Source organism: Streptosporangiales bacterium (assembly GCA_009379825.1).
Classification (GTDB): Bacteria; Actinomycetota; Actinomycetes; order Streptosporangiales; family WHST01; genus WHST01.
Window position 1 is genome coordinate 56,574 of sequence record WHTA01000005.1, and the last position, 56,613, is coordinate 113,186.

The window sequence follows — 56,613 nt, forward strand, 5'->3', positions numbered from 1 at the left end:
GTGGATATCGTCGCCCATCCACAGTGCCGGCAACCGCTCGACGGCGCCGTCGTCCTCCAGGAGCACCGTGTCGACCTGGGCCTTGCGCAGACAGCCGACCGTCGCGTCCAGGCCGGCGGCGGCGCGTTCGCCCTGTCCGAGCTGTTCGCGGAACGCCTCGAGCCGACCGGCATCGTCGGCGGCCGCCCGTGCGGCGAGCACCTCGTCCACCTCCTCGTCGACGGGGCGTGCGCCGCGGTGCCGGCTGCCGACGTCGAGCTCGACGAGCAGCTCCTGCACGCCGGGCGGTGCCACGGCATGGAAGTTCGCCTTCGCCTGCGGGTCGCCGGCGAGCACGACCACCTCGGCGGCGACGGTCTTGACCAGCTCGGCGACGCGGTCGACGACGACCTTCGCGTTGTGCTGTGTCACGTTCTCGACCCGCTGGTGGATCCTGCGGTGTGACCAGCCGCCGCCCCGCACCTTGTGCAGCGGATGCGTGTCTCCTTCGACCGCGGTGTCCACCACGTCCGACCGGCCGCGGATCTGGATGTCGGCGCCCGCCGCATCGACGTTGACGACGAGACACGGCAGCTGCGTTCGCATGGAACGCAGGAGCGGCAACACCTCCGGCAGCTTGCCCCAGGTCGCCGTACTGGTACCGGGATGCGCGTGGAAGTACTCGTCGAGCAGCAGCTCGCCACCGGCTGCGACGGCGACCTGGCCTTGCGCACCCCCCTCCGCCGGCGGGGTCGCCACGGCGCAGTCCAGTGCGCGCAGCGTGTCCTCGTCCGCGCCCGCGGCACGCAGCTCCGACCGGACGCCCCGCCAGCGCAGGCGCACCGCATGCTCAGCGTCGCCGGCCTCGCGGCCCGCTTCCAGCGTGACGCTGGCGAACGGCCCGCGAACCGAGTACAGCGGCTTGAGGAAGTCGAGATCCAACGTCACGGCCGCACCTCCGGTTTCTTGCGGGCCAGCTGGTCGGGTTCGGCCGGATCCTCCCCTGCGATCCGGCCGACGAACGTGCCGCTGCCGCCGGTGCTCGTCGTGGTGCCGGCGGCACGCGGGCGGTCGCCGGTGACCCGGCTCAGCGCTTGGTGCCGGTCGGCTGCCACGTCGGCCTCGGTGCCGCGCCGTACAACCAGGCGGTCGCGCAGCGCCGCGAGACGGCGCGCCAACCTCGTCAGGAGTCCACTCATGCCGCTGCCCTACCCCGCCTTGATCGGGTCGTGTCCGACGTTCATCAAGCGGTACTTGCGGCGCTCGTCGGAGATCAGCTCGCCGATCGACTGGCCCTCGGTCTCGTCCTCGACGATGGCGATGACCCGCCACATGGTGTCGACGTCGTCAGTGGTGAGATCCATCCGCCGCTTGCGCAGGATCTCGAGCACCGCCTCGCCTAGCGGTGGTGCCTTGCCGGCCGGGTCGGCGACGAGCTCCTTGCGCTCACCCAACCAGTCCGTCAGTTCCCGCGAGGTCATGTTGACGACCTCGTGGAAGCGTTCCCATACCTCGTCGACGGGTACTTCCGTGTCGCGCTTCACGATCCCTCCAGCTACGGCCGTTGCTCCTGCCCGCCACCGAGCGCCGACCAGACGTCCTGCATCGTCCTGAACACCACGCCGGCCGGCAGCTCGTACAGCTGCGCGACGATCTCGTCGGGCGCGTTGTTGGCCGTCGCGCTCTGCAGCACGCCGGCCCGGTCCGTCGGGAAGACCGACGGCTCGAGGTGCCTGGCCATCTCCGTGCGCGGCTCCACCTCGTCCGGGTCGAGGCCCGGCGGTGTGGCACCCCGGTACGTACCGCCGGGAGCGCCGGGCGGTTCCGGCTCGTCGTCGGCGGGAGCTTCCGGCTGCCGCCACTCCTCGCTGTGCGGCTGCACGCCGGAGCGCTCCAACGGCTCGGTCTCGTGCTTGAGCTCCTCGTCGAGCCGTTGGCCGTGCCTGTCGCTGCCACGTTGCACGTCGCCACCTCCTCTGGACGGCTACGAGCGGGACCTCGGCCCGGCGAGGACCTCTTGCAGCTTTGCCTTCACGCCTTCCTTCAGCACGCCCCATCGGTCGCTGTCGCCGCGGACGATGGACTCCAGTGCGTTCTCCATCTGCTCCCAGGTGGCGTGCGGCGGGATCGGCGGCACCGCTGGGTCGGTCACGAACTCGAGCAGACACGGCCGGTCGGCGGCCAACGCCTGCTCCCAAGCGGTCTGCACACCGCCGGGTTCCTCGACCTTTATGCCGCGCAGGCCGAGCACCCGGGCGTACTCGGCGTACGGGAAGTCGGGAATCTGTTGCGACGGCAGAAACTGCGGCGCACCGCCCATCGCCCGCAGCTCCCAGGTGACCTGGTTGAGATCCTGGTTGTTCAGCACGCAGACGACGAGCCTCGGGTCGTCCCATTCGGTCCAGAACTTGCCGACACTGATCAGTTCGCTGATGCCGTTCATCTGCATGGCGCCGTCGCCCACCAACGCGACGGCAGGCCGGTCCGGGTGCACGAACTTGGCACCCACGGCGTACGGCAGCCCCGGGCACATGGTGGCGAGGTTGCCGGACAGCGACCCGCGCATCTGGCCCCCGAACTTCAGGTGACGCGCGTACCAGTTCGCGACCGAACCCGAGTCGGCCGTGACGATCGCGTCGGACGGCAGCATCGGGGACAGCTCGTGGAACACGAGCTCGGGGTTGATCGGGTCGGCGGAGACGCCTGCGCGGCGTTCCATCACCTCCCACCAGCGGGCGACGTCCCTCTCGATCCGTTCCCGCCACGACCTGTCCTGCTTCTTCTCGAGCAGCGGCAGCAGGCCGGCGAGCGTCGAACGCGCGTCGCCGACGAGGTTCACCTCGTACGGGTACCGCATGCCGACGAGCGTGGGATCGCGCTCGATCTGCACGCCGCGCGCTCCGTCGAGATCCGGCAGGAACTGGGTGTAGGGGAAACTCGAGCCGACGGTCAGCAAGGTGTCGCAGTCGCGCATCATCTCGTAGCTCGGCCGGGTGCCGAGCAGGCCGATGGCACCCGTGACGTACGGCAGGTCGTCGGACAGCACGTCCTTGCCGAGTAGTGCCTTGGCGACCCCGGCGCCGAGCACGTCGGCCACCCGTTCGACCTCACGCGCGGCGTCCGCGGCGCCCTGCCCGATGAGCATTGCGACCCGCTCGCCGGCGTTGAGGATGTCCGCAGCTCGCTGCAGGTCGTCGTCCGCCGGCCTGGCGGCCGGCTGCGACATGCCAAGGCTCGACGGCACCATCATGAACTCGTGCGTCGGCGGCGAGTAGTCGAGTTCCTGCACGTCTTCAGGAATGATGACGGCCGTCACCGTCTGCCGGGCGAGCGACGTCCGGATCGCGCGATCCACGACGTTGGGCAGCTGTTCCGGCACGGTGACCATCTGCACGTAGTCGCTGGCGACGTCCTTGTACAACGACAGCAGGTCGACCTCCTGCTGATAGCTGCCGCCGATCGCGCTGCGGTGGGTCTGGCCGACGATCGCCAGCACGGGAGTGTGGTCCAGCTTCGCGTCGTAGAGGCCGTTGAGCAGATGGATCGCGCCGGGACCGGACGTCGCGGCGCACACCCCGAGACGCCGGGAGAACTTCGCGTAACCCGTTGCCTCGAAGGCCGACAGCTCTTCGTGCCTGGACTGCACGAAGCGTGGCGAGTCACCCGCGCGTCCCCAGGCGGCGAGCAACGCGTTGATCCCGTCACCCGGGTACCCGAAGACGTGTTCGACTCCCCACTCCCGGAGTCGTTCGAGCAGGTAGTCGGCGACGGTATGCGGCATCTTCGCTCCCGCGATACGTATGGCGGCAGGGTCGCTAGCTGAGCTACCCACGCGATCCGGGACGAAACGGGGTCTCCAGTTCCGGTTGAACGATGTACGGTGGGGAATAAGACGTACGTCGATTACGCAGTCGTTGGTTTGGACTGATAGCGATGACGACGTCAACCGACATGCAATGCACTGATGCGGAGCTCTTCGGACAGCTGGCTTCCGCCGCCGACGAAGGAGCCAAGGAACGCGCTCGCGAAGTAATGGTGGAGCGGTACAGCTGGCTGGTGCGCTGGGCGGTGAACAGATACACCGGCCGCGGCGAGCAGACCGAGGAGCTCGACCAGGTCGGCTATCTGGGCCTGATGGAAGCCATCCAAAGGTTCGACGCCGGACGCGGGGTCGACTTCGTCACCTTCGCCCGGCCGACCGTGCTCGGCGAGATCCGCCGCCACTTCAGGGACAGCCGCCGCTGGGTACGGTTGCCGCGCCGGATCCAAGAGCTGAAGATGCAGATCAAGGAAGCCTCGGAGCAGCTCTGCCAGGAGAGGGGGCACCAGCCCTCCGCGGCGGAACTGGCCGCGCACCTGGAGACGAGCGAGCGGGCGGTCGAGGAGGCGCTGGCGACCGACGACACGTTCTCGCCGCTCTCCCTCGACGCGCCCGTCAGCGACGAGGAGGAGGCCGCGACCTATCTGGACACGCTCAGCGACGACGACCAGGACCTGGAGAGCGTCGTGGACACCGAGTCACTGTGGCCACTTGTCGAGCGGCTGCCGGAGCGCGAGCAGGAGATGGTGCTGCTGCGCTTCTACGGGAACAAGACCCAAAGCGACATCGCCGATCAGCTCGGCATCTCACAGATGCACGTGTCGCGCCTGCTCAACCAGACGCTCAGGTCGCTGCGCGAGGAGCTGGTCGCGTGAGGCGCCTGCGCTGCACCGGTCAACAGCGTTTGAGCTCGGAGTTCTCGACCACGGCGGCCGCGGCGCTGATCAGGGCGCGCTGATCGTACCAATCCGTGTGATCGCTCTGCTCGATGGCGACCGACACCTCGTCACCATTCTTGATCTTCAGCAGGACAACGGCATCCGCTACCCGGTCATCGGCACCAAGGTCGGCGGAGACTCCCAGACTGTCGAGGATCTCGCCCAACGGCATGCGAGCCATGACGGGCACCCTCCTTTCGGTCCGCACGAGTGTCCCCTACCCTGCCAGGCCCACTCGATGCAGTCGCGACCCTTCCCACAGAGGAGGACGCCATGTCGGCATCCAGGGAGAGGCAAATCCGTACGTTGCTCGACCGACACGGTCAAACCTACGCAAGCCAGGCCAAGATCGGCCTGGCGGACAAACCCGCACCGCTGTTCCAGCACCTGGTGCTGTCGCTGCTGCTCTCCGCGCGGATCAAGAACGACATCGCCGTCGCCGCGATGCGGGCACTACTCGACGCGAAGCTCACCACGCCGGCGAAGATGGCCGACGCGACGTGGGCGCACCGCACCAAGTTGCTGAACCGGTCGGGCTACGCGCGCTACGACGAGAGCACGTCCAGGATGCTCGGCGACACGGCCGAACGGGTGCGCACGCAGTACGGAGGCGACCTGCGCAGGCTCCGCGCCGCCGGCGACGGTGGCGTCACGGCGCTGCGGAACCTGGTGAAGGAGTTCAAGGGCATCGGCGACGTCGGCGCCGACATCTTCCTGCGCGAGGTGCAGGGCGTCTGGCCGGAGGTACACCCGTTCGTCGACGCCAAGGCGGCGCAGGGCGCGCAGCTGCTCGAGCTGCCCACGGAACCCGGCCGGCTGGCGAAGCTGGTCGACCGCGCGGACTTCCCACGGTTGGTCTGCGCGTGCGTACGGGTGACGTTCGCGAAGGACGCGGCGGAGGTCAAGGCCGCGTGAGACGAAGGAAGGAGACCCGATGACCAGCCCTGACGACCGTCGCGTCGAGGTTCCGCTCGAGGAGGAGACGGACGTACCGCAGGACGAGTCCGACGCGCTCGTCACCGACGAGCTCCTCCCGGAGGAACGCTTGACCGAGTTCGAGCCCCCGGACGAGCCGTCCACCCCGACGGCGTCCGGCCACACCGGCGCCGACGAACGCACGGACGAACCCATCGACGAACGACTCGACCAGGAACAGCACAGCACCTAGGTCGTTTGCGTCAGCCGGTCGCGTTGTGGGGTGACGACGTACTTCGGGTCCCGGGTCGACCGGATGCCGGCGTCGAAGACGCCGAAGCGGGTGCATAGGCCGGCCGCGAGGTACGCGGCGCCGGCCAGGCCGGTGGCGACCCGGCTCCGGCGGCCGGCGGCCGACAGGCCGGCGCCCGCGATGGTCAGGCCGGTGGCGGCGCGGAGCAGCCGCCGTGCCCGGCCGGTGCGGTACGGCTCACCGGCGAGGCCGTGCGCGCGCTCCAGTAGCCCCGAGGCGACCAGCTCTATCCCCGCCCCGAGCCAACCCATCCGACGGGCCGGCTCGTGCTCCGCCCGGCCGCCGCACAGCAGCCCCGCACCCGCGGCCGAGGTCAACGCGCTCCCGGCGAACACGAACGGCAGCTCGCGGTACGCCGAATGCCAGGCGGGCACGGCAGTGTCGGCCAGCAGCACGGCGGTGTACGTGCACATGGCCGGGCCGAGCACCCCCGCGCCGATCCCCGCTGGCCGAGCCCATCTCGCCCGGCCGGCGAACTCCGCGGCCGCAGCGGCGGTCGCCAGCCCGCCGAACGGGGCGAGGATCCACGAGCCGACGGACAGCGGCGAGGTCGGCTTGAACACCCGCAGCATGTAGAGGAACCGCGCCGGCCGGCCGAGGTCGTGGATCAACGCGCCGACGCTCGACACGGCCGCGCCCGCGGCGACCGCCCGGTAGGTCCGGCACAGACCCGCGCGCCCGGTCAGGTCGCACAGCGCCGCCGCGCCCGCGCTGGCGCCGGCCAACCCACCGAGGAACAGGTACCCGGGCACGTCGGGCACCCGCCACGCCGGCTCCTTCAGTACGGGGCGCCCGTAGTACGACCGGTTCTCGCTCATCGCCGCCTCCTGGTGAACGCGAGCGCGATCCCCGCGGCGACGGACACCGCGGCGGCGGCCGCGTGCTTCCACATCGCCGGGAGGTCGCGGGTGGTCACCACCGGGTCGGGCGGCAGGCCGTACACCTCGGGCTCGTCGAGCAGCAGGAAGAACGCGCCTGCACCACCCACCCCGTCGCCCGGGTCACGGCCGTAGAGCCTGGCGCCCGTTGCGCCCTCGCCCCGTACGGCGGCCAGCCGGCGGTCCGCGCGGTCACGGAGCTCGTCCAGCTCACCGAACTGGATCGAGTCGGTCGGGCAGGCCTTCGCACAGGCCGGTTCGAGGCCGTCGCCGAGCCGGTCGTAGCAGAGCGTGCACTTGAACGCCCGGCCGTCGGTCTCGCGGCGTTCGATGACGCCGTACGGGCAGGCGGGTACGCAGTAGCCGCAACCGTTGCAGATGTCCTCCTGCACGACCACCGTGCCGAACTCGGTACGGAACAGCGAACCGGTCGGGCAGACGTCCAGGCACGCGGCATGGGTGCAGTGCTTGCACACGTCACTGGACATCAGCCAACGCACGGCCGTGTCACCGTCGCCGGCCGGCTGCTCCGGCATGCCCACGGACGGCATGCCGAGGTCCACGGTCGCCACCTCGTCGGCCACCGGCACCCGCTGTTCGACGAACGCGACGTGCCGCCAGCTGTCCGCGCCGAGCCCACCGGTGTTGTCGAACGACTGCCCGAGCAGGTCGAGCCCGGTCGACGGCACCTCGTTCCACTCCTTGCACGCCACCTCGCACGCCTTGCAGCCGATGCAGACCGAGGTGTCGGTGAAGAACCCCATCCGCGGCGGGTGGTCCGGGTAGCCGGCGTCACCCGCAGGGTCGGCGAGCGGGCCGTACAGTCGGTCGCGCAGGTTGGTCACGCGGCTGGTCCTCCCCTCGGCTCGTCGATACCGGCGCGGCGCCGGTACGCCTCCACCAGCTCCCGCAGCTGCGCACCGCCTGGCCGGCGGCCGGGACGGATGTCACAGGTCGCCGCCTTCGCCTCCTGGATGTGCACGTTCGGGTCGAGCAACACGGCGAGCAGGTCGTTCGCCGAGTCACCGGTGGACAGGCCGTTCCCGCCCCAGTGGTACGGCACCCCGATCTGGTGCACCACCTGGTCGCCGATGCGCAGCGGCCGGAGCCTGTCGGTGACCAGCACGCGCGCCTCGACCACCGCGCGTGCGGTGATCAGGACGGCCCAGCCGCAGTGCGTCAACCCACGCTCTCGCGCGAGCGCGGGCGAGACCTCGCAGAAGAACTCGGGTTGCAGCTCGGCGAGGTACGGCAGCGTGCGGCTCATCCCGCCGGCGGTGTGGTGTTCGGTGAGGCGGTAGGTCGTGAACACGAACGGGTAGACCGCACCGTCGACGTCGTGGTGGCGGTTACCCGGGTGCAGGTACGCCTCCGCCGTCGGGTTGGTGCGCTGGCCGTACAACAGGTTGTCGACGGGTGACTCGACCGGCTCGTAGTGCGTGGGCAACGGGCCATCGACGAGACCCGCAGGCGCGTGCAGCCACGCCAGCCCGTCGGTCTGCATGACGAACGGGTCGGTCCCTGCGATGGCGTCCTCGGCGCGCGCCCCTTCTGGTGGCCGGTAGTCCGGCGGCTTGGTCGCCTCGAAGTCGGGGACGTCCTCGCCGACCCACCGGCGTGCGCCGGTGTCCCACCACACGTACCGCTTCCGTTCGCTCCACGGCCGTCCCTGCGGGTCGGCGGAGGCCCGGTTGTAGAGGATGCGCCTGTTGGCGGGCCAGGCCCACCCCCACTCGGGCGCGACCCGGCTCTGTTCCGTCCTTGGCCGGCGCCTGTCCGCCTGGTTGACGCCGTCGGCGTAGACCCCGCAGTAGATCCAGACGCCGCAGCTGGTCGAGCCGTCGTCGCGCAGCTGGGTGTACGCCGAGAGGTGACCGTCGGGCCCGTACCCGTTGATCTCGGCGAGCACGGCCTCGGCGCTGGGTTCCTCGTACGCGCCTGCTGTGGGGTAGTCCCAGGTGAGGTCCTGCAGCGGACGGTCGCGCTCGTCCGCGGAGTCGGCGACCTTCTCCTTCAGCCGCCGGCCCAGGTGGTAGTAGAACCACAGGTCGCTGCGCACCTCCCCGGGTGGGTCGGTCGCCTGCCTGTGCCACTGCAGCAGCCGCTGCGTGTTGGTGAACGTGCCGGCCTTCTCGGTGTGTGCCGCGGCCGGCAGGAAGAAGACCTCGGTGCCGATGTCCTCCGCCCGCATCTCGCCGATGGTGACCTCGGGGCCGTCGCGCCAAAACGTCGCGCTCTCGACCAACGACAGGTCGCGTACGACGAGCCAGTCGAGGTTGGCCAGTCCCAGCCGCTGCAGTCGGCCGTTGGCGGAGCCGACCGCCGGGTTCTCACCGACCAGGAAGTACCCCTTCACCTTGCCGGCGATCTGGTCGAGCACTGTGCGGTACGTCCCGTGGTTGCCGTTGATCCTGGGCAGGTAGTCGAAGCAGTAGTCGTTGTCGGCGGTGGCCGCGTCACCCCACCACGCCTTCAGCAGACTGACCGTGTAGGCCCGCATGTTGCCCCAGAAACCGGTCGTACCCGCATCGGCGGCTACGAAGCCGTCCAGGTCGACGTGGTGGTGCGCGTGCGGCATGGGGATGTACCCGGGCAGCAGGTCGAACAGTGTCGGGACGTCGGTGGAGCCCTGGATGCTCGCGTGCCCGCGCAATGCGAGGATGCCGCCTCCCGGCCGGCCGATGTTGCCGAGCAACGCCTGCAGGATCGACGCGCACCTGATGTACTGCACACCGACCGTGTGCTGGGTCCAGCCGACGGAGTAGCACCACGCCGTCGTGCGTTCCCTGCCTGAGTTGCTGGTGACCGCCTCCGCGACGGCATGGAAGTCCGTGGCGGGAATGCCGCAGACCCGCTCGACCAGCTCTGGCGTGTATCTGGCGAAGTGCCGCTTCAACACCTGGTACACACACCGTGGGTGTTGCAGCGTCTCGTCGATGCGGGGTTTGCTGCCGACGGTGGCGCCGCCGCTGCCGTACCTCTGCCCGCTGGCGGCCGCCTTTATCGCCCGGCCGCCGTGCTCGACGCCGACCTGGCCGGCGTTCTCCGACCACTGGTCGCGCTGTCCTGCGGCCGGGTGGACGTCCGCCGCCTCGTACTCCCACGACGTGGTGTCGTAGTGCCGGCTCTCGGGGTCGTAGCCGGAGAACAGCCCGTCCAGGTCCTCGGTGTCCACGAAGTCCTCGCGCAGGATCGCCCCGGCGTTGGTGTACGCGACCACGTAGTCACGGAAGTCGAGCTCGTGGGTGAGCACGTAGTTGATCAGGCCGCCGAGGAAGGCGATGTCCGTACCGGCCCGTAGCGGGACGTACTGGTCGGCCACCGCGCTCGTCCGGGTGAACCGCGGGTCGACGTGGATGACCTTCGCGCCGTGCGCCTTCGCCTCCATCACCCACTGGAACCCGACCGGGTGACACTCGGCCATGTTCGAGCCCTGGATCACGATGCAGTCGGAGGCGGCGAGATCCTGCTGGAACGTGGTGGCACCGCCCCGCCCGAAGCTGGTCCCCAGACCGGGGACCGTGGCGGAGTGTCATATCCGCGCCTGGTTCTCCACCTGCACAGCTCCCATCGCGGTGTAGAGCTTCTTCATCAGGTAGTTCTCTTCGTTGTCCAAGGTGGCGCCGCCCAGGCTCGCGATGCCCATGGTCCTGCGTACGGGACGGCCGTCCTCGTCGACGTCCTGCCAGGACTCGCGGCGGGTGGTGAGCACCCGGTCGGCGATCATCTCCATCGCCTGCGACAGCGGGAGCTGCTCCCACTCGGTGCCGTGCGGGCGCCGGTAGAGCACCGTCCCGGCGCGGCCGGCGTGGGTGACGAGCTGCTTGCTGGCGGCGCCCTTCGGGCACAACCGGCCGCGGGAGATCGGCGAGTCTGGGTCGCCTTCGATCTGGGTGACCGCGCCGTCCTTGACGTACACGCGCTGGCCGCAGCCGACCGCGCAGTACGGGCAGACCGACTGCACCACCTGGTCGGCCGCCGCCGTGCGCGCACGGCGTTGCGTACGGGACCTGGCCGCCTCGCCACGCGCCAGCCGGTCGGACCCGCTGAGCTGGCGGAATGCCGGCCACGCACCCAGCCAGCGCCGCAGGCCCATGACGCGCTCCTCCCCGTGGGGTACTCCTCCTCCCTACCCCATCAGGGCGAGCGTTATGCCCGCAACGGTCACGCCGGGCTACTGAGCCGGAACGAGCCGACGCTGCGGCTACCGCTGAACCGGCCGCTGCCCAGGGCGTTGGTGTACACGCCCTCGACACTCTCGGCGACCCGGTCCCAGGAGTAGCAGACGGACGCGCGGTCCGCGGCGGCGATGCCGTACGCGCGGCGGCGCGGCGGGTCGTGCAGCAGCTGGTGGATGGTCGCCCCCATCTGCTCGGCCTCGGCGGCGACGAGCCGGCCGGTCACCTTGTCCACGACGATCTCGTCGCGACCGCCTGCGCTCGTCGCGAGCACGGCGGTCCCGCAGGCCATCGCCTCGACACAGCCGGCGATGCTGGCATCGGTCGTCGGCGTGCTCACCACGAGGTCCGCGGACTGGAAGAGCCGGGCGAGCTCCGCTGGCGGCGGGTCGTCGACGACCTCGACCCGGTCGGCGACGTCGAGCTCGGCGGCCAGGTCCCTGCGCTGGTCACTGGCGCTGTCACCCTCGGGGTAGTCGACGATCAACAGCTCGGCGTCCGGCACCGAGCGCAGCGACCGGATCAACAGATCGCTACCGTGCCCGTCGGCGGTGCCGTCCGGGCACACCAGCCGCAACTGGCCGTCGTGTTCGACCCGCGAGCCGTCCGGCACGAAGAGCTGGTCGTCCACGCCGTACGGGACCACGGAGATGTCCCCTCTGGCTACCCCGCGCCTGGCCAGCACGTCGGCCTGGGCGCGGCTGGCCACCACGGCCCGCTCGGCGCGTTGCCCGAGGGCGGCCGCGAGCCGCTGCACCTGGCCGTCCAGGTGCGAGCCTTCGGTGTCGCGGTAGTCCTGGACGAAGGCGACGTCGTCCCGCTCGGCGGCCACGGTGGCCAGGCCGGCGGTCCACGACGAAGCGTGCGCCAGGTCGGGCGCCTCCTGCTGCCACCGCCGCCGCAAACCCGCGGCGTAGCGGGCCGGCATGTCGTCGTCCTCGGTACCGACGTCCACGTACTCGACGCGAACACCGCGTGCGCTGCCGGCCGTCGACGAGTCGTCGTCGGACGGTACGTAGACCGTTACGTCGTGGCCGCGTTCCACCAGCCGGCTCGCCAGCGGTACTACCTGCGACTGCGTGCCGGTTGGTTGGTACGTACGCTCAGGGGGCAGTGTTTGCCCGGTCACCATCGCGATATGCATAGCTTCACCTCAGTGAGGCATACCAAACGGGTGAGGACGAGGACCCTCGAGAGAATGTGCGTCGCATCGTGCACCAAGCCCACCCGTTTGATCGGGAAATGCGAGGCGCGCTGCTTGACCTTCGCACGAGAGGGCCTGTTCTCGACCGCTCTCCACCTTCACTGTAGGCACCACCACCCCGTCTCCTCAAGCCCGGCTGCCTGCTTTGACCCAAGCTTGACGTTTGTGCCGGCTATAGTCATTGCCTGGACGGAGAGGTAGGTCCCGTGTTGTCCGAAGAGCACGATCTCGCGCGGTGGTTCGCCGCCGCTGCCCGACATCTCAGGGCAACCCAAGGTACGGGGACTACCGTCGCGGAGATCTGTGACCTGGCCGTCGCAGTCGTCGCCGGCTGCACGTCCGCGTCCGTCACCGAGGCGCACCACGATAGGGGCATGCTGCTCGCCGCGACCGACGAGACCGCGAAGGCGCTGCACAATGTGCAGTACGAGCTGCGCGAAGGGCCGGACCTGGAACAGATCTGGCAGGAGCGGATCGTCTGGTGCGACGACTTCGCGGACGAGCGCCGCTGGCCCAGGTTCGCCGCGCACGCGGTCGAGAACGGCGTGCACAGCATGGTCGCGATTCAGCTGTTCACCCAGGACGACACCCTGGGGTCGCTGAACCTGTTCGCCGCCCAGCCCGGCGCGTTCGACGAGGTCACCCGTGAGGTCGCACAGATCTTCGCCTCCCACGCTGCGGTCGCCCTGGCCACAGCGAACGAGCAGGCGCAGCTCTCCGAGGCCCTGCACACCAGGCAGCGCATCGGCCAGGCGACCGGCATTCTCGCCGAGCGGCACGGTCTCACGACCGAACAGGCGTTCACGCTGCTCGCCCAGTCGTCGCAGAACCACAACATCAAGGTGCGCGACCTGGCCAAGCGGATCGTCGCCGCCGAGGACGCCGCCCGTGGGAGTGCTCGACAACGGACGGTCACGACGGGGTAGTTCTGGTACCCGAGGAGCAACGACCCGGCAACGCCTAGCGACGCACGCCGCCGGGCAGCCGATGCCGTGAGGTGGTGAGCAGACGTGCGATTCGACGACCGCAGGGACGCCGGCCGGCAGCTGGCAACGCACGTGGCGGCGGCGAGACCCGCGGACCCGCTGGTACTCGGGCTGCCGCGCGGAGGCGTACCGGTCGCAGCAGAGGTCGCTGCCGCGCTCGACGCGCCGCTGGACGTCTTCGTCGTGCGGAAGGTCGGCGCTCCCGGTCATCGGGAGCTCGGTATCGGGGCCGTCGCCGAGGGCACCGACGACCTCGTCGTCTCCGACACCGCGGCAACCGTCGGCGCGACCCGCGACGAGGTCACCGAGCTGGCCGCGGCCGAACGGGTGGAGCTGGAGAGGCAGTGTCAGCGGTACCGCGGTGACCGGCAACTGCCCGACGTCACACGGCACGACGTCGTGCTCGTCGACGACGGGCTCGCGACCGGGGTGACCGCGGAAGCCGCCCTGCGCGCACTGCGTACCCGAGGGGCGCGCCGGCTCCTGCTTGGCGCACCGGTGTGCGCGCAGGAGACGGCGGACCGCCTGACGGCGCTGGCCGACCAGGTCGTGTGCGTGCTGTCGCGGGTCGACTTCCTCTCGGTGGGCGCGTGGTACCAGGACTTCCGCCAGGTCGACGACGCCGAGGTACTTGCCGCCCTCGGCCGCTGACCGGACACGGGTGCTACCCGAAGATGCTCACGCCTCCGGGACCGACAAGCAGCCCGACCACGATCAGCACGATTCCCCAGATCAGCTGCTTGCGGATGATGGCGAAGACGCCGCCGACCACTAACAGCGCAGCGATGATCCACAGCAGAGTTGCCATGCCAAACTCCTCGTCTCGTGATTCGTGGACGCTGTGCACGTCCACTGCCGGTCTCCCTACCCACAGCGGATGGCGCTACCCATGAATGCCTGTGCTCACGCCGGGTAGGTGCACCGCATGCTTGCTACTCGCCAACGCAGCCAGTTCCTCGCCGAGCTCGGCCAGCAGCTGCGGGTCGACGCGGTGCACTGCGCGGCGACGGCGGGGTCGGGGCATCCCACCTCGTCGATGTCGGCCGCCGACCTCGGCGCCGTGCTGCTCGCGCACCTGCGGTACGACGTCAGCGCGCCCGACGACCCACGCAACGACGCGTTGCTCTTCTCCAAGGGGCATGCCTCGCCGTTGCTTTACGCCATGTATCGGGCGATGGGCGCGATCTCCGCCGACGAGCTCGGCAGCTACCGCCAGCTGGACAGCCGGCTGGAGGGACACCCGACGCCGCGGCTGCCGTTCGTACCGGCGGCGACCGGGTCGCTCGGCCAGGGGCTCCCGATCGGTGTCGGCATCGCGATCGCCGGCCGGCAGCTGAGCGACGACCCGTTCCGGGTCTGGGTGCTGTGCGGCGACAGCGAGCTCGCCGAAGGCTCCACCTGGGAGGCGGCCGAGCACGCCGGGCACGCCGGCCTGGCCAACCTGGTCGCGATCGTGGACGTGAACAGGCTCGGCCAGCGCGGGCCTACCAGGCTCGGTTGGGACACCGCCGCGTACGCCAGCCGGTTCGCCGCCTTCGGCTGGCACACGGTGGAGGTCGACGGGCACGACACCGCCGAGATCGACCGCGCGTACACGGATGCCGAGGACAGCAAACGTCCGACGGCGATCCTCGCCCGAACCCTGAAGGGCAAGGGCGTGGCGGCTGTGGAAGACCACGAGGGCATGCACGGCAAGCCGCTGAACGACGCCGACGGCGCGATCGAGGAGCTCGGCGGCGTGCGGCACCTGGACCTTGCGGTCAGCCCGCCGGCAGGTTCCCGGCCAGGGCCGAACGGCACGCTCCCGGCCGGCGCCGACATCCAGGTGCCCCGGTACGACACCGGCAGTGCGACGGCCACCAGGACGGCGTTCGGCCACGCGCTGGCCGAGGTCGGCTCCGCACGACCGGACGTCGTCACGCTCGACGGCGAGGTGAGCGACTCGACCCGCACCAGCTTCTTCGCCGAGGCGTTCCCCGACCGGTTCATCGAGTGCTACATCGCCGAGCAGCAGCTGGTCGCGGCCGCCGTGGGAATGCAGACGCGCGGCTGGACACCGTACGTCGCCACGTTCGCCGCGTTCCTGACCCGCGCGTACGACTTCGTGCGGATGGCCGCGATCGGCTCGGCAGACATCCGGCTCGTCGGCTCGCACGCGGGCGTGGAGATACGGGCCGGACGGCCCGTCGCAGATGGGCCTGGAGGACCTCGCCTGCTTCCGTGCCGTGCACGGCAGCACCGTGCTGTACCCGTGCGACGCCAACCAGGCGGGCAAGCTGACCGCGGCGATGGCGGACGTGGCGGGCATCAGCTACCTCCGCACGACACGCGGCGACACTCCGGTCATCTACCACCCGGACGAGGACTTCCCCGTCGGCGGCAGCAAGGTGCTGCGGTCCTCCGCCGGCGACCGGGCCACCATCGTGGCCGCGGGTGTCACCGTGCACGAGGCCCTCGCCGCGGCAGAGGAGCTCCGTGCCGAGGGCACGGCCGTGCGCGTGGTCGACCTCTACTCGATCAAGCCGGTGGACGTGCCGACCCTCCGCGAGGCGGCGGCGAGCACCGGCTGTCTGGTCACCGTGGAGGACCACTGGCCGGCCGGCGGGCTCGGCGGCGCCGTGCTCGACGCTCTCGCCGTCGCCGACGAGAGGCCGCGGGTGGTGAAGCTCGCGGTGCAGGGGATGCCGGGCTCGGCACGCCCGGCGGAACAGCTCAGCCGTGCGGGGATCGACGCGAAGGCGATCGCCGACGCGGTACGACGGGCCGCCGCACCAGCGTAGCCTGGCAGGAGACCAGCAGACCATGAGTTCCGGCGGGTCACCAATGTTCGTCGACGAGAACGTCCAGATCGACCTCGGCGCAGCCGTCCTCGAGGCCGATCTCGCCATCCCGTCCGAGGCCATCGGCGTCGTCGTCTTCGTGCATGGCAGCGGCAGCGACAGACAGAGCCCGCGCAACCGGCAGGTCGCGGAGACGCTGTTGCGCGACAGCCTCGGCACGGCCCTGGTGGACCTGCTCACCGCCGAGGAGGACGAGCTGGACCGGGTCACCAGACAGGTGCGGTTCGACATCCCGCTGCTCGCCGAACGCACCACGGCCATCGTGGACTGGTTGACCGCGGAACCCCGCACCGCCGACGAACCCGTCGGGCTGTTCGGTGCGAGCACCGGCGCGGCGGCCGCGCTGATCGCGGCCGCCAACCGGCCCGACGCGGTGCGCGCCGTCGTCTCCCGCGGCGGCCGGGTGGACCTCGCGGAGGCCGCCCTGCCGCAGGTGGTGGCACCCACCCTGCTGGTCGTCGGCGAGCACGACGCACCCGTCCTGGAGATCAACCAGCGGCTGCAACCGCAGATCGCGACCAGCAGGCTGGACGTGGTGCCGGGCGCGACCCACCTGTTCGAGGAGCCGGGTGCGCTCGACCAGGTGGCCGAAGCTGCCGGGGCGTGGTTCGCGCGCCACCTCCCCGGCCACCGATGAGCGATCTATGCTGGTAGGAGACGCTGCGGAGGTCGGTCGTGAGCTATCCGACGCGTCGGCCACAGGCCACGCGCGAGCAGGCACAGGAGCTGGAGTGGTTCCGGTGGCTGGCGGACGCGGTGGCCGTGCTGCACTTCAGCTACCTGGGCTACGTGGTCGTCGGCGGCTACCTAGCGTGCTGGCTGCGGAAGACGTTCCCGCTGCACGCGCTTGCGGTGGCCTGGGCGCTGGCGGTGGTCGGCACGCCGTTGAACTGTCCGCTCACCTCGCTGCAGAACGCACTGCTCGTCAGGGGTGGCGAGCCGTCCCTGCCCGGGACCTTCCAGCAGACCTACCTGCACGAGTTCTATCCCGCACGGTTCCAGTCCGCCGTGTACGTCATGGCGGCGCTCCTGGTGGCAGCATCGTGGGCGATCCTCGCCAGGACCGCCGCCAGCCGGTCGCCGCGCAGGTTGGCCGCGGTCGCACGGCTGCTGTGCGATCGCGCCCATACCCAGGCGGCGCTCCCGCCCGGCCGGGAGCGGGCCGCCGCCGGTCGGCATCGGCCGCACGGTGTGGCCAGACCGTGAGCCGGCGTGCCGTCACCTGGTGGTGGAGGCGCGGACCTTCAGGGTGGGCGTGAAGACCCGCGGCGGTGGCTGGTCGTGGCCGTCGAGGCGGTCCACGAGGAGCGCGACGGCGGCGCGGGCGATCCGCTCCGGGTGCAGCTCGAGCGCGGTGATCTGCGGGTCGTGGCCGCGCGCGACCTCGCTGTCGGAGAGCGCCACCAGCATGACGTCGCCCGGCGTCGCCAGGCCGTGCCTGCGGGCGGCCGCCGCAGCGCCGGCGGCGAACCGGCCGGACGAACCGATGATCGCGTCCGGACGCTGACCCGCGCGCAGCAGCTCGTCGACCGCCTCGTCGGCGCCAGGTGCCCCGGTGCCCTCGAACAACGGCACGACGGTGCCGACGTGCGGACGGTCGCGCAGCCACGCCTCGAAGCCGAGCCTGCTGCCCCTGTTCCAGGCGTTGTCGTCGGTGCCGACGAGCAGCACGACGTCCCGCGCGCCCGCGGCGTCCAGGTGGTCGAGCACCTCGGCGATCGCGCCGGTGTCGTCCCTGCCCACCCACCAGCCCAGCTCCGGGTGGTCGGGGTCGGGATCGGCGCTGACCAGCGGCAGGCCGCGGCCGATCAGCTCGCCGAGCAGCCGGTCGGAGCCGCTCGGCGACACCAGAATGCAGCCGTCCATCGGCAGCCGCCTGGCCTCCGGGCCGAGCGGGTCGGGGATGTGCAGCAGGCCGAGTCCGCGGTCCAGGGCGGCGGTCGCGGCGGCACCGGCGAGCCGCTGGTGGTACTCGGTGCCCATCAGCGAGCCGTGTACCGCGTCGCGCGGCCGGAACACCAGGCCGAGGATGCCGAGCCGGCCGGTGCGCAGCGACCTGGCGGCCTCGTTCGCACGGTAACCGAGCCGGTCCACCGCCGCGGCCACCTTGGCGCGGGTGGCAGGTGCGACGACGCGGCGGCCGGACAGCGCGTGCGACACCGTGGTGGCCGAGACGCCGGCCGCCTCCGCGACGTCGCGGATCGTCACTGTGCGGTTGCTCGCAGTCCCGGTCTCCTCGGCCACGGGACGAGTATCGCGCACCGGGGTTTGCCGCGGGGTCAGCCTGTTCTATGGTGATGCAAATCGATTTGTAAGCCAGGGCAGAAAGGCTGTCGATGACCACCGGACGCCACCGCCAGCTGCGGCGCGTCGCCGCGTCGAGCATGGTCGGCACCACCATCGAGTGGTATGACTTCTTCCTCTTCGGCCTGTGCGCCGCGCTCGTCTTCCCCGGCGTGTTCTTCCCCGCCGGCAACGAGCAGGCGGCCACGCTCGGTTCGTTCGCCACGTTCGGCGTAGCGTTCCTCGCCCGCCCGCTCGGCGCCGCGGTGTTCGGGCACTTCGGCGACCGGCTGGGCCGCAAGACCTCGCTGATCGCGACGCTGCTGCTGATGGGCATCGCCACGTTCTGCATCGGCCTTGTGCCCAGCTACGACACCATCGGCATCGCCGCCCCGTTCCTGCTCGCCGTGCTGCGCATCTGCCAGGGCTTCGCGCTCGGCGGGGAGTGGGGCGGCGCGGCCCTGCTCGCCGTCGAGCACGCACCGAAGGGCCGGCGCGGCTTCTACGGCGTGTTCAGCCAGCTCGGCAACCCGCTCGGCTACTTCGCCGCCAACGGGGTGCTGCAGGTCATCGTGTTCGCGGTGTCCGAGGAGGCGTTCCTCGCCTGGGGCTGGCGGATCGGCTTCCTGTTCAGCGGCGTGCTCGTGCTCGTCGGCCTCTACATGCGGCTGAACGTCACCGACGCCGCGGTCTTCAAGCAGGCCAAGGAGTCCGACGACACCGCCAAGCCACGCGTCCCGCTCGTCGCGCTGGTGCGCGACCACTGGCGGGTGCTAGCCGCCAGCGTGCTGCTGCAGGCGTCGTTCTCGCTCGGCGCGTACGGCCTGATCACCTACTTCGGCAGCTACGCGCAGACCGAACTCAAGGTGCCGAGCAGCTGGGTGCTCATCGCCGGCATGGTCGGCGCCCTCGCGTCGATGCCGGCGTACGTGGTGTTCTCCCGGCTGTCCGACCGCATCGGCCGACGACCAGTGTACGCGATCGGCATCTGCTCCTGGCTGGTGATGGCGTACCCGTTCTACGCGCTCGTCCGTACCGGCACGCTGTGGGGCCTCGTGCTGGCCAGCGTGATCGCCTGGACCCTCGGCCACGCCGGCACGTACGCGGTGCAGTCGAGCTTCCTCGCCGAGCTCTTCCCCACCAGGATCAGGTACACCGGTGTGGCGATGAGCTACCAGCTGTCGTCGGTCCTGTGGAGCGCGCCGACGGGGTTCGTGGCCGCCTGGCTGTTCGCCACGACCGGCACGGTGTACTCGGTCTCGACGCTCGTCGCGGCGAGTGCGGTGCTCTCGCTGCTCGCGCTCCCGATGCTCAAGGAAACCAAGGAGCGCGGCCTCGGCGACGAGGGCGAAGAAGTCACGGACACCGAGACCGCGGAGGCCACCCGATGACCAGCTCGTCCACGCAGCACATCACCCGCACGCCCGCGCGCGGTCACCGCGGCGCCGTCGCCGCCGCACGCCAGGTCAGCGTGGACGCCGGGCTGGCCATGCTGGAAGCGGGCGGCACGGCGGTCGACGCCGCCGTCGCGGCCGGGCTGGTCGCCGGCGTGGTCGAACCGATGGAGACCACGCTCGCCGGCTCCGGCTTCCTCGTCGTCGCCGAAGGCGACGGCACGGCGCACAGCGTGGAGTTCGGCCCGCGCGCGCCGGCCGCCGCCCGACCGGACATGTACGAGGTCGACGAGGGCGCCGCGGCCGACCGCGGCCTCGGGGTGTCCACGGTCGTCGGCGACGCGAACGTCACGGGCGCGCTGGCCGCCGGCATCCCAGGCACCATCGCAGGTCTGCTCGCCGCACACGATCGGTTCGGCCGGCTGGACCGGCAGACGGTGCTGGCACCCGCCGTCCGGGCCGCGTACGACGGTTTCCCCGCCGACGAGTACTACCTGGTCGACGCGGTCGACAACCTCGCCGCGCTACGCCGTGACCCTGGCGCACGCGAGGTGTTCCTCGCCGGCGGCGACCCGTTCCCCGTGCCGCACCTGGGCACCGCGACGCTCGGCACCACCCGGCTTGTGCGCCAACCGGCGCTCGGCCGCATCCTGGAGATCGTCGCCGACCGCGGCCATGACGGCTTCTACGCGGGCGAAGTGGCGGCCGACCTGGTGTCGACGGTCCGCGAGCTGGGCGGCCGGTGGACCGAGGCGGACCTGGCCGGCCGACAGGTGAGCATCGGCACCCCGCTGCGACTCACCTTCCGCGACGTCGACGTGTGGGCGCCGGTCGCACCGTCGGGTGGGCTCACCGAGCTGCAGCTGCTGAACGTCTGGCAGGCGTTGCTGCCGGAACGCGACGGCCGGTCGGTCGACGACCCGCAGCGGCTGCGGCAGCTCGCGGAGGCCAGCTGGCACTGCTTCGCCGACAGGTACCACTGGCTCGGCGACCCCAACTTCGTGCCGGTTCCGTCCACCGAGCTGCTCGGCGACCCGTACGCCGCGGAGCTCGCCGAGCTGGTGCGTACCGGCGCCGCGCCGCCGGTCTCGACACCGGCGGAGGGCTTCCCTTGGCAGGTGTTCGCGCGCCGTGCCGTGCACGACCCGTGGCGGCACGGCGGACGCGAGGGGCCGACCTGGCAACCGGGCGGCGCGACCACGCCGACGGCCGGCACGACGCACGTCTCCGCGATCGACGGCGACGGCATGACCGTGTCGCTCACCCACACGGCCGCGAACCACTTCGGCGCCAAGGTGGTGTGCCAACGTACGGGCCTGCTGCTCGACGCCGCCATGGGATGGTTCAACGCGTACCCGGACGCCGCGAACAGCATCGCCGGCGGCGCGCGGCCGCTGGCGAACATGGGCCCGGTCGTCCTCACCAGGAACGGCCGACCGACCGCGGCGGTCGGCGCGCCCGGCGGCCGTCGCATCGTGGACGCCGTCGTGCAGCTGGTACAGGGCATCGTCGACCGGTCGCTGTCGGCGGGCGACGTCGTGCTCGAACCCCGCATCGACGCGAGCGGCAGCGCGGCGCTCGTCTCGGAACGCCTCGGCGCCGCCGCGGAGGCGATGGCCGCGGCCGGCCTGCCGGTCAAGGTGGTGCAGGAACAGCACAGCCCGTACGGCTACGAGCTCGGCCGGCCGGTCGTGGTGACCCGCGACGCGGACGCCGGCCTGACCGCAAGCACCGACCCGATCGCGAGGGGTGCCGCGGGCGCGCTCTGACGGCTACGGCATGACGGTCTGACTGATAGCCTGCCGGGGTTCGGAAGGTGGGCGGCATGAGCGTGACGTTGCAGACCACGAGCACGCGGGACGCGCTCGTCGCCGAGATCCGCAAGCACATCCTTGGCGGCACCTTCGCACCCGGGCAGCCGTTGGTGGAGATCTCGCTGGCCACCATGTTCGGCGTGGCACGCCCTACGGTGCGGTCCGCGCTGCAGGTGTTGGTGAGCCGCCACCTCGCGCAACCGTCGCAGGGCCGTTCGCTCGTCGTACCGGTGCTGACCGAGGACGACGTGCGCGACCTGTTCCTCGTCCGCAAGCCACTCGAGCTGGCGGCCGTGCAGCGCATCGTCGACGAGCGGTTGGACCTCGACGCCGCCGAGCGGCAGCTGGTCGCGTTCGAGTCGCTCGCCGCGGACGCGAGCTGGGCCGAGCGGGTGGAGGCACACACGGCGTTCCACAACGCGCTCGTCGGGTGCGCGCGCAGCCCCCGGCTGGACCGCGTCTACCCGCCGCTGCAGGAGGAGATGCAGCTGTGCCTCGCCCAGCTGCAGTCCGACTACCCGGGCGCGCAGGACCTGGCCGCCGAGCACCGCACGTTGTTCCGGCGGATCGCGTCGCGCGACCTCGGCCGCGCACAGCGCGCGATGCAGGCGCACCTCGACCGTGCCGTAAGGAACTTCGCCGCCAAGAAGTAGCGGCGGCTGGCATCAGCTGTGCAGCGCGGCTTCGGCGAAGGCGGCCATCGACGGGTACTCCCAGTCCGGGGTGACCGATGCGCGCGGGTCGGGGGTCGCGCCCCAGCCAGGCCGGTCGTGCCTGCGGTTGATCCACACGCCGGGCAGGCCCGCGGCCCTGCCGGGCACGTGGTCGTGGAAGAGGCTCTGCGCCACGTGCAACAGCCGCAGCCGGCTGTCGTCCGCGTACTGCTTCAGTACGTCGAAGTTCCGCTGTGCCGGCTTGTAGCTGCCCACGTCCTGGGCGGTGATCACGTGGTCGAACTCGACGTCGAGCCGCTTCCTGCTTCCCTCGAAGCTCTGCCGGTCGACGTTCGACAGGATGATCAGCTTGAACCGCTCGCCCAACGCCGCCAACGCATCGTGCGAGTCGTCGAACGCGGGCCAGTCGGGCACCGAGGCGCCCAGCCGCTCGGCGTCCTCGTCGGACACCGGGTAGCCGAGCTTCTCGCCGGTGGCGCGGAACGCGCCGGCCAGCACGACCGGGTAGAGCGTCGCCGGCCGCTCCCTGGCGACGCGCGCCTCCTCCTCCGCGTACGCGACGAGCGCCTGTTCGTCGGTGATCCCCGAATCGAACTGCCGCGCCCACGGCCCGACCACCGCGGCGATACCCGTCTCCCAGTCGATCAGCGTGCCGTAGCAGTCGAAGCTGAGCGCGTCGTACTCGTCGAACATAACGGTTATACTGTCATACAGAGACCTGGTTCGCCACTGAGCCGAGGATGCCGCGCAGCTGCTCCAGCGACCCGGCGATCCACGGCAGCCGCACCGGGTCGTCGGACGCCAGCGCGGCCCACCGCTTCTCTGTGTCGCCGTACAGCAGGCTGGTGGCGACGCGGAACCGCAACGCGTCAGGAGCGTCGCCGAAGCTCTCCCCCGGCAACACGGCGAGGCCGTGCTCGTCCAGCAGGTACCTGCCGAGGTCGGCGCCTGAGCGCACGCCCTGCCGGTCCAGCCCGGGACGGACGGCCTCGAGGTCCGGATAGAGGTAGAAGGCAGCATCCGGCGTACGCAGCGTCGCACCCGCGGCCGCGAAGGTCTCCGCGACGGCGGCGGCAACGGCACCGTGCAACCGGCGCGCCCGCGTCACGTGCTCGACGACCTCCGCGGGCTCGTCGAGCGCGTACACCGCGACGTTCTCCATCGGGCTGGCGATGCACGACCACAGCTCGGACGCGACGCCGAGCATGGTGTCGCGCCACCGGGCAGCTTCCGCGGTGTCAGGCAACCGGGCGAACCCGATGCGCCAACCGCCGAGCGCCAGGTTCTTGCTGAGCCCGCCGGTCACGATGGTGCGCTGCGGCAGGTAGCTCGCCGGGCTGGCTACTGCGCCGCCGTCGTGCACGAGGTCGCGGTAGATCTCGTCGGAGAGCACGACCAGGCCCTCGCGCTCGGCGATCGCACACACCTCGCGCACCGCGTGCTCGGGAGCCAGGGTGCCGGTCGGGTTGTCGGGCAGCGTGACCACGAGCAGCCGCGGGTCGGCGCCGGCCGCGCGCGCGTCCCGTACGACGGCCACGAGCCGGTCGGGATCGGGCACCCCACCGTAGCCGTCGGCCACCGGCACGCCGATCACCTTCCTGCCAGCGAGCGCCGCCTGTGCCGCGTACGTGACCCACGAAGGCACCGGTAGCACCACGTCGCCGCCGACCGCGGCGAGCACCGCGTACAGCAGCGGCTTGCTGCCGGGTGCGAGCAGCACCTGGTCGGGTCCTGTGGGCAGGCCGCGACGGCTCCAGTAGCCCGCGGCCGCCTGCCGCGCCGCCGCCGATCCCGCGACCGGCGCGTAACCGTTGGCGGCCACCGCCTCGTGCAGCCGGTCCGCGAGCGCAGGGTGGACGGGCAGGCCGGCTTCCCCGAAGCCGAGGTGGAGCACCTTGCGGCCGGCGTCGCGGTAGGCCGCCACCCGCTCGTTGATCTCCAGGGTTGCCGAGTGTGCGACCACGTCTCCTCCTCGCGCCGGCGGCGGGATGCAAATAGACTTGCAAACAACGCTAGACATGCAAAGATGTCGCGGTCAAGGAGAGGAGCGGCATGACCGCACCACCGGAGACGTTCGACGAGCTGGTCGGCGAGCTCCAGCACCGACTGCCGTCGCTGTCCCCCGCGCACCGGCGGCTCGCGCAGCGGATCATGGCCGACCCCGAGGCCGTCGCGTTCATGACCATCTCCGAGCTGGCGGCGGACGCCGGTGTCAACGAGGCGACGGTGGTGCGCTTCGCCGGCAGTCTCGGCCTGAAGGGCTACCCGGGAGTCGCTCACCTCTGCCGACTGCGGCTGCGCGAACAGGCCCAGCTGCTGCACCGCTACGACACCATGGAGAGCGACGGTGAGGAGCTACTGCAGCGCGCCACCATGGCCGACCAGGCGAACATCGCCCGCACCGTCTCCCGCATCGAGCCGGCGACCTGGGACGCGGCCGTCGCGGCGCTCAGCGAGGCGCCACGGGTGCACGTGATGGGCCTACGCAAGTGCCACGCACCCGCGTACCTCCTCGGCTACCTGCTCCGGATGGTGCGCGAGGACGTCGAGACGGTCACCGTAGGGGCGGGCACCCTCGCCGACGACCTCCGCCGGGTACGGGCCGGCGACTGCTTCGTCGCGCTCGCGATCCACAGGTACAGCACGGAGACCGTACGCGCCGCAGGCTGGGCGCAACGCCGCGGCGCCCACGGCATCGCGCTCACCGACAACCCCGGCTCACCGCTGGCACTCACCGCGGACGAGGTCTTCTACGTCGACGTGTCGGGGCCGTCCGTACTGCGATCGGTGACCGCGTTCACGTCGCTGACGCAGGCGTTGGCCGGCGGCGTCGCGCAGGCGCTCGGCCACCAGGCGCGCGAGACGCTACTCGACGAGGAGGCGCTGCTGCGCGACTTCCACGCCTACACCGACGAGGCCGGCGGCTGACGACGCGACGGGTCAGGGTCGCCTGGCGACGCCGCAGTACAGCCACCGGCCGCTGTCGTCGTCGGCCTCGACCGGGTCCTCGCATCCCCACAGCCCGAGGAACGTGACCTTGGGCTCTGCCCCCTCGTACGGCGGCACGATCTCCAGGTCGGCGAAGTACATCTCCACCTGGTCCCTGGACCTGAGGTAGATGCTCTCGTTGGTGTTCTTGTAGACGCCGAAGAGCCCGCGTAGCGCCGCCGGCGGCTGCTTGTCCGCCGTCACGTGGCTGAGCGCGAGGTAGCTGTCAGGCGCACACGTCTCCATGTACGTCGCGACCGCGCCGAGCGGGTCACGCTGGTCGGAGACGAAGTGCAGCACGGCGGTGCTGAGCACGGCGACCGGCTGCCCGAAGTCGATCAGGTCGCGCGTCTTCTGGTGCCCGAGCACGTCGTCCGGCTTGCACGCGTCGGCGTGGATGTACTCAGTGTTCACCGAACCCGCCACGAGCTCCTGGCCGCGGTCGACCGCACGGGGGTCGTCGTCGACGTACACCACCCCGCGCGTCCCTGTTGATGCGCTGCACGACCTCGTGCGTGTTGTTCTGGGTGGGCAACCCGGCGCCGAGGTCGAGGAACTGCCGGATGCCCTGCTCGGCGAGCCAGCGAGTGGCGCGCTGGTGGAACGCCCGGTTGGCGCCCGCGATGATCTCGGCTTCCGGCACCGCGGTACGCAGCTGGGTGGCCGCCGCACGCTCGGCGTCGGTGTGCTTCGACCCGGCGAGGTACACGTCGTAGATCCCGGCCGCGGTGGGCTTGGCGGCCTCCTGACCAGAAAGCTGCTCGGTCTCCGCCATCCCACTCCGATGGTCGAGCGTGCCAGGTCGTCGTCCCCGCCGAGCAGGCCCGAGTTTAGTCGACCGCGCCGCTCGGCACACCCTGGCCCGACGTCACTTCCGGTCGCCCGCGACCGTGTCGAGGACGAAACCGAGACCCATGCCGAGCAGCCAGGTGTCCTTCGCCAGCGCGATGCCGTCCGGTGTGGGACGCAGGCTCCCTTCCTGCCGCATCCCCGGCGTACGCAGGTACAGACCGAACAGCCCACCGGCGAACGCCGCCAGCCCGGCACCCGCGACCGCGGTGGGCACGACAGGGAGCAGCAGCACCGTGCCGAGCGTGATCTCGCCGGCCGAGACCAACCGGGTGAACGTCTGTGCGTCGAGGTTCTTCACGAACGGGTACGTCCCGCTGGCCATGCCGTGCAGGTGCTCCGCGGTCTCGGCATCCGCCGAGCGCTTGGACAGACCCGAGTTCAGGATGAACGCGCCGGCCGCAGTGCGACCGGGCAGGTCACGCAGCATCGTCTTCCAACGCATGAAACCCCCTGAGCGAATTGGGAAGACACCACCCTACGACCGCAACCACGCTCCTACCCGCCTGCACGTCCCATTCCGCGGGTCGGCATCCATTGACATGGAACAGTGATCCAATTAACTTCCCTCTATAGAATCTAGCTCCAATTTCGTGGGCTCGTCGAGCTAACCCGACCGGGCAGTTTCGGACCCGCCAACGACGTCGAAGGGAACCGATGACCACATCCCCGGAGCTCCGCCGCGCGGAAGCGATGATCCTGAAGACCGAGCCACGCCGCGGACTGCTCGCCAACGCCGCCAAGGAGGCGAAGGCGCGCGGGCTCTACGACATCCCCATCGTGGACGTGGACTGCCACATCATCGAGACGATGAACATGGCCGAGCTCATCCCGTTCATCAAGAACCCGGCGATCAAGCACCTGTACTCGAAGGTGCCGAGCATGGCCAACATGGACCTCGCCGGCAGCTACGGTGACCGCGACGCCGGCGGCCGGATCTTCCGTGACACGCCGATCCCGGGCACCCGCGGCGCACCGTCGGTCGAGGGCCTGCTCGACGACATGCGGGTGATCGGCATCGACTACGCGTCGATCTTCCCCACCCCGATGCTCGCGCTCGGCGAGCACCCGGACATCGAGGTGGAGGTCGCGGTCGCGCAGGCATACAACCGGTGGCTCGTGGAGAACTACCTCGGGCACGACCCCAGGGTCAAAGCACTGCTCTACCTCCCGTTCAACGACCCGGAAGCGTCGTACCAGGAAGTCGTCGAGCTCGGCGACAAACCAGGCGTCGTCGGGTTCATGGTGACGAGCGTGCGCAAGACGCCGATCTACCACAACAGCTACATGAAGACGTACGCGGCGCTGCAGGAACGCGGCCTGCCCATCGGGTTCCACAGCGGACCGAACTGGCACGCCGCCAGCGCCAGCGCACAGCTCAACCGGTTCATGTCGGTGCATGCGCTGGACTTCCCGCTCTACAACATCCTGCACCTGTTCAACGTCGTCGTGAACGGGCTCCCCGAACGGTTCCCCAGGCTCAAGTGGGTCTTCTTCGAGGCCGGCATCTTCTGGCTCGCCTTCGCGATCCAACGGCTCGACCACGAGTTCCTCATGCGGCCCTCCGAGGCACCACTGCTGAAGCGCCGGCCGAGCGAGTACATCAAGGAGATGTTCTTCGCGACGCAGCCGCTGGAGTACCCGGAGAAGATGGAGTACCTCGAGATGGTGTTCGACATGGTCGACGGGGAGTCCCAGCTGCTCTACGCGTCGGACTACCCGCACTGGGACTTCGACCTGCCGAGCCGGATCTACGACCTGCCGTTCCTCAGCGACCAGGGGCGCAAACAGGTCCTCGGCGAGAACGCCATGCGGCTGTTCGACCTGCCCCAGCCGGCCATGCTCGACGTTGCCGAGGTGGAGTCATGACCCAGGAGCACGTGACCGCGAGAGTGCCCACCGAGTACCACGTCTGCGCCGCAGACGACGTCGCCGAGCGCGACCGGGTGCTCATCGACGCGGGCGGCGTCGAGATCGGCATCTTCAAGGTGAAGGGCAAGTTCTACGCGTACGAGAACCGGTGCGTACACCAAGGCGGTCCGGTGTGCCGAGGCGACGTACTCGGGCGTTGGGAGGAGCACCTCGACGAGGGCGGCCAGGTCGTCGGCGCCGACTTCTCCACCGAGCACATCGACATCGCGTGTCCCTGGCACGGCTGGGAGTACGACGTCGAAACGGGGAAGAACATCGCGGATCCCCGGTTCCGACTGCGCTCGTTCGACGTCGTGGTACGCGACGGCGACATCTTCATCACCATCCCTTAGCGAGGACGGCATCCATGAGCACCCCACTGCCGGCCGATGTCGAGCAGCTCAGCGACGAGGAGCTCAGGGCACTGCTCGAGCTCGTCATAAAGGTCTACTCACAGCGCGTCCAGGCACTCGTGGACGACGGAGAACCACCGTTCCCGCCGCTGCGCGCGGAGGGGTACGCAACCGCGACCGACGTCATGGTCGCGGTGCGGAACATGCTGAAGGTGTTCGAGATAGCACCGTTCGAGCTGAGCATGCTGCGCTACTGACTTTGCGGTAACCCACTTCCCGTCGCGGGGCCAACGGCGGCCGATCAGCGAGGAGCGATGATGGCAGAACGGGCGACTTCCCAGCCTGGCGTGAGCGACGATGCGTACCCCGCGCCTCGCGAGGCCCGCCGCGCCGGGATCGCAGCCTTCATCGGCACCACCATCGAGTACTACGACTTCTACATCTACAGCTCGGCTTCCGCGCTGGTGCTCGGGAAGATCTTCTTCTCCGGAGCACCACCGGCCATCGGCACGCTCGCGGCCTTCGCCACCTTCTGGACCGGCTTCCTCACCCGGCCGTTGGGCGCCGTGATCTTCGGCCACTTCGGCGACCGCTACGGACGCAAGACCGCGCTGATCGTCACGTTGACCCTGATGGGTCTCTCGACATGCGGCATCGGCGCGTTGCCAGGTACGTACAGATCGGTGTCGCCGCACCGGTCCTGCTCATCCTGCTGCGGATGATCCAGGGCGTCGCGATCGGCGGCGAGTGGGGCGGCGCCGTACTCATCGCGACGGAGTACGCGCCACCGCGTAAGAAGTTGCTCTACGGCGCGTTCGCCCAACAGGGTTCCCCCGCGGGGAACCTGCTCGCGACGGCCGCGTTCCTGCTCATGGCCCAGCTCCCGGACGCGGCATTCGAGTCGTGGGGTTGGCGAGTGCCGTTCCTCGCGTCCGCGGTGCTGGTCGCCGTCGGCCTCTTCATCCGGCTGCGACTCGCCGAGACCCCAGAGATGCGGAAGGTCATCGAACGCAGGGAGGTGTCCAGGCTCCCGATCAAGGACGTGCTCCTGAGCCACCCGGTTCTCGTGCTGCTCGGCGTCGGCGCGGTCACCGCAGGGATCTCCATCACCTACGTGAAGACGACGTTCGCGCTCTCGTGGGCGACCACGGAGCTGTCCTTCGACCGCTCTGCGTTCCTCACCATCATCTCGATCGCGCTGATCGCCCAGGTGATCGTGCAGCCGTTCGGCGCCGTGATCGCCAGCCGGATCGACATCAAGCGCGCGATCGCCTGGATCCTGCTGCCCGAGGTCGTCCTGCTGCCGCTGATGTTCGTACTGATCGGGACGAACTCGTTCTGGCTGGCCATGCTGGGCATGGTGCTCGCGACGTTCCCGCACGCGATGTACTACGCCGCACTGGCCGGAATCCTCGCCAAGGTGTTCCCCGCCGCCGTCCGTTACACCGGCATGTCGTTGTGCTACACCCTCTGCACGACCCTGTTCGCAGGCACCGCACCCATGGTGTCGCAGTTCCTACTGAGCAGCACAGGCACAGTGTGGTCCGTAGTAGCACTGGGACTCGCCTACGTCGCCATCACCCTCGTATCGGTAATGCCCCTCCTGACCAGAACGCACCAGAACACCACACCCGCGTAGCTCCATCGGCGGCCGGAGTCGGGTCTTGACCATCTCGGCGAAGCGCGTATACGGTCGCCGTTATGCGCATTAGTTATGCGCATAACTCTGAGGTGATCATGGACGCGGAACAGCCACGGGAGCCGGAGCAGCGGCAACGGGCGCGAGCACGGCAGGCCGACATCGCGCGCGCTGCCGGTGTGTCGCAGGCGACCGTCTCACTCGTGCTGAGCGACGGCGAGGCCGCCGCACGGCGAGTGGCGGAACCGACGCGACGGCGCGTGCTCGAGGTCGCCGAGCAGCTCGGCTACTCGGTCAATCCGGCCGCGCGCAGCCTCGCCGGCGGACGCAACCGGCTGCTCGGCGTCTACACGTTCGAGGCCGTCTTCCCTTCCAGGGACCGCGACTTCTACAACCCGTTCCTCGTCACCATCGAGCAGGAGGCCGAGCGCGCGGCCTACGATCTCCTGCTCTTCACCAGTGCCACACTGCCCGACCAGCGGCGCAGCATCTATGCCGGCGGCGTCAACCGACTCGCCCTCGCCGACGGCTGCATCCTGCTCGGCCGCAGGGAGAACCAGGCCGAGGTAGCCCGGCTGGCCAGGGAGGGCTTCCCGTTCGTCTACGTCGGGCGCCGGGAGATCCCCGACTGCGAGTTCTCGTACGTGGCCGCCGACTACGCCGCAGTCACCGCGCAGGTCGCGGCACACCTCGTCGAGCTCGGACACCGCAACATCGCCTACCTCGGCGCGTACCAGCCCAAGACGCCGGACCACGACCGTGCCACCGGCTGGCAGGCGGCTGTCGAGGACGCCGGCATCGGCGACACCACACAGCTACTGCGGCTCGGCAAGCGCCGCGAGATCGAGCCGGTGATCGCGCAGCTGGTCGAAGACGGCTGCACGGCACTCGTCCTGGAGGACCCGGAGTCGGCACAGCGGTACCTGGACACGGTCGCCGAGCTCGGCCTCGACGTGCCCGGCGACATCTCCGTAGCAGTGCTCGGCGACGTACCGACCGTCAGCGGCACGAGCAACTGGACCGGTTTCCGCATCCCCAGGGAGGAGATGGCCAGGCAGGCCGTGCGGCTACTGCTCGACGCCATCGACACACCGGCCGCGCAACCGGCGAACGTCACCGTGCCCTGTTCGTTCACCGCGGGCACGACGGTCGGCAAGGTGCCGCGCGCCACCGGCACCCGTACGCGCAGGACGACACGAGGACGGAGCCGATGACGTTGGAGGAAGTGGACATCGCCGTGATCGGCGGCGGCCTGGGCGGGGTGGCCGCCGCGCTTGCTGCGCTCCGGCAGGGGTGGACAGTACTGCTGTCAGAAGAGACGGAGTGGCTCGGTGGCCAGCTGACGGCACAGGCCGTACCGCCCGACGAGCACCCGTGGATCGAGCAGTTCGGGTGCACGAAGTCGTATCGAGCGCTGCGCGACGGCATCAGGGCGTACTACCGCAGCTGGTATCCGCTCACCGCCGAGGCGTACAACGATCGCTGGCTCAACCCCGGCGCGGGACGGGTGAGCAAGCTGTGCCACGAACCCCGGGTCGGGCTCGCGGTGATCGAAGCCATGCTCGCGCCGTACCGGGCGACCGGACGGCTTCGGGTCCGCACCGGCTGTCGGCCGGTCGCCGCCGACGTGGACGGCGATCGCGTGCGGTCCGTCCTGTTGCGCGACGCCGCAGGCGACACCGCCGAGGTGACCGCAGGTTACGTGCTCGACGCGACGGAGACCGGCGAGCTGTTGCCGCTCACCGGCACCGAGTACGTCACCGGGTTCGAGGCCGCGGCGGAGACCAGTGAGCCACATGGCGCGGCGCAGGCGCAACCACTGAACATGCAGGCGGTCTCGGTGTGCCTGGTAGTCGACCACCGCGCGGGTGAGGACCACACGATCGACCGGCCGGCGAACTACGCCTTCTGGCGTGACTACCAGCCGAGCTACTGGCCGGACCGACTGCTCAGCTGGACGGCGCCCGATCCACGCACCCTCGAGCCGGTCACCCGTCAGTTCCTGCCCAATCCGGACGACCGCAGCGCACACATGTTCGCCGACCAGAGCAAGGATGCCGGCGACAAGGAACTGTGGACCTTCCGCAGGATCGCCGCGCGACGCACCTTCACCGAAGGTTTCCTCGCCAGCGACACATGCCTCGTCAACTGGCCGATGATCGACTACCTCGCAGGCCCGATCTTCGAGGTCGACGATGCCGAAGCAGCCAGGCACGTGGCAGGCGCCCGCGAGCTGAGCCTCTCGATGCTGTACTGGATGCAGACCGAGGCGCCACGTGCCGACGGTGGCACAGGGTTCCCCGGCCTACGGCCACGCGGCGACCTGATCGGCACCACCGACGGGCTGGCATTGGCGCCGTACGTCAGGGAGTCCAGGCGCATCCGTGCCAAGTACACGGTCGTCGAGCAGGACCTCTCACTGACCGTACGCGGTAACCACGGTGCGGTCAGGTACGAGGACTCGGTCGGCGTAGGCAGCTACCGAATCGACCTGCACCCGTCCACCGGCGGCGACAACTACATCGACGTGGCCGGCTCACCGTTCGAGATCCCGTTGCGGTCGCTGGTGCCCGTGCGGATGCGGAACCTGCTGCCCGCGGCGAAGAACATCGGCACCACCCACATCACCAACGGGTGCTACCGCCTACACCCCGTCGAGTGGAACATCGGCGAGGTCGCCGGCACGCTCGCCGCGTTCTGCCTGAGCGACGGACACACACCTGAGGAAGTGGCCGACAAACCCGAGGTGTTCGCGGAGCTGCAGCGCCTGCTGCACCACGTCGGCGTAGAGACCCGATGGCCGGAGATCGAAGGCTACTGATCTCGCGAAACACAATGAAGTGAGGCGAACCCATGACTGACGATGTCGAGCTGCGGATCAGCGCTCCGGTACGGGCGAGGACCGACGTCCTCGTCGTCGGCGCCGGCCCTGCCGGCCTCGCCGCGGCCATCGCGAGCGCTCGGCAGGGTGCCAGGACAATGCTGGTCGAGCGGTACGGATACGTCGGAGGCAACCTGACCGCAGGGCTCGTCGGCCCGTGCATGACGTCGTACAGCCTGGACGGTAGCCAGCAACTCATCAAGGGCATCTTCGAGGAACTGGTGCTGCGGATGGAGGCCGAGGACGCGGCCATCCACCCGTCGCGGATCCCCGGCGGCAGCCCCTACTCGGGTTTCATCAGCTTCGGCCACGAGAAGGTCACCCCGTTCGACCCGGAGGCGGTGAAGGCCATCGGGGCGGAGATGTGCCTGGAAGCCGGCGTCGAGCTGCTGTTGCACACCTCGGTCGTGCAGGCGAGGACCGCAGGCGGCCGGGTGACTGGCGTCGTCGTCGCGAGCAAGTCCGGGCTCGAGGTGCTCGAAGCAGACGTCGTCGTCGACTGCTCCGCGGATGCCGACGTAGCCGCGACGGCGGGCGCCGAGATTCTCCAGGGCCGCGACGAGGACGGCCTCACCCAACCGATGACGCTCTTCTTCCGGATCGGTAACGTCGACGACGCCGTCGTCGAGGAGTACGTCGCCGCACATCCGGACGACATCCGCCCGTTCGCATCGATCGTCGCGGAGGCCACGAAGACAGGCGAGTTCACCGTGCCCCGTCGCGGCATCGGCATCTACAAGACACTGCGCTCGGGCGTATGGCGGGTGAATACCACCCGCGTGCACCGGGTCGACGCGACCGACGTCGGTGACCTCACCCGAGCCGAGATCGAGGGACGCAGGCAGGTGACCAGCCTGATGGCGTTCTTCCGGCGCCGGCTGCCCGGTTTCGCCGACTGCGTACTGCTCGACACCGCGGCCACCATCGGGGTACGTGAGTCACGCCGCATCCGCGGCGAGTACACGTTGACCCTCGACGACCTGGCTACCGGCCGCGAGTTCGACGACGTGATCGGGCTGTGCGGGTATCCGGTCGACATCCACAGTCCGACAGGTAGCGGTGGCGGGGTCGACGACAGCGCAGCCACCGCGGGTGCGTACCAGATCCCATACCGCTCGCTGGTGCCGACGCATCCGGAGCAGCTACTCGTCGCCGGCCGGTGTGTGTCGGCGACGCACGAGGCACTCGGCGCGATCCGGGTGATGCCACCGGCGTTCGCCATGGGCCAGGCCGCGGGCACGGCCGCCGCACTTGCCGTACGTGACGGCGTGCCGCCGCGTGCCGTCGACGTGGCAGCGCTCCAGCGCCAGTTGCTCGACGACGCCGCCTACCTCGGACCGCGGTACGAGACGGTCACGGCACACGAAGGCCGCAGCGGGGAGGGCTGACCGATGGCCGGCTACCTGGCTCGCAGAGTGGCGCAGTCGGTGCTGGTGATCTGGGGGGCGCTCACCATCGTCTTCGTCGTCGTACGCGTAATACCCGGCGATCCCGCCGCGCTACTGCTCGGACCGACGGCGACACGCGAGCAACTCGCGAGGACGCGCGAGAGTTTCGGCCTGGACCGGCCATTGCCCGAGCAGTACTTCTCGTACCTGCTCGACGTGCTCCGCCTCGACTTCGGCGAGTCGGTGCGGCTCGGCGGGCCGGCCATGGCCGAGGTGTTGCAGCGGCTGCCGGCCACTCTGTCGCTCGCCTTCGCGGCGCTGGCGTTGACCGTCGCCGTCAGCTTCCCCCTCGGCGTGCTCGCCGCACGCCGGCCGCACAACGTCGGCGGCAGGCTGATCTCCGTGTTCTCCCTCGCCGGCCAGGGCATGCCCCAGTTCTGGGTAGGGATCATGCTGATCCTCCTGCTCTCCGCGACACTGCGCTGGCTGCCGGCGTCCGGTTTCACGTCATTGGCGGGTCTGATCATGCCGGCGACGGCGCTCGCACTGCCGTTCATCGGTTGGCTCATCCGGTCCGTGCGCAGCGGGGTCATCGACGAGCTCGGCAAGGACTACGTCCGCACCGCCAACGCCAAAGGCCTCCTCGACGGCACAGTGTTCTACGGCCATGTGCTCCGTAACACGCTCGTGCCCATCACCACGGTCGTCGGCCTGCTGCTCGGCATCTTCATCGGCAACGCGGTGATCGTCGAGGTCGTCTTCGCGTGGCCCGGCGTAGGCCGGCTGCTCGTCGATGCCATCACCTACCGCGACTACTCCGTCGTGCAAGCCGCCGTCGCGGTGATCACCGTCGTCTACGTGTTGCTCAACCTGGCCGTCGATGTGCTCTACACGTACCTCGATCCGCGAGTGCGCTTCCAGGAAGGCAGGTGACCACGTGGCAACGCTCTCCCGCCCTACCGGCATGCAGTTGACACTACGGCGAGTCCCGCTGCGCGTCGCGCTGCCGGGCGCCGTCGTCGCGTTGTACGTCATCGCCGCGACACTCGGACCGATCGTCCGCCCGTACGAGGCGTCGCAGACCAACGTCGTCGACCGGCTGCTGCCCCCGGGGGCCACACTCGCCAACGGCAGCACCGCATGGTTCGGCACCGACCAAGTCGGCCGCGACCTCCTCGCGCAGGTGCTCGCCGGTGCGCGGGTGTCGCTCGTCGTGGCAGCTGCCACGATCGTGTTGGGCGGCGCACTCGGACTGTTGCTCGGCCTGCTCTCCGGCTACTTCGGGCGCTGGATCGACAGCATCATCATGCGGCTCGGTGACATCCAGCTCGCGTTCCCCAGCATCCTACTGGCGATCCTGATCGCCGGTGTGCTCGGCCCCAGCGTCGTGAACGTCATCCTGACGCTTGCGATCACCCGCTGGGTGATATTCGCCCGTGTGGTACGTGCATCCGCGCTCGTCGCGAAACGAAGGGAATCCGTCGACGGCGCCAAGGTACTCGGCGTCTCGACCGGTCGGATCCTGTGGCGCTACATCCTCCCCGACGTGCTCGGCCCGCTGCTCGTGGTGGCCACCGTGCAGGTCGGCCTGATGATCATCGCGGAGGCGTCGCTGAGCTTCCTCGGCCTGGGCGTGCCTACGTCGCAGGCCTCGTGGGGCTCCACCATCGCCGCCGGCCGCGACTACCTCGACACCGCTTGGTGGATCGCTGCGGTCCCCGGCCTGGCGATGGCCCTGCTCGTGGTCTGCGTCGGCGTGCTCGGCGACGCACTGCGGCACCGCACCGATCCGACCGTCGATCTCTAGCCTCCGGAAGGGACACCCGCAATGTCACCAAACAGCTTCAGCCGCCGCGACTTCCTGCGCACCACCGCGTTCTCCGTCGGTGGACTCACCGTGCTCGGCCTCACCGGCTGCGGCATGACGGAGGAGTCGGACGTCAGCGGTGCCGGCGCAAGCACACTGACGGCTGCGTTCATCCGACCGATCATCTCGCTCGATCCGCACGGACCGAGCGATGTAGACGAGGGCACGCTGCTCGCCTGCAGACACATCTTCGACACGCTCGTACGCCGCGACGGCAAGAAGCTGGTACCGAACGTGGCAAGCAAGTGGAGTCAGCCGAACCCCACGACCTGGGTGTTCGAGCTCCGCGACGACGTCATGTTCCACGACGGCAACAAGCTCACCGCAGAAGACGTCAAGGCATCGCTGGAGCGCGTCGCCGGCTCGGACACCCCGCAGGCAGAGCTCTGGGCAACGCTGAAGGACGTCACCACGGAAGGTCCGCACAAGTTGCGGATCACGACCGAGCGGCCACTGGGCACCATGCTGGCCAGCCTGACACTGCTCTTCGTCGCGCCGGCGGACAAGCTCGGCGAGAAGGGCTTCTTCGACAAGCCCATCGGCAGCGGCCCGTTCCGTGTCGACTCCTACACCGCGTCGGACCACCTGAACCTGTCGGCCGCGAAGAAGTACTGGGGTACCGGCTCGAAGCTGAAGAAGCTGAAGCTGCCGTTCATCCCGGAGAACTCCACGAGGCTCACCTCGCTGAAGAGCGGCGAGGTGGACCTCACCTGGACCATCCCGCCGGACCAGATGGAGAGCATGAAGGGCTCGGTCGATCTCGACATCAGCAGCGTGCCGAGTTTCGTGTACTACTTCAACTGGTTCAACTGCGGCCGGAAACCCTTTACCGACAAGCGGGTTCGCCAGGCGATGTGGCACGCACTCGATGTGCGGAAGATCGTCAACAGCCTGTTCAAGGACACCGCCGACGTGATTAAGGCGCCGATCCCTTCCACAGTATTCGGCTACGCAGAACAGCAGCCGTACGAGTACGACCCGGCGAAGGCGAAGCAGCTACTCGCCGACGCGGGCTACCCGAACGGCTTCTCGACCAGCCTGATGTGGCCGCGCAACATGTCACCGGAGATCAAGTCGCTCGCGGAGTCGTTCACGACCTACTGGAAGAAGATCGGGGTGAAGGTGAAGCTCGAGGAGCTCGAACAGGCAGCATGGCTGAAGCGGCTCCTGGACCTCGACTGGGACATGGACCTCCAGACGAACGGTGTCACCACCGGCGACGCCGACTACACGCTCGGCCGGTTGTACACGACTGATGCCAACCGGCTCGGCTACTCCAACAAGGAGCTCGACGACATCCTGCACTCCGCCAGGAGCGCGACCGACCAACAGGAACGCAAGGCCCTGTACCGCAAGGCATGCAAGATCCTGTGGGAGGACGCCCCTGGCATCTACCCGGTACAGCTGAACTCGACCTACGGCATGCGTACGGGCATCAAGGGCTTCGAGCCTTCACCGGACAACCAGCCGGTCCTCACCCGGGTCAGCAAGGGCTGACGATGAACGCACCGGGTACTCAGCTCCGCGGCGGCGACGCGAACCTGCTCACCGTCAGGGACCTGGCCGTCGACTTCACGACGGGGCGTGGCCCGCTGCGCGCGGTCGACGGTGTCTCCTTCGACGTGTCCCGCGGCCAGACAGTGGCTCTGGTCGGTGAGTCCGGCAGCGGGAAGAGCACCACGGGCCTGGCCGTCATGGGCCTGCTCCCCCGCACCAAGAGCACCGTCGCGGACGGCACGGTCTCGTTCCTCGGCAACGACATCACGGCGGCGCACGACAAGGTGATGCGCGACCTCAGGGGCGCACACGTGTCCATGGTGTTCCAGGACCCGTTGAGCGCACTCAACCCGGTGCTGACGATCGGCAAGCAGCTGCGGGAGATGTTCACCCGCCACAGGGGAATGTCCAGCCGCCAGGCCAGAGAAGCCGCCATCGAGCTGTTGCACAGAGTCCGGATGCCCGACCCGGAACGCCGGTACCGGCAGTACCCGCAGCAGTTCTCCGGCGGGATGCGACAACGCGTCGTCATCGCCATGGCGCTCGCACTCGAGCCGGAGCTGATCATCGCGGACGAGCCCACGACGGCGCTCGACGTCACGGTGCAGGCGAGGATCATGGCACTGTTGCGCCACCTCACCGCCGAGCAGGGCTCGGGACTCCTACTCGTCACCCACGACCTCGCCGTGGTCGCAGAGAGCGCGGACCAGATCTACGTGATGTACGCCGGCCGGGTCATGGAGAGCGGGCCCATCCGACCCGTCTACACGCGGCCGGCGAACCCGTACACCGTCGGCCTGCTCGCCTCAGCCCCGACGCTCTCGGCGGTGGACCGGCCGCTGCACCCGATCCCCGGCAAACCGCCTGACCCGACGGAGCGGCCGGTCGGCTGTGCATTCCATCCGCGCTGTCCACTCGCGACCGCGAGGTGTCGTGAGGAACAGCCGCCGTTGCGCGAGATCGCACCGGGACGGCTCAGCGCCTGTCACTTCGCGGAGGAGGTGCATGCAGGTGGCCACGACCAATCCCTCGCCACCAGAGCTGCTGCGAGTCAGTGACCTGGTCACCACCTTCCAGCTCAGGCGGGGCCTGTCCGGACGTGGCAGCCGGGTCGTGCACGCGGTCTCCGGCGTATCGTTCAGCGTCGCCGCGGGCGAGACGTTCGGACTGGTCGGTGAGTCGGGTTGCGGCAAATCCACGGTCGCACGCACCATCGTCGGCCTGGAACGGCCGAGCTCCGGCACCGTCGTGGTCGACGGACAGGACGTGCACGACGCCTCCAGGGCGTCGGTGCGCGCGGCCAAGCGCGCGGTCCAGATGGTCTTCCAGGATCCCTACTCGTCGTTGAACCCGCGGATGACCGTCCGACAACTGTTGACCGAAGCGTGGCTGGTGCACTCGGGCATCGTGCCGCGCGGCGAGTGGGACACGGAGGTGCACCGACTGCTCGACCTGGTCGGGCTGCCGGCCGAGTCGGCCGACCGCTACCCGGCGCAGTTCTCCGGCGGCCAGCTGCAACGCATCAGCATCGCGCGCGCCCTTGCCGTACGACCACGCCTGCTGATCGCGGACGAGGCGGTCTCGGCGCTCGACGTGTCCATCCAGGCACAGGTGCTGAACCTGCTGGCCGAGCTACAGCGCGAGCTCGGCCTCGCCCTGGTGTTCATCTCCCACGACCTGTCAGTCGTGCGGCATCTCTGCCAACGGGTGGCGGTCATGTACCTGGGCAAGCTCGTGGAGATCGGCGAGGTCGAGCAGATCTACCGCGAACCGACGCACCCGTACACCCAGACGCTGATCAACGCCGTACCCGACCTCTACCCGTGGCAGGTGACTCGGACGCCGACCCCCACGACCGACGACGACATCCCCTCTCCCACCGACCCGCCGTCCGGCTGCCGGTTCCGCACTCGCTGCTGGAAGGCGACGCAACGCTGCGCCGAAGAGGAACCGGCCCTCGATGATCGCGGCCTCTCGCACCCGTCCGCCTGCCACTTCGCCTCACTGCCAGAGCTCACCGACACCCTGGAGAACAGATGAACCAGCCCGTCGCCGTCGCACCGAGCAGTTGGGACTGCTTCGCTCCCGACACCTTCGCGGACCAGGTCACGCTGGTCACGGGTGCCGCAGGCGGCATGGGGCGAGAGGTGGCACGTGCCTTCCACCAGCTCGGCGCACATGTCTGGTTGAGCGACCTGGACGGTGCCGCCCTGGAAACGACGGCGAAGGAGCTCCGCACGCCGGCTGGTCCCGAACTGGCCGTCTTCCCCGCCGACGTCGCGGACCCGTCGGCCGTTGCCGAGCTCTACCGCAGGATCGACGAGCGGCACGGACGGATCGACAACGTCGTATCGTGCGCCGCTGTGATCACGGCTGCGGCCGCGCTGGAGATGAGCACTGAGCACTGGGACCGGGTGTTGCGGATCAACCTGATCGGCACGTTCTCCGTGCTCCAGGAAGCCGTGCGCCGGATGACGGCGCGAGGCACCGGTCAGATCGTCGCCGTCGCGTCCGACGCCGGCAAGAGAGGCGGTGGTGGCCTGGTCGCGGACGCCGCCTACGCGGCATCCAAGGCCGGGGTCCTCTCCGTGGTGAAGTCGCTGGCGAGGGAGTTCGCCGGCACCGGTGTCAGGATCAACGCTCTCACTCCGGGCCCGACGGACACCCCCATGCACGGCAGCCTCAGCGACGCGCTCAAGGAACGGATCGCCGCCGGGCTGCCGATCGGGCGGATGGGCCACCCCAAGGACATGGCAGCAGCAATCGCCTTCCTCTGCTCACCCGCGGCCGCTTTCATATACGGCGCATCGCTGAACGTCGACGGCGGCGCGATGTTCGAGTGACGTTAGCATCGCCGGGAACGTGAGGTGGTGTGATGGACGGACGAGTGGCGTTGCGGGCGTTCCTCGATGGGGACGTGGACTTCCTGGAGCGGCTCTGCACGGACCCGGATGCGTTGGGCGCGTTCGAGTGGGCCGGCTTCGTCGATCCGAAGAGGCGGCGCAGGCGGTGGGAACGGGACGGCTACATCAGCTACGAGTCACCGCGCTCGCCGTAGTCGTCGACGGGGAGGTTGCGGGCATGGTTTCGTGGCGTCCGCAGGACCGGGTCGGCCCCGGTGGCGTCTGCTACGAGATCGGCGTCGCCCTGCTGCCCGAGTACCGCGGCTGCGGGCTCGGCGCCGAGACGCACCGCGTACTCGTCGACCACCTCTTCAGGTTCACCGCCGCGCACCGGCTGGAGGCCAGCGTGGAGGCCGGCAACACCGCGGAGGAGCGGACGTTGGAGAAGCTCGGCTTCCGTCGCGAGGGCGTCCTGCGCGAGATCGGCTGGCGCGACGGCGTCATCTACGGCCTGCTGCGACCGAGCTGACGGTGACCGCGGCGAGCCGGTCAGCCGGCGGCAGAGCGCAGCCAGGCGAGCACCTGCTGGGCGTGCTCGTTCGGCGGGAAGACCGGGTAGAAGGTGTGCTCGATGTTGCCGTCGCGGACGATCAGGGTGAGCCGCTTGTAAAGCGTCATGCCGTCGGCGGTGAACGTCGGCAGGCGCAGCTCCGTAGCCAGCCGGAGCTCAGGATCCGCCAGCACGTCGAACGGCAGCCGGAGCCGGCCGGCGAGCTCGCGTTGGTAGCCGGTGTCCTGACTGGAGACGCCGAACACCTGCCCGGCCCCGACCTCGCGCAGGTCGGCGTGGTGGTCGCGGAAGTCGCACGCCTCGGTGGTGCAGCCACGCGCACCGGGGATCGCATCCCAACCCGCCGGCAGGTCGGTGCCAGGCCGGCCGGTCATGGGATAGACGTAGAGCACCGTGCGGCCGGGGCCGAGGTCGTCGAGCGCGACCTGCGTACCCGAGGTGCTCACGAGTGCGAGCTGCGGCAGCGGCAGCCCGCGAAGGTGGTCGGCCGCGCCGTCGTCGACCGGCCTGGGCAGGTCGTCCGGCAACGCAGTGAAGTTGGTGTCGCCCATGGCGGTCCTCTCCGTGGTCGCGCACGACCACGCTAACCCCTTCCGCACGCTGACAAGGAGCGGCAATGCGTATCGATCGGTTGGACCACCTCGTGCTCACGGTCGCGGACCTCGACGCCACCATCGACTTCTACACCAGGGTGCTGGGCATGGAAGCAGCGTCGTTCGGGGACAGCCGGCAGGCGCTGCACTTCGGGCGCAGCAAGATCAACCTCCACCAGGCCGGCCGCGAGTTCACCCCCAAGGCGGCGCAGCCGACGCCCGGCAGCGCCGATCTGTGCTTCGTCGTGGCACAGCCGATCCCCGAGGTCGCGGCCGACCTCCGCGCCGCAGGCGTGGCGATCGAGGAGGGCCCGGTGGCACGTACCGGCGCACAGGGTCCGATCACCAGCGTCTACCTGCGCGACCCTGACAGGAACCTGATCGAGCTCTGCAACTACGACTGACCGGCGCCGGGTACGGTGAGCGGATGGTCCAGCTGCGGGTGGAAGCTGCGGACCGCCACCGCGGGCTGTTCGTGCTCGCCGTCGGCGGCCTGCTCGTCGGTGCGGCCATGGCGGTGTTCGGGCTGCCGCCGCTCGACCTGCACGGGCCGCTGCACAACCTCTTCGGCATCATGGACCCGCTCTGCGGCGGCACCCGCGGCGTCTACTCCGCGATGCGCGGCGACGTGGCGAGCGCCTGGGCGTACAACCCGGCCAGCATCCCGCTCGTCCTGGGCGCGCTGACCCTGGTCGTCAGGCATGTCGCCGGGTGGCTCACCGGACGCTGGCTGACCGTGCGGTTGCGTCCACGTTGGCTGGTCGTCACCGTAGCGGTGGTGCTGGTGGTGGCACTCGGGGTGAACCAGCAGCTCCACGCCGACCTGCTGATGCGGCCCTGAGCGCCGTACGGTCAGTCGACCCGGCGCCGGGTGCCGGCGGCCTCGAGGTAGCCGGCGTCGAGGTCGAGGACGAGCTCGTCGCCGGCTGCGATGCCGGTGGTGTCGCACTCGGCGACGGGCAGGCCACTGTTGATCGCGTTGCGGAAGAAGATGCGGGCGAACGGCTGCGCCACCACCGCGGCGACGCCGCATGCGCTGAGCACCCGCGGCGCGGTCTCGCGCGACGAGCCGCAGCCGAAGTTCCTGCCGGCGACGACGAGGTCGCCCGGCCGCACCCGGTCGACGAAGTCGGGGTCGATGTCCTCGAACGTGTGCCTGGCCATGGTCGCGATGTCCAGTGCGGACGCCTTGTGCTGGGCGGCGATGATGACGTCGGTGTTCACGTCGTCGCCGAACCTGTGCACCCGGCCGCTGGCCCTTAGGCAGCCACCTCCCGCGGGTCGACGATCTCGCCCGCGATCGCGGCTGCCATCACGGTCGCCGGCGATGTCAGGCAGATGGACGCGTTGCGGTTGCCCGTACGGCCGACGAAGTTGCGCGGCGCGCTGGTGATCATGTTCTCGCCGTCGCCAGGCACGCCGAACGCGGAGGCGCCCGTACAGCCACTGCAGCCCGGCGTCCCCCAGACCGCGCCCGCGGACACGAACTCCTCGACCAGTCCCCCGCGCAGCGCGTCGAAGTACGTGTTGCGCGACGCCGGCGCGACGAACAGCCGCACGCCTGGGGCGAGTCGGTTGCCGCGCAACAGCTCGGCCGCGGCGCGTAGGTCCTCCAGCTGACCGTTCGCGCTCGTGCCAATGGTCGCCTGGCTGATCGGCGTGCCGGCGACGGCGCTCACCGGCTGGACGTCGTCCGGCCGCGGCGGCAGCGCCACCTGCGGCACGAGGGCGGCCACGTCGATCTCGTGCACGGCGGCGAACTCGGCGTCGTCGTCGGAGGTGTGCGCCGGGCGCGGGTGGTGTCGTCGACGCCGACCAGACCGAACTTCGCGCCCATCTCGAAGGCCATGTTCGTCATGGTCATCCGCGCCTGCACAGACAGCGCGGCCAGTGTACTCGACCGCCTGGTACGTCGCGCCGTCCGCGCCCAGCTCGCCGAGCACGGCGAGCACGATGTCCTTCGCGTACACCCCGCGCTGCGGTTCGCCGGCGAGGACGATCCGGCGGGTCGGCGGCACCTTGAACCAGAGCTTGCCCAGCATCATGGCGACGGCCAGGTCGGTGGAGCCGACACCGGTGGCGAGCAGCCCGAACGCGCCGGCGGTGCAGGTGTGCGAGTCGGAGCCGACGACGATCCGGCCCGGCATCGCGTGTCCCTCCTCCGGCAGCACCTGGTGCGAGATGCCGCGGCCGATGTCGTACAGCCACACCCCTTGGTCGCGCGCGAAGCTGCGCATCTCGTTGTGCAGCTCGGATACGGCGGTGGTGTGCACGTTCGGTGCGTGGTCCAGGAACAGCGCGACCCTGCTGGGGTCGAAGACGCGGTCGCCACCGAGCTCGCGGAACGTCTGCGTCGGCTGCGCCCGGTTGCCGTCGTGGGAGAACACGAAGTCGACGGGCGAGACCACGATGTCGCCGGCGCGCGCGTCGTGGCCGGTGTGCTCGGTGAAGATCTTCTCGACGAGTGTCCGCCCCACGGTCAACCGGCGGCGTGCTGGCCGGCGAGGCGGCCGAAGACCGCGCCCGCGGTGAGACCGGAGCCACCGGGGTAGTTACCGGAGAACAGCCCACCGACGAGCTCGCCGGCGGCGAACAGGCCGGGGATCGGCGCACCACCGGCGTCGAGCACCTGCGCGCGCTCGTCCACGTGCACGCCGCCGAAGGTGAACGTGATGCCGCAGGCAACGGCGAACCCGTAGTACGGCGGTGTGTCGATCGGCGTGGCCCAGTTCGACTTCGGCGGGTCGACCGCGGCGCTCTTGCCGTCCTTGACGGCCGGGTCGAACGGACGCGGGTCGGCGGCGGCGTTGAACGCCTCGACGGTGGCGGCCAGCCCGTCCGGGTCGATGTCCAGCGCCTTGGCGAGGTCGACGACGGTGTCCGCCTGCGCACCGGTGATGGGCGAGCTGTCGTACTCCAGGGTGCGCAGGATGGGACGGGTCTTCGCGTCGAAGATCTGCACGGCCCTGCCGTCCGGCTGGGCGAGTATCTCCTTGCCGTACTTGGCGTAGGTGAAGTTGCGGTAGTCCGCGCCCTCGTCCACGAACCGCTCGCCGCGGTTGTTGACCACGATGCCGATCGGGTAGCTCTGCCGGGTGAGCTGGTTGGTGAGCACCCGTTCGCCGCCGCCGGGCGGTGCGCCGGCGTCCCACTGCACGCTGTGGCAGCTGCCCCAGTCGCCGTGCCGGTCCGCGCCCGCGACGATCGCGTACTCCAGCACCTCGCCGGTGTTGTGTGGGCTGCCACGTACGATGGCGCGTTCCCAGCCGGGGCCGAGGTGTTGCGCACGCAGCGTCGGGTTCGCCTCGAAGCCGCCCGCGGCGAGCACCACCGCGCCGGCATGCACCGTGTACTCGCCGTCGGCGTCCCGGCAACGGACGCCGACGACCCGTCCGGCCTCGGTCACCAAGCCGGTGGCCGCGGTGCCGTAACGGATCTCGACGCCGGAAGCGCGCGCGGCGGCGGTGTGTTGCTGCATCAGCCCCTTGCCACCGCCGACGACGCCGAGGACAAGGCCACCGAAGAACTGGTACCTGCCGTCGACCACGTACGTCTGCCGCTCGTGGATCAGCCGGAAGCGCAACCCGACGTCGTGCAGCCAGCGCACGGTCTCCGTGCTGCGCCCGACGAGCACGTCGGCCATCGCCGGGTCGCAGCGGCCTTCGGTGATCCTGTCCAGGTCGGCACGGAACGTCGCCTTCGGGTACGGCGGGACGTCGGCGTCCGGCAGCAGCGCCTTCGACTCGGCGTCGAGCAGCGGCACCAGGTCGTCGACGCTGTCGAAGCCGACCCGGAACGCGCCTGCCGTGTAGTACGAGTTGCCGCCGGCCTCGTCCTCGGGCGCCTTCTCCAGCACGAGGACCCTGGCGCCGCCCGCGCGTGCCGCGTGCGCTGCGCTGAACGCCGCGTTGCCCGCACCGACGACCAGCACGTCGACCGTGTCGTCCCGCCTCGCTGGCGATCCTGCACCTGCCACCTGCGCCTCCACCCTTTTGCCGGTAGACTCAATACTGAATACTAGTTGCATGCAATCACGTTTGGCGAGCGGTTCGAGACGTCCCCTCCGGACGAACGACTAGGGTCAGGACCATGAAGACTGCGCGCGACGGTCGGGCCGACGCGGCGGGCACCGCCCCCGGGTCGGACGGCCCGCGGGTGCTGCGTGCCTACCTCGGCGAAGGGCCGCTGCGCGGGCGCACCACCGAGGCCGTGACCGAAGCGCTGCGAGAGGCGATCCTCGACGGCGCGATCGCCGCCTCCACCTGGCTGCGCGAGGACGAGCTGGCCGCCGTGTTCGAGGTGAGCCGCACACCCGTGCGCGAGGCGCTGCGGCTGCTCGCGGACGAGGGCCTGGTGGTGAAGACGGCGAACCAGGGCGCGGTCGTGGCGCAGATGTCGGTCGAGGACGTGCTCGCGCTCTACGTCGTGCGCGAGAACCTGGAGGGCCTCGCGGCGCGCCTGGCGGCGACCAGGCAGCCGGCCGGCCTGGCCGACCGACTGGACGCCATCAACGAACAGCTGGCGCGGGACGCGGAGATCGGCGACCTCGCCACCATGGTGCGTCGGAACCTCGAGTTCCACCGGGAGATCAGGCTCGCCACGGACAACGGATACCTGGACCGTTTCCTCGGCCAGGTCGAGCACGCCGTCCGCCGGCTGCCGTCGTCGACGCTGGCCCAACCGGAGCGCAGGAAGGCCGCATTGGACGAGCACCGGGCGATCATCGCGGCGATCCGCGCAGGCGACCGCGACGCGGCCGCGAACGCCGCCCAGCTGCACCTGCGCAACGCACGCGCGAGCCGGATCGCGGACCTCATCGGCGACTGACACCTGCTGTACGTCAGGGCAGCAGCGGCCGCAGGTCGGTGATGATCGACTCCAGGTGTTCCGTGGTGTCGTTGATCGGCGTGAACAGGTACCCGTCGATGCGTTCCAGCGACGCCGTCTGCACGCGGATGCGCTCCGCGATCTCCTCCGGCGTGCCGATCAGGTACGTCGCGCGCGCATCGTCGTAGTCACCGGGGAAGTACCTGGCGAGTACCGCCTCGCAGGCGCGGCGCTCGGCGTCGTCGCGGACGATGGCGATCCAGTGCGCGTAGACGATGTCGATCTCGTCCGGCTTCCTGCCGGCGTCCGTCGCCGCGGCCGCGACGATGTTCCAGCCCTGCGCCAGCTGTGCCGGGTCAAGCTGGCGCTTGTGGCCCGCCGAGTAGGTCAACGGCACCCAGCCGTCCGCGACCCGGCCGACCCGCTGCAATGCACGGTGCTGCGCGTCGCTCATCCGGCCGGACCAGGTCACCGCGTCGTCCGGCGCGAAGGAGCCCAGCCACACCGGCGGGCCCGGCCGCTGCACCGGGCGGGGCAGCACGCAGACGTCGTCGAGCTGCCACCACTGCCCGTCCGCGGTCACCGACTCGCCGGTCCACAGCTGGCGGACCAGCTCGATGCCCTCTTCCATCTGCGCACCGCGGCGGCGCCGGTCGACGCCGAACATGCGCAGCTCGGGGTCGCTCCATCCGGAGCCCGCGCCGAACACGTAACGCCCGCCGGACAACACGTCCAGGCTCGCGGTGAGCTTCGCCAGCACCGCGGGATGCCGGAACGGCACGACGGCGACCAGTGTCGCCAACCGCAGCCGGGACGTACGCGCCGCGACCGCGGACAACATCAGGAACGGGTCGACCATGGTGCCGCCGTACACCGGCAGCCCGGTGCTGCCGCGGGCCGCGGCGAGCAGTCGGTCGAGGACGAACAGCATGTCGTAGCCGAGGTGTTCCGCCTGCACCGCCCACTCGACGGCGGCTTGCGTCTCGGCCACGGTGTCGTCGGTCAACCAGGTCGGCGGTCGTACACCGAGGAACGGTTCAGGCACTGAAGCCTCCTAGCCGGGTAGGTGGACGGTGCCGGACATCAACCGGCGTGCGGTTCGTACGGCACCTACAGAGCGCACTGTGCTGTCGGAGGCGACGTCGGCGAGCACGTCCACCACACCCTTCGGGTGCCGGATACGCACGGTCTCGTCCGCCACCGGGCGGGCTGTACCTGCTGCGACGGTGCCTGGCAACCGGACGGCGGCGCCGAGGCACAGGGCGGCGGTCATCGGCAGCGCGTGATGTACGGCGCCCATCGACACCCCCACCGCCGCGATGTCGTGGCCGTCGTCGACCGGTTCGCCGAGTAACACCAGCCGCGGGACGATGGCGGAACGCTCGGCCGCGTCCTGCGGGTCGTCGACCCGGCCGAGGGCGACGGCACATGCGCCGCGCATCCACTCCAGCCGGCGCAGCAGCTCGGGGTCACGGTTCAGCTCGGGTGGGGAGGCGTCCGCGACGGTCACGCCGAGCGCCTTCGCGGGCACGAACGCCATCGGGTGCGCGACGTCGACGACGCTCACCTCCACGTCACCGTGCGGGCCGGGAACCACGGCCGTCGGCCCACCGGTCGGCAGGGCCGTGCCGAACACCGAACCGCCGGGGTCGAGATACCTGGTGACCACAGGCGCACCGGGCCTGGGCACGCCGGGGACGACGTGCTCGCCGTCGTATCTCGCGCGGCCGTCGCGCACCTGCACCTCCGCGGTGATCGCGACGCCGGTGTTGCCGTTGCGCAGTCGCACAGTGGTGACCGGCTCGACGGCCTCGACCAGGCCCTCGTCGATGGCGAACGGCCCGACGGCGGAGGTGAGGTTCCCGCAGTTGCCCGACCAGTCGACGACCGGCCGGTCCACGCCGACCTGCGCGAACCAGTACGTCACGTCGTCGCCGTCGACACCGGGTTCGACGACGACCAGCTTGCTGGTGCTCGAGTACGTGCCGCCGAGCCCGTCGATCTGCATCGGGTCAGGGCTGCCCATGACGGCGAGCACGACCGCGTCGCGCTCCGGGCCGGCGGGCGGCACGTCGCGCGTGTGCACGAAGACGCCCTTGCTGGTCCCGCCGCGCATCAGCACCGCAGGCAACCCCGGTGGGTTCATTCGTCACCCGCCCAGCGTTGGTAGAGTCGCAGCAGCGCGACGATGTCGTCGTCGCCGAGCCCTTCGGCAAGCGCGAGCGCGTACATCTGTCTCGTGGTCGCCGCCGAGGGCGCGGGCACGCCGACCCGCTGGGCGAGCTCGAGCCCGAGCCCGAGGTCCTTCTCCCCCAGCCGCATGGTGAAGCCAGGACTGAAGTCGTCCGTGAGCGCCTTCGGGAAGCGCTTGGTGAAGTGGTGTGAGCGGCCACCGCTGACCGCGAGCACGTCGTAGAGGCGCTGCGGTTCCATGCCAGCCGCGACGCCGACGGCGAAAGCTTCCGCCGCCACGAGCACGTTGCCCATGGACATCAGGTTGTTGACCAGCTTGACGATCTTCCCCGTGCCGACCGGGCCGGTGTGCGAGGCGGAGCCGATGTCGGCGAGCAACGGGCCTGCGTCGGCGAGGTCGCCGTCGTCCGCGCCGACGATGAGCGAGAGCGTGCCTTGCCTCGCCTCCACCGGACCGCCACTGACCGCGCAGTCGAGCACCCGCAGGCCAGCACTGGTCGCGGACGCTCCGACCTCGCGCATCGTGTCGGGGTCGATGGTGCTCAGCTCGAGCACGTACGAGCCCGGCACCGCGCACGCCACCAGGCCTTGCTCCCCCAGCCACACCGACCGCACCACGGCCGCGTCCGGCAGGCTGGTGATGGTCACGCCCGCTTCCGCCACCGCATCGGCGAACACGTCGGTGACGCGTGCGCCGGCGTCTGCCGCGTGCTTGCGTGCCTCGGCGTCCGGGTCGTAGCCGACCACCTCGTGGCCGCGCTCCACGAGGTTCGCGACCACCGACCCGCCGATGTTGCCCAACCCGACGACGCACACCGGGTCCTGGATCTCTGCCATCGTCGACCTCCTACGCGATCCGCACCGCGAGGCCATCGAGCCCGTCGACCTGGTCGTACCGCTTCAGCACGTCAGGGTCGTGCCCAGGCACGATCAGCTCCGACGAGCTCGCAAGCGCGTGCAGGGTGTCGAAGGTGTCGTACATGCCGGGCAGCGACATGAAGATGCCGAACGGGGCGTCGTTCTCCACGTTGCCGTACAGGTGCGTGGCGTCCGCGGCGAGCACGACTGTGCCGCGTTCGGTCTCCACGCTCACCACCTGCAGCCCGGCCGTGTGCCCGCCGACGTGATGCACCCGCACACCTGGCACCACCTCGTGCTCACCGTCGACGAACAGCATCCGCCCGTCGAGGCCGAACCGGACCAGGCGTTCCATGTCGTCACGTTCGACCAGGCGCCGGAACTCCTTGCGCCACGCGTACTTCCCCGTCCAGAACGCCATCTCCTTCTCCTGTACGACGAAGCGTGCATCGCTGAACGCCTCGATGTCGCCGACGTGATCGTAGTGGAAGTGCGAAAGGATGACGTACGGCACCGAGTCGCACGCGGTGTCGAGCATCGCGAGCGCCTGTGACGGCGACCGGAAGTGGTTGCGCTTGCGGCGTGCAGCGGTCTCCGCGGTGAACCCCGCGTCGACCACGACGTCCTGTGCGCCCGACCTGATCAGCCAGACGTAGTAGTCGAGCTGGCGTTGCTCGTCCCACGGATGTGCGGCGGAGCCGTGGAAGTACTCACCGCGTACGCCGTGCGTGTGCTCACCGAACTTGACCGCGTAGACCTCGTGCACGTTCGACATCTGGATCACTTCCTCGGTTACTCGGCGTCGATGAGGCGGACGACGGCCGTGTGGTACGCGTCGGCGTGGCCCTGTTCGCAGAGCTCGTCGAGCAGCTGGTGCGCGAGCTCGCCCGCGGGCGCGCGTACCCCGACGTCCGCGGCCAGGTCGAGGGCGTAACCGACGTCCTTGCGCATGTACCTTGCGGGGAACGCGCTCTCAGGGTGCAGGTCGGGCAGCAACGCCTTCTTGCCGTGATTCTCCAGCGTGAAGCTCGCGGCCGAGCCCTTGCCCAGTGCGTCGAACAGCTGCTCGTCGCCGACCAGACCGCTCCTGCGCGCGAGCGTGACCGCCTCGGCGAGCGCGACCACGGTCTCGAAGACGACCATGTTGTTCAGCAGCTTCACCAACGCACCCGCACCGACAGGACCGCAGTGCGTGACGTCGGTGGCGAAGCACCGCAGTAATGGTTCTACCCGCGCGAACACCTCGGCGTCCGCACCCACGGTGATGGCGAGCGTGCCCTCGACGGCGGCGTGCCTCGTGCGTGCGACCGGCGCATCGGCGAACGCGACGCCACGGCCGGCGAGCACCTCCGCGAGCCGCTGCACCAGCCGTACCGGCGACGTGCTCAGGTCCACGACCGTCTGGCCTTCCCTGCAGTGCCCGAGCACGTCGGTGACGACCGCTTCGACCTCGTCGCCGCCAGGCAGCGAGCAGAACACGATGTCGCTCGCGGCCACCAACTCGGCCGCTGACGACGCGTGCGTGCCGCCGGCGCGCTCCACTTCCGCGACAGCCGCAGTGTCGATGTCGTAGGCCGTCACCGGCTTGCCGCTGTGCCGCAGCAGGTTGTGGCACATCGGCGCACCCATCACGCCGAGGCCGATGAAGCCCAGTACGGTATCCGTCATGAGGAGACCTCCCGCGTGAGCATCGCAGCGAGAACATGACCGGACAGCGATGCGGCCACCGCAGATGAGCGAGGAGCGGAGCGCGGGAGGTCGACGGGGTGCACTGTCATTAGGCAGCCGCCTCACCCACCGCGGCCGCCGCGGCGTTCGCACCCGCGATGCGGCCGAACACCGCGCCACGGACGAGACCGGAGCCGCCGGGATAGTTGTGGTAGAAGAAGTCGCCGGCGATCTCGCCGGTGGCGTAGAGCCCGGGCATCGCGCGTCCCTCGGTGTCGAGCACGCGTGCGTCCGTGTCGATCTTCAGCCCACCGTACGTGAACGTGATGCCGCACGTCACCGGGTACACGACGAACGGCGGGTCCTCGATCCGCTGCGCCCAGTTCGACTTCGGTGGTTGTCCCACCGGCTCGGCCGCGACACCGTCGGACGTGAGCGGGTCGAACCGTTGCGCGGCGTCGGGCGCAACCGCGGCGTTGAACGCCTCGATCGTCTCGGCGAGCGCCTTCGCCGGCAGGTCGAGACACTCGGCCAGCTCGTCGAGGGTGTCGGCGACCACCGGCGTGCCGGTCTGGTACCGCGGTTCGAGCAGGTGTGCCGTCTTCTGGTCGAACACCTGGTACGCGACGCCCTCCGGCTGGGCGAGGATCGCGCTGCCGGTCTTCGCGTACGTCAGCCAGACGTGGTCCTCGCCCTCGTCCACGAACCGCACACCCCGGCGGTTCACCAACACCGCGTACGGGTACGAGTACCGGCTGAGCTTGTCGGTGAGGTCGAGGTCGCCGACCGGCGGGTGGGCGGCGTCCTGCGGGCTGGCGTGGCAACCACCCCAGTGCCCGGCGGGCTGCGCACCGGTAAGCAGCGCCTGGGTCAGCATGGTGCCCATGTTGAACCGCGACCCGCGTACCTTCACCAGGTCCCACCCTGGACCGAGGTAGCGCAGTCGCATCTCCGGGTTCGCCTCGAACCCACCGCTGGCGAGTACGACGGTGCCGTGCACCTCGTCGTACCTGTCGTTGCGCCGGATCCGCACACCTTCGACCGTCGACCCACGGGTCACCAGCCCCACCGCGGGCGACGAGTACCAGACCTCGATGCCGGCGCGTTCCACCGCCTCGAACAGCCGCTCCACCAGGCCGACACCCTCGCCACGGGCACGGATGGCACCACCCGGCGGCACGTCGTAGACGCGGTCGAGCTTGTCCAGGTCGAACAGCTTGTTCGCGGTCAGCTCCCACTCGACGCCGCGCTGCCGCATCCAGTCGACCGTCTCGTACGAGCGGTCGACGACCGTGTGTACGAGCGGCAGCGGCGGCCGTCCCGCGGAGGTGCTCAGCCAGTCCTCTATGTACTGCTCCCGCGGGTACGCCCCGACCGACACCTTGCCGAGGAACCGTTCGCTCGACTCGTGCAGCAACGGGCGGATCGAGTCGAGCCCGTCGTGCGCCGTGCGGAAGATGCCGCCGGAGAACCTGCTGTTCCCGCCGCGCTCCGCCTCGTCGGCGGCCTCGAGCACGATCACCTTCGCGCCCGCCTCGTGCGCGGCGAGTGCCGCGACCAGCGCGGCGTTGCCTGCTCCTACGACGACGACGTCGGTCTCGGTGGTGGCCAAGTTGTCCTCCGGTTAGCCGTGGCTGGCGAGCTTCTTGTCCGGCTCGACGGCGTCGTCGAGTCGTAGCCGTGAGGTCTCGGGGGCGAGGTACGCGGCGAACGCGCTGACCAACGCGGCCACCGCCATGTACCCGGCGAACAGCCACGGTGTACCACCCGCGGCGGCGACGAGTGCGGTCGCGATGATCGGCAACGGCCCACCGAACAGCGCACCCGCGATCTGGTAGCCGAGCGACAGGCCGGTGTACCTGACCGCCGTCGGGAAGAGCTCGGAGAAGAAGCTCGCCTGCGTACCGTACACGGCGGAGTGGCCGATGCCGAGACACACCGCGATGCCGATGAACAGCAACACGGTCGACCCGAGGCTGGCGAGCCAGAAGAACGGGAACGCGCACAGCGCGAGGAACACCAACCCGACGATGTAGACCGGCCGGCGGCCGACCCGGTCGGAGAGGTGCGCGAACGCGGGCAGCGTGCACGTCTCGATCAACGCCGCGATGCTGACGGCCACGAGCACCGTGCTGTTCGGATAGCCGAGCTGCGTGGTCGCGTACGCCAGGATGAACGTCGCGAACGTGTAGAAGTAGGTGTTCGGCGCGATGTGCGCGACGATCACGATGAGCACGCGACCCGGGTGGCGCCGCACGACGTCCACGACCGGCAGCCGCACCACGGCCTGCTGCCGCTTGGCGTCCTGGAACGCCGGGCTCTCCACGATCCGCATCCGGATCACCAGGCCGACGACGACGAGCACGAAGCTGAGCAGGAACGGGATACGCCAACCCCAGGCGAGGAAGCTCGCTTCCGGCATGGTGTTGAACAGGTAGAACACCGCCGTGCCGAGCACGAGCCCGCCCGGCACGCCCATCTGCGGCCAGGCGGCGCCGAGGCCACGGCGGCCGGCCGGCGCGTGCTCGACGGCCATCACCACCGCACCGCCGTACTCACCGCCGACGGCGAGGCCCTGCAGGATCCGCAACGTCACCAGCAACAGCGGCGCCCACACGTCGATGCTGTCGTACGTGGGCAACACACCGACGAGCATCGTCGCGATGCCCATGCCCACGACGGTGATGACGAGCATCGACTTGCGGCTCACCCGGTCGCCGAAGTGCCCGGCGAGCACACCGCCGATCGGCCTGGCGAGCCACCCGGTCGCGAACGTCGCGAACGACAGCAGCGTGCCCGCGAGCGGGGAGAACGAGGGGAAGAACAGCTGGTTGAAGATCAGCGCGGCGGCCGTACCGTAGATGAAGAAATCGTACCACTCCACCGTCGTACCGACGAGGGTGGCGATCGCGACTCTGCGACTCTGCCGAGACATCTCGAACCTCCGAGTTGCTTGGTCCCCCGGGATGGATTTGGCTCAGGTCCTGATGGAGAACGGGTCGCGCGCGGCGCCGGAATAGTCGATCATCACGTTCTGCACGTAGGTGTACTCGAGCAACGCGTCCTCACCGCGCTCCCTGCCGTAGCCGCTTCGCTTGGTGCCGCCGAACGGCGCCTGTGCGGCGTTGGTGCGGTAGGTGTTCACCCAGACCGAACCGGTCTCGAGCTGTTCGACGACGCGGTGGGCACGGTCGATGTCGCCGGTCCAGACTCCGGCGGCGAGGCCGTACTCGACGCCGTTCGCTATCTCCACGGCCTCCTGCTCGTCGGTGAACGGGATCACCGAGAGCACCGGGCCGAAGATCTCCTCGCGCGCGATCCGCATGCCGGGGTCGACGGCACCGAACACGGTGGGCTCGACGAACAGCCCGTTGCCGTGCCCGTCCGCCGCCTTCCCACCGGTGAGCAGCTGCGCGCCCTCCGCACGACCGGACTCGACCAGCTGGAGGATGCGGTCGAACTGCGGGCGGTTCGCCGCCGGTCCCATCTCGGTCTCCTGGCGCAACGGGTCGCCGAGCGTGATCCCGCGGGCGCGTTCGACGACGGCGTCGAGCACCTGGTCGTACACCTCACGCTGGACGAGCAACCGGGAGCCGGCGATGCAGGTCTGCCCCGCCGCGGCGAAGATCCCCGCGATGGCGCCGACCACCGCGCGGTCGATGTCCGCGTCGGCGAACACGATGTTCGGTGACTTGCCGCCGAGCTCGAGCGTCAGCGGCACCAGGCGGCGGCTGGCGTTCGCCGCCACCCGCGCGCCTGTCGCGCTGCCCCCGGTGAAGCTGATCTTGTCGACCCCGTCGTGCGACGTCAGCGCGTCGCCCACCTCGCCGGCGCCTGTGACCACGTTGAAGACACCGGGTGGCAGGCCGGCGTCGAGCGCGATCCTGGCGAGCTCACACGTGGTGACCGACGCGTGCTCCGACGGCTTCACCACAACGGTGTTACCGGTCGCGAGCGCGGGCGGCAACTTGTTGGCCAGCAACGCGATCGGCGAGTTCCACGCGGTGATGATCGCCGCGACGCCGTACGGTCTGCGCCTGGTGAAGTCGAACATGCCGGCGCGGTCGAGCGGGATGGTGCTGCCGTAGATCTTGTCCGCGTAACCGCCGAAGAACCGCAGGTTACGCGCGGCGAACCCCATCTGGTTGGTGGTCTCCCTGATGACCTTGCCGTTGTCGGTGGTCTCCAGCCGGGCGAGCTCGTCGGCCTCGGCCTCGATGGCGTCGGCGAGCGCGAACATCAACCGCCCGCGTTCGACACCGGGCGTGCTCCGCCACTGCGGCAACGCCTCGCTGGCCGCCTGCACCGCCGTGTCGACGTCGGCCGGGCTCGCCGCCGGCACGGTCGCCCAGGCCTCGCCGGTGAACGGGTTCGTCGACTCGAACTGCTCGTCGCCGGCCACCAGTTTCCCGCCGACGACCATCCGGGTGTGCTTCATCGCGCCATCCCTTCGCGGGCATTGCATGCATATTGCACCCAATCTCTGCGCCTTGTAAAGGTCCGTACTGTCGGTACCGGCTGGCAGCGTGTTCGCGATGACGACGGACGAGTGGTTGCGCAGCCACGGCGCACCGCACCAGGACCAGGCGCGCGAGCTGGCCGAGACCGTGCGGGCGGCCGCCGAGCTGCAGGAAGCGGTCAAGTGGGGGCGGCTGACGTTCACCGCCGCGGCCGACTGGCACCACTGGGTGTGCGCGATCGCGGTCGCGAAGAACGGCGTCAGCCTGGTGTTCCACAAGGGCGTACTGCTCGCCGACCCGGCCGGCCTGTTGGTCGGCGACGGCCGGGACGTGCGCCGCGTCCCTTACCCGTCGGCGTCGGCACAACCGGACGCCGTGACGGCCCTCGTGCGCGAGGCCGTCGCACACCAGCGGGACATGCTCCCCGACGGCTGACGTGGCGCACGTCACCGTTGACCGGATTCGTGCTGCCGCCATACGGTGCCAGCGACCCAGCCGGCCCGTCCTGCGTGATGAAGGAGACCGCCGATGGCGATCGAATCCTGGCGGTGGGCCGAGGCGCAGTGGCGGCGTCCGGTAGAACGGGTACGAGCGGGCCGACGGCTCGTACCACCGACCTGGCCCGGTGACGCACGCGTCGCCGTGACGATCTCGTTCGACTCCGACCACGAGACGTCCGCTCTGCGAGACGGCATCACCCATCCTGGCCGGTTGTCCCAGGGCGAGTACGGCGCACGCGCCGCGGTCCCGCGGATCCTGCGGCTGCTCGACCGATACGGGGTCCCTGCGACGTTCTTCATGCCCGCGGTCGCCGCGCTGCTGCATCCCGACGAGCCGCGCAGCTACGTCGAGAGCGGTCACGAGATCGGTGTGCACGGCTGGATCCACGAGCGCAACACCCTGCTCGACGCCGACGCCGAGCTCGACCTCACGGCACGCAGCATCGACACGCTCGAGCGGCTCTCCGGTGCGCGTCCGGTCGGCATCCGTACGCCGTCGTGGGAGTTCAGC

General features: G+C 70.0%; 56 protein-coding genes and 4 pseudogenes (2 of these 60 running past the window's edge). 32 read left to right on the plus strand and 28 right to left on the minus strand.

The features are described from left to right. From GEV07_04055 to GEV07_04075, 5 genes are all read right to left on the minus strand, one after another. Positions 1–927: the 5' portion of a hypothetical protein gene (locus tag GEV07_04055; protein ID MQA01921.1), read on the minus strand. It extends 201 nt beyond the left edge of the window; only the first 927 of its 1,128 coding nucleotides appear in the window; the start codon lies at positions 925–927; its stop codon lies beyond the left edge, outside the window. Further along, positions 924–1,157: a hypothetical protein gene (locus GEV07_04060; protein MQA01922.1), complete on the minus strand. Its 234-nt coding sequence runs from the start codon at positions 1,155–1,157 to the stop codon at positions 924–926. The genes GEV07_04055 and GEV07_04060 overlap by 4 nt, the downstream gene beginning before the upstream one ends. 30 nt (positions 1,158–1,187) lie before the next feature. After that, the gene (locus GEV07_04065) at positions 1,188–1,460 is read right to left on the minus strand and encodes a DUF3140 domain-containing protein (protein MQA01923.1); all 273 of its coding nucleotides are present in this window, start codon (positions 1,458–1,460) and stop codon (positions 1,188–1,190) included. Positions 1,461–1,534: 74 nt separating this feature from the next. Beyond that, a complete protein-coding gene (locus GEV07_04070; GenBank protein ID MQA01924.1) occupies positions 1,535–1,942 on the minus strand; it encodes a DUF2795 domain-containing protein in 408 nt (135 codons plus the stop codon). A 21-nt stretch (positions 1,943–1,963) separates the two neighbouring features. Continuing rightward, the gene (locus GEV07_04075; GenBank protein ID MQA01925.1) at positions 1,964–3,760 is read right to left on the minus strand and encodes a thiamine pyrophosphate-requiring protein; all 1,797 of its coding nucleotides are present in this window, start codon (positions 3,758–3,760) and stop codon (positions 1,964–1,966) included. Positions 3,761–3,912: 152 nt separating this feature from the next. On the opposite strand from GEV07_04075, the gene GEV07_04080 reads away from it, so the two are divergent. Next, positions 3,913–4,674 (plus strand): SigB/SigF/SigG family RNA polymerase sigma factor, encoded by a 762-nt coding sequence (locus GEV07_04080; protein ID MQA01926.1) that lies wholly within the window; start codon positions 3,913–3,915, stop codon positions 4,672–4,674. 19 nt (positions 4,675–4,693) lie between these two features. Here GEV07_04080 and GEV07_04085 read toward each other — a convergent pair whose 3' ends face one another. Continuing rightward, positions 4,694–4,918 carry a hypothetical protein gene (locus tag GEV07_04085; GenBank protein ID MQA01927.1) on the minus strand — a complete coding sequence of 75 codons (225 nt, stop codon included), beginning with the start codon at positions 4,916–4,918 and terminating at the stop codon, positions 4,694–4,696. A 92-nt stretch (positions 4,919–5,010) separates the two neighbouring features. Between GEV07_04085 and GEV07_04090 the strand changes: the two genes are divergently transcribed. Beyond that, positions 5,011–5,652 (plus strand): endonuclease, encoded by a 642-nt coding sequence (locus tag GEV07_04090; protein MQA01928.1) that lies wholly within the window; start codon positions 5,011–5,013, stop codon positions 5,650–5,652. Between the two features lie 19 nt (positions 5,653–5,671). Continuing rightward, positions 5,672–5,905: a hypothetical protein gene (locus GEV07_04095; protein MQA01929.1), complete on the plus strand. Its 234-nt coding sequence runs from the start codon at positions 5,672–5,674 to the stop codon at positions 5,903–5,905. On the opposite strand, the gene GEV07_04100 is transcribed toward GEV07_04095, so the two are convergent. The 5 genes from GEV07_04100 to GEV07_04120 form a co-directional block, all read right to left on the minus strand. Beyond that, positions 5,902–6,783, minus strand: coding sequence for a polysulfide reductase (locus GEV07_04100; protein MQA01930.1), 882 nt, complete (start codon positions 6,781–6,783; stop codon positions 5,902–5,904). The genes GEV07_04095 and GEV07_04100 overlap by 4 nt on opposite strands. After that, entirely contained in the window at positions 6,780–7,607 is an 828-nt protein-coding gene (locus tag GEV07_04105; GenBank protein MQA01931.1) for a 4Fe-4S dicluster domain-containing protein, read from the minus strand. The genes GEV07_04100 and GEV07_04105 overlap by 4 nt, the downstream gene beginning before the upstream one ends. 77 nt (positions 7,608–7,684) lie before the next feature. Next, positions 7,685–10,354, minus strand: coding sequence for a molybdopterin-dependent oxidoreductase (locus GEV07_04110; GenBank protein ID MQA01932.1), 2,670 nt, complete (start codon positions 10,352–10,354; stop codon positions 7,685–7,687). 21 nt (positions 10,355–10,375) lie between these two features. After that, entirely contained in the window at positions 10,376–10,939 is a 564-nt protein-coding gene (locus GEV07_04115) for a dehydrogenase (GenBank protein MQA01933.1), read from the minus strand. A gap of 68 nt (positions 10,940–11,007) precedes the next feature. Beyond that, positions 11,008–12,165 carry a glycosyltransferase gene (locus tag GEV07_04120; protein MQA01934.1) on the minus strand — a complete coding sequence of 386 codons (1,158 nt, stop codon included), beginning with the start codon at positions 12,163–12,165 and terminating at the stop codon, positions 11,008–11,010. 266 nt (positions 12,166–12,431) lie between these two features. Between GEV07_04120 and GEV07_04125 the strand changes: the two genes are divergently transcribed. The 5 genes and pseudogenes from GEV07_04125 to GEV07_04145 all read left to right on the plus strand — a co-directional run bounded on the left by GEV07_04125 (position 12,432) and on the right by GEV07_04145 (position 17,257). Next, positions 12,432–13,151, plus strand: a complete 720-nt coding sequence (locus GEV07_04125; protein MQA01935.1) for an ANTAR domain-containing protein — start codon at positions 12,432–12,434, stop codon at positions 13,149–13,151. A gap of 84 nt (positions 13,152–13,235) precedes the next feature. Next, positions 13,236–13,862, plus strand: coding sequence for a phosphoribosyltransferase (locus GEV07_04130; GenBank protein ID MQA01936.1), 627 nt, complete (start codon positions 13,236–13,238; stop codon positions 13,860–13,862). 274 nt (positions 13,863–14,136) lie between these two features. Then, positions 14,137–15,991: pseudogene (locus GEV07_04135) on the plus strand (transketolase). Between the two features lie 43 nt (positions 15,992–16,034). Next, positions 16,035–16,688: a hydrolase gene (locus GEV07_04140; GenBank protein MQA01937.1), complete on the plus strand. Its 654-nt coding sequence runs from the start codon at positions 16,035–16,037 to the stop codon at positions 16,686–16,688. Between the two features lie 23 nt (positions 16,689–16,711). Next, positions 16,712–17,257, plus strand: coding sequence for a DUF2784 family protein (locus GEV07_04145; GenBank protein ID MQA01938.1), 546 nt, complete (start codon positions 16,712–16,714; stop codon positions 17,255–17,257). A 12-nt stretch (positions 17,258–17,269) separates the two neighbouring features. On the opposite strand, the gene GEV07_04150 is transcribed toward GEV07_04145, so the two are convergent. Beyond that, positions 17,270–18,334: a LacI family DNA-binding transcriptional regulator gene (locus GEV07_04150; GenBank protein ID MQA01939.1), complete on the minus strand. Its 1,065-nt coding sequence runs from the start codon at positions 18,332–18,334 to the stop codon at positions 17,270–17,272. A 53-nt stretch (positions 18,335–18,387) separates the two neighbouring features. Here GEV07_04150 and GEV07_04155 point away from each other — a divergent pair, with 53 nt between their 5' ends. From GEV07_04155 to GEV07_04165, 3 genes are read left to right on the plus strand one after another with little or no spacing between them, the layout of a single operon-like run. Beyond that, a complete protein-coding gene (locus GEV07_04155) occupies positions 18,388–19,725 on the plus strand; it encodes an MFS transporter (GenBank protein MQA01940.1) in 1,338 nt (445 codons plus the stop codon). Beyond that, positions 19,722–21,497 (plus strand): hypothetical protein, encoded by a 1,776-nt coding sequence (locus GEV07_04160; GenBank protein ID MQA01941.1) that lies wholly within the window; start codon positions 19,722–19,724, stop codon positions 21,495–21,497. Before GEV07_04155 ends, GEV07_04160 begins: the two co-directional genes overlap by 4 nt. Before the next feature lie 56 nt (positions 21,498–21,553). Beyond that, positions 21,554–22,195 carry an FCD domain-containing protein gene (locus tag GEV07_04165; protein MQA01942.1) on the plus strand — a complete coding sequence of 214 codons (642 nt, stop codon included), beginning with the start codon at positions 21,554–21,556 and terminating at the stop codon, positions 22,193–22,195. Positions 22,196–22,207: 12 nt separating this feature from the next. Here the strand turns inward: GEV07_04165 and GEV07_04170 are convergent, their stop codons facing one another. Then, positions 22,208–22,909 (minus strand): HAD-IA family hydrolase, encoded by a 702-nt coding sequence (locus GEV07_04170; protein ID MQA01943.1) that lies wholly within the window; start codon positions 22,907–22,909, stop codon positions 22,208–22,210. 13 nt (positions 22,910–22,922) lie between these two features. Continuing rightward, positions 22,923–24,179: an aminotransferase class I/II-fold pyridoxal phosphate-dependent enzyme gene (locus GEV07_04175; GenBank protein ID MQA01944.1), complete on the minus strand. Its 1,257-nt coding sequence runs from the start codon at positions 24,177–24,179 to the stop codon at positions 22,923–22,925. An 89-nt stretch (positions 24,180–24,268) separates the two neighbouring features. On the opposite strand from GEV07_04175, the gene GEV07_04180 reads away from it, so the two are divergent. Further along, positions 24,269–25,144, plus strand: a complete 876-nt coding sequence (locus GEV07_04180) for an SIS domain-containing protein (protein ID MQA01945.1) — start codon at positions 24,269–24,271, stop codon at positions 25,142–25,144. 12 nt (positions 25,145–25,156) lie between these two features. Here the strand turns inward: GEV07_04180 and GEV07_04185 are convergent. Both GEV07_04185 and GEV07_04190 read right to left on the minus strand, forming a co-directional pair. Then, positions 25,157–25,979 (minus strand): annotated as a pseudogene (locus tag GEV07_04185) (hypothetical protein). A 93-nt stretch (positions 25,980–26,072) separates the two neighbouring features. After that, on the minus strand, positions 26,073–26,498 hold the full coding sequence (locus tag GEV07_04190; protein MQA01946.1) for a hypothetical protein: 426 nt from the start codon (positions 26,496–26,498) through the stop codon (positions 26,073–26,075). Positions 26,499–26,710: 212 nt separating this feature from the next. On the opposite strand from GEV07_04190, the gene GEV07_04195 reads away from it, so the two are divergent. The 15 genes and pseudogenes from GEV07_04195 to GEV07_04265 all read left to right on the plus strand — a co-directional run bounded on the left by GEV07_04195 (position 26,711) and on the right by GEV07_04265 (position 40,961). Next, complete coding sequence (locus GEV07_04195) at positions 26,711–27,922, plus strand: amidohydrolase family protein (protein ID MQA01947.1); 1,212 nt, start codon at positions 26,711–26,713, stop codon at positions 27,920–27,922. Next, positions 27,919–28,317, plus strand: coding sequence for a Rieske 2Fe-2S domain-containing protein (locus GEV07_04200; GenBank protein ID MQA01948.1), 399 nt, complete (start codon positions 27,919–27,921; stop codon positions 28,315–28,317). Before GEV07_04195 ends, GEV07_04200 begins: the two co-directional genes overlap by 4 nt. A 14-nt stretch (positions 28,318–28,331) precedes the next feature. Further along, on the plus strand, positions 28,332–28,574 hold the full coding sequence (locus GEV07_04205; protein ID MQA01949.1) for a hypothetical protein: 243 nt from the start codon (positions 28,332–28,334) through the stop codon (positions 28,572–28,574). Between the two features lie 60 nt (positions 28,575–28,634). Further along, positions 28,635–29,956 (plus strand): annotated as a pseudogene (locus tag GEV07_04210) (MFS transporter). 62 nt (positions 29,957–30,018) lie between these two features. After that, on the plus strand, positions 30,019–31,170 hold the full coding sequence (locus GEV07_04215; protein ID MQA01950.1) for a LacI family DNA-binding transcriptional regulator: 1,152 nt from the start codon (positions 30,019–30,021) through the stop codon (positions 31,168–31,170). Continuing rightward, positions 31,167–32,777, plus strand: coding sequence for an FAD-dependent oxidoreductase (locus tag GEV07_04220; protein MQA01951.1), 1,611 nt, complete (start codon positions 31,167–31,169; stop codon positions 32,775–32,777). Before GEV07_04215 ends, GEV07_04220 begins: the two co-directional genes overlap by 4 nt. Positions 32,778–32,809: 32 nt before the next feature. Then, positions 32,810–34,225, plus strand: a complete 1,416-nt coding sequence (locus tag GEV07_04225; GenBank protein ID MQA01952.1) for an FAD-dependent oxidoreductase — start codon at positions 32,810–32,812, stop codon at positions 34,223–34,225. A 3-nt stretch (positions 34,226–34,228) separates the two neighbouring features. Further along, positions 34,229–35,158, plus strand: a complete 930-nt coding sequence (locus tag GEV07_04230; GenBank protein MQA01953.1) for an ABC transporter permease subunit — start codon at positions 34,229–34,231, stop codon at positions 35,156–35,158. A 31-nt stretch (positions 35,159–35,189) separates the two neighbouring features. Further along, positions 35,190–36,032 carry an ABC transporter permease subunit gene (locus GEV07_04235; protein MQA01954.1) on the plus strand — a complete coding sequence of 281 codons (843 nt, stop codon included), beginning with the start codon at positions 35,190–35,192 and terminating at the stop codon, positions 36,030–36,032. Positions 36,033–36,053: 21 nt separating this feature from the next. Further along, positions 36,054–37,589, plus strand: a complete 1,536-nt coding sequence (locus tag GEV07_04240; protein MQA01955.1) for an ABC transporter substrate-binding protein — start codon at positions 36,054–36,056, stop codon at positions 37,587–37,589. 2 nt (positions 37,590–37,591) lie between these two features. Beyond that, entirely contained in the window at positions 37,592–38,647 is a 1,056-nt protein-coding gene (locus GEV07_04245) for an ATP-binding cassette domain-containing protein (GenBank protein MQA01956.1), read from the plus strand. Beyond that, a complete protein-coding gene (locus GEV07_04250) occupies positions 38,595–39,629 on the plus strand; it encodes an ATP-binding cassette domain-containing protein (GenBank protein ID MQA01957.1) in 1,035 nt (344 codons plus the stop codon). The genes GEV07_04245 and GEV07_04250 overlap by 53 nt, the downstream gene beginning before the upstream one ends. Further along, positions 39,626–40,432, plus strand: coding sequence for an SDR family oxidoreductase (locus tag GEV07_04255; GenBank protein ID MQA01958.1), 807 nt, complete (start codon positions 39,626–39,628; stop codon positions 40,430–40,432). Before GEV07_04250 ends, GEV07_04255 begins: the two co-directional genes overlap by 4 nt. A 32-nt stretch (positions 40,433–40,464) precedes the next feature. Beyond that, on the plus strand, positions 40,465–40,647 hold the full coding sequence (locus GEV07_04260) for a hypothetical protein (protein ID MQA01959.1): 183 nt from the start codon (positions 40,465–40,467) through the stop codon (positions 40,645–40,647). 23 nt (positions 40,648–40,670) lie between these two features. After that, positions 40,671–40,961, plus strand: a complete 291-nt coding sequence (locus GEV07_04265; GenBank protein MQA01960.1) for a GNAT family N-acetyltransferase — start codon at positions 40,671–40,673, stop codon at positions 40,959–40,961. Between the two features lie 20 nt (positions 40,962–40,981). Here GEV07_04265 and GEV07_04270 read toward each other — a convergent pair whose 3' ends face one another. Beyond that, positions 40,982–41,554 (minus strand): redoxin family protein, encoded by a 573-nt coding sequence (locus tag GEV07_04270; protein MQA01961.1) that lies wholly within the window; start codon positions 41,552–41,554, stop codon positions 40,982–40,984. Between the two features lie 65 nt (positions 41,555–41,619). Between GEV07_04270 and GEV07_04275 the strand changes: the two genes are divergently transcribed. After that, positions 41,620–42,000: a VOC family protein gene (locus tag GEV07_04275; GenBank protein ID MQA01962.1), complete on the plus strand. Its 381-nt coding sequence runs from the start codon at positions 41,620–41,622 to the stop codon at positions 41,998–42,000. A gap of 23 nt (positions 42,001–42,023) precedes the next feature. Continuing rightward, complete coding sequence (locus GEV07_04280; GenBank protein MQA01963.1) at positions 42,024–42,437, plus strand: DUF2752 domain-containing protein; 414 nt, start codon at positions 42,024–42,026, stop codon at positions 42,435–42,437. An 11-nt stretch (positions 42,438–42,448) separates the two neighbouring features. On the opposite strand, the gene GEV07_04285 is transcribed toward GEV07_04280, so the two are convergent. The 3 genes and pseudogenes from GEV07_04285 to tcuA all read right to left on the minus strand — a co-directional run bounded on the left by GEV07_04285 (position 42,449) and on the right by tcuA (position 45,623). Beyond that, positions 42,449–42,925: a 3-isopropylmalate dehydratase gene (locus GEV07_04285; GenBank protein ID MQA01964.1), complete on the minus strand. Its 477-nt coding sequence runs from the start codon at positions 42,923–42,925 to the stop codon at positions 42,449–42,451. Then, a pseudogene (locus GEV07_04290) lies at positions 42,856–44,073 on the minus strand (homoaconitate hydratase family protein). The gene GEV07_04285 and the pseudogene GEV07_04290 overlap by 70 nt, the downstream one beginning before the upstream one ends. 2 nt (positions 44,074–44,075) lie before the next feature. Further along, on the minus strand, positions 44,076–45,623 hold the full coding sequence (gene tcuA, locus GEV07_04295; protein MQA01965.1) for an FAD-dependent tricarballylate dehydrogenase TcuA: 1,548 nt from the start codon (positions 45,621–45,623) through the stop codon (positions 44,076–44,078). Between the two features lie 62 nt (positions 45,624–45,685). Here tcuA and GEV07_04300 point away from each other — a divergent pair, with 62 nt between their 5' ends. Next, positions 45,686–46,423, plus strand: a complete 738-nt coding sequence (locus GEV07_04300; protein MQA01966.1) for an FCD domain-containing protein — start codon at positions 45,686–45,688, stop codon at positions 46,421–46,423. A 13-nt stretch (positions 46,424–46,436) separates the two neighbouring features. Here the strand turns inward: GEV07_04300 and GEV07_04305 are convergent, their stop codons facing one another. From GEV07_04305 to GEV07_04340, 8 genes are all read right to left on the minus strand, one after another. Then, on the minus strand, positions 46,437–47,468 hold the full coding sequence (locus tag GEV07_04305) for a TIGR03619 family F420-dependent LLM class oxidoreductase (protein ID MQA01967.1): 1,032 nt from the start codon (positions 47,466–47,468) through the stop codon (positions 46,437–46,439). A 9-nt stretch (positions 47,469–47,477) separates the two neighbouring features. Further along, a complete protein-coding gene (locus GEV07_04310; protein ID MQA01968.1) occupies positions 47,478–48,569 on the minus strand; it encodes a 3-methylitaconate isomerase in 1,092 nt (363 codons plus the stop codon). Continuing rightward, positions 48,566–49,489, minus strand: a complete 924-nt coding sequence (locus GEV07_04315) for an NAD-binding protein (protein MQA01969.1) — start codon at positions 49,487–49,489, stop codon at positions 48,566–48,568. Before GEV07_04315 ends, GEV07_04310 begins: the two co-directional genes overlap by 4 nt. Next, positions 49,464–50,249 carry an MBL fold metallo-hydrolase gene (locus GEV07_04320; protein ID MQA01970.1) on the minus strand — a complete coding sequence of 262 codons (786 nt, stop codon included), beginning with the start codon at positions 50,247–50,249 and terminating at the stop codon, positions 49,464–49,466. The genes GEV07_04315 and GEV07_04320 overlap by 26 nt, the downstream gene beginning before the upstream one ends. Positions 50,250–50,266: 17 nt before the next feature. Further along, the gene (locus GEV07_04325) at positions 50,267–51,142 is read right to left on the minus strand and encodes an NAD-binding protein (protein MQA01971.1); all 876 of its coding nucleotides are present in this window, start codon (positions 51,140–51,142) and stop codon (positions 50,267–50,269) included. Positions 51,143–51,251: 109 nt separating this feature from the next. Next, positions 51,252–52,754: an FAD-dependent oxidoreductase gene (locus GEV07_04330; GenBank protein MQA01972.1), complete on the minus strand. Its 1,503-nt coding sequence runs from the start codon at positions 52,752–52,754 to the stop codon at positions 51,252–51,254. Between the two features lie 12 nt (positions 52,755–52,766). Next, positions 52,767–54,077 carry an MFS transporter gene (locus tag GEV07_04335; protein MQA01973.1) on the minus strand — a complete coding sequence of 437 codons (1,311 nt, stop codon included), beginning with the start codon at positions 54,075–54,077 and terminating at the stop codon, positions 52,767–52,769. A gap of 42 nt (positions 54,078–54,119) precedes the next feature. After that, a complete protein-coding gene (locus tag GEV07_04340) occupies positions 54,120–55,580 on the minus strand; it encodes an aldehyde dehydrogenase family protein (GenBank protein MQA01974.1) in 1,461 nt (486 codons plus the stop codon). Positions 55,581–55,677: 97 nt separating this feature from the next. Between GEV07_04340 and GEV07_04345 the strand changes: the two genes are divergently transcribed. After that, positions 55,678–56,037, plus strand: a complete 360-nt coding sequence (locus GEV07_04345; protein ID MQA01975.1) for a hypothetical protein — start codon at positions 55,678–55,680, stop codon at positions 56,035–56,037. Positions 56,038–56,130: 93 nt separating this feature from the next. Further along, positions 56,131–56,613 carry the 5' portion of a polysaccharide deacetylase family protein gene (locus GEV07_04350; GenBank protein MQA01976.1) on the plus strand. It continues 408 nt past the right edge of the window, so only the first 483 of its 891 coding nucleotides appear in the window; it begins with the start codon at positions 56,131–56,133; its stop codon lies beyond the right edge, outside the window.

Coding starts and splice junctions, on each gene's coding strand:
- GEV07_04170 (MQA01943.1), bottom strand. CDS start 22,909: ATGTTCGACGAGTACGACGCGCTCAGCTTCGACTGCTACGGCACGCTG.
- GEV07_04095 (MQA01929.1), top strand. CDS start 5,672: ATGACCAGCCCTGACGACCGTCGCGTCGAGGTTCCGCTCGAGGAGGAG.
- GEV07_04205 (MQA01949.1), top strand. CDS start 28,332: ATGAGCACCCCACTGCCGGCCGATGTCGAGCAGCTCAGCGACGAGGAG.
- GEV07_04245 (MQA01956.1), top strand. CDS start 37,592: ATGAACGCACCGGGTACTCAGCTCCGCGGCGGCGACGCGAACCTGCTC.
- GEV07_04235 (MQA01954.1), top strand. CDS start 35,190: ATGCAGTTGACACTACGGCGAGTCCCGCTGCGCGTCGCGCTGCCGGGC.
- GEV07_04215 (MQA01950.1), top strand. CDS start 30,019: ATGCGCATTAGTTATGCGCATAACTCTGAGGTGATCATGGACGCGGAA.
- GEV07_04155 (MQA01940.1), top strand. CDS start 18,388: ATGACCACCGGACGCCACCGCCAGCTGCGGCGCGTCGCCGCGTCGAGC.
- GEV07_04220 (MQA01951.1), top strand. CDS start 31,167: ATGACGTTGGAGGAAGTGGACATCGCCGTGATCGGCGGCGGCCTGGGC.
- GEV07_04190 (MQA01946.1), bottom strand. CDS start 26,498: ATGCGTTGGAAGACGATGCTGCGTGACCTGCCCGGTCGCACTGCGGCC.
- GEV07_04335 (MQA01973.1), bottom strand. CDS start 54,077: ATGTCTCGGCAGAGTCGCAGAGTCGCGATCGCCACCCTCGTCGGTACG.
- GEV07_04180 (MQA01945.1), top strand. CDS start 24,269: ATGACCGCACCACCGGAGACGTTCGACGAGCTGGTCGGCGAGCTCCAG.
- GEV07_04200 (MQA01948.1), top strand. CDS start 27,919: ATGACCCAGGAGCACGTGACCGCGAGAGTGCCCACCGAGTACCACGTC.
- GEV07_04115 (MQA01933.1), bottom strand. CDS start 10,939: ATGGGCCTGCGGCGCTGGCTGGGTGCGTGGCCGGCATTCCGCCAGCTC.
- GEV07_04230 (MQA01953.1), top strand. CDS start 34,229: ATGGCCGGCTACCTGGCTCGCAGAGTGGCGCAGTCGGTGCTGGTGATC.
- GEV07_04265 (MQA01960.1), top strand. CDS start 40,671: ATGGTTTCGTGGCGTCCGCAGGACCGGGTCGGCCCCGGTGGCGTCTGC.
- GEV07_04085 (MQA01927.1), bottom strand. CDS start 4,918: ATGGCTCGCATGCCGTTGGGCGAGATCCTCGACAGTCTGGGAGTCTCC.
- GEV07_04225 (MQA01952.1), top strand. CDS start 32,810: ATGACTGACGATGTCGAGCTGCGGATCAGCGCTCCGGTACGGGCGAGG.
- GEV07_04250 (MQA01957.1), top strand. CDS start 38,595: ATGCAGGTGGCCACGACCAATCCCTCGCCACCAGAGCTGCTGCGAGTC.
- GEV07_04080 (MQA01926.1), top strand. CDS start 3,913: ATGACGACGTCAACCGACATGCAATGCACTGATGCGGAGCTCTTCGGA.
- GEV07_04255 (MQA01958.1), top strand. CDS start 39,626: ATGAACCAGCCCGTCGCCGTCGCACCGAGCAGTTGGGACTGCTTCGCT.
- GEV07_04160 (MQA01941.1), top strand. CDS start 19,722: ATGACCAGCTCGTCCACGCAGCACATCACCCGCACGCCCGCGCGCGGT.
- GEV07_04275 (MQA01962.1), top strand. CDS start 41,620: ATGCGTATCGATCGGTTGGACCACCTCGTGCTCACGGTCGCGGACCTC.
- GEV07_04075 (MQA01925.1), bottom strand. CDS start 3,760: ATGCCGCATACCGTCGCCGACTACCTGCTCGAACGACTCCGGGAGTGG.
- GEV07_04065 (MQA01923.1), bottom strand. CDS start 1,460: ATGACCTCGCGGGAACTGACGGACTGGTTGGGTGAGCGCAAGGAGCTC.
- GEV07_04090 (MQA01928.1), top strand. CDS start 5,011: ATGTCGGCATCCAGGGAGAGGCAAATCCGTACGTTGCTCGACCGACAC.
- GEV07_04315 (MQA01969.1), bottom strand. CDS start 49,489: ATGGCCTCGCGGTGCGGATCGCGTAGGAGGTCGACGATGGCAGAGATC.
- GEV07_04105 (MQA01931.1), bottom strand. CDS start 7,607: ATGGGGTTCTTCACCGACACCTCGGTCTGCATCGGCTGCAAGGCGTGC.
- GEV07_04310 (MQA01968.1), bottom strand. CDS start 48,569: ATGAACCCACCGGGGTTGCCTGCGGTGCTGATGCGCGGCGGGACCAGC.
- GEV07_04270 (MQA01961.1), bottom strand. CDS start 41,554: ATGGGCGACACCAACTTCACTGCGTTGCCGGACGACCTGCCCAGGCCG.
- GEV07_04260 (MQA01959.1), top strand. CDS start 40,465: ATGGACGGACGAGTGGCGTTGCGGGCGTTCCTCGATGGGGACGTGGAC.
- GEV07_04325 (MQA01971.1), bottom strand. CDS start 51,142: ATGACGGATACCGTACTGGGCTTCATCGGCCTCGGCGTGATGGGTGCG.
- GEV07_04345 (MQA01975.1), top strand. CDS start 55,678: ATGACGACGGACGAGTGGTTGCGCAGCCACGGCGCACCGCACCAGGAC.
- GEV07_04240 (MQA01955.1), top strand. CDS start 36,054: ATGTCACCAAACAGCTTCAGCCGCCGCGACTTCCTGCGCACCACCGCG.
- GEV07_04300 (MQA01966.1), top strand. CDS start 45,686: ATGAAGACTGCGCGCGACGGTCGGGCCGACGCGGCGGGCACCGCCCCC.
- GEV07_04165 (MQA01942.1), top strand. CDS start 21,554: ATGAGCGTGACGTTGCAGACCACGAGCACGCGGGACGCGCTCGTCGCC.
- GEV07_04340 (MQA01974.1), bottom strand. CDS start 55,580: ATGAAGCACACCCGGATGGTCGTCGGCGGGAAACTGGTGGCCGGCGAC.
- GEV07_04140 (MQA01937.1), top strand. CDS start 16,035: ATGTTCGTCGACGAGAACGTCCAGATCGACCTCGGCGCAGCCGTCCTC.
- GEV07_04280 (MQA01963.1), top strand. CDS start 42,024: ATGGTCCAGCTGCGGGTGGAAGCTGCGGACCGCCACCGCGGGCTGTTC.
- GEV07_04120 (MQA01934.1), bottom strand. CDS start 12,165: ATGCATATCGCGATGGTGACCGGGCAAACACTGCCCCCTGAGCGTACG.
- tcuA (MQA01965.1), bottom strand. CDS start 45,623: ATGCAACTAGTATTCAGTATTGAGTCTACCGGCAAAAGGGTGGAGGCG.
- GEV07_04320 (MQA01970.1), bottom strand. CDS start 50,249: ATGTCGAACGTGCACGAGGTCTACGCGGTCAAGTTCGGTGAGCACACG.
- GEV07_04195 (MQA01947.1), top strand. CDS start 26,711: ATGACCACATCCCCGGAGCTCCGCCGCGCGGAAGCGATGATCCTGAAG.
- GEV07_04100 (MQA01930.1), bottom strand. CDS start 6,783: ATGAGCGAGAACCGGTCGTACTACGGGCGCCCCGTACTGAAGGAGCCG.